Annotated in this window: 54 protein-coding genes and 1 pseudogene (1 of these 55 only partly in view); 41 read left to right on the forward strand and 14 right to left on the reverse strand. The window is 71.0% G+C overall.

Annotation, left to right across the window (positions count from 1 at the left end; genetic code table 11):
* Positions 1-174: 174 nt before the first annotated feature.
* Positions 175-1,035 (reverse strand): class I SAM-dependent methyltransferase, encoded by an 861-nt coding sequence (locus STRBO_RS0108960; protein WP_425336019.1) that lies wholly within the window; start codon positions 1,033-1,035, stop codon positions 175-177.
* A 202-nt stretch (positions 1,036-1,237) separates the two neighbouring features.
* On the opposite strand from STRBO_RS0108960, the gene proS reads away from it, so the two are divergent.
* The 18 genes from proS to STRBO_RS0109050 all read left to right on the forward strand — a co-directional run bounded on the left by proS (position 1,238) and on the right by STRBO_RS0109050 (position 16,320).
* Positions 1,238-2,653 (forward strand): proline--tRNA ligase, encoded by a 1,416-nt coding sequence (gene proS, locus STRBO_RS0108965; RefSeq protein ID WP_005479819.1) that lies wholly within the window; start codon positions 1,238-1,240, stop codon positions 2,651-2,653.
* Positions 2,654-2,913: 260 nt separating this feature from the next.
* Positions 2,914-3,510: a hypothetical protein gene (locus tag STRBO_RS0108970; protein WP_005479817.1), complete on the forward strand. Its 597-nt coding sequence runs from the start codon at positions 2,914-2,916 to the stop codon at positions 3,508-3,510.
* A 368-nt stretch (positions 3,511-3,878) separates the two neighbouring features.
* Positions 3,879-4,298, forward strand: coding sequence for a 30S ribosomal protein S16 (gene rpsP, locus STRBO_RS0108975; protein WP_005479815.1), 420 nt, complete (start codon positions 3,879-3,881; stop codon positions 4,296-4,298).
* A 2-nt stretch (positions 4,299-4,300) separates the two neighbouring features.
* Positions 4,301-4,540, forward strand: a complete 240-nt coding sequence (locus STRBO_RS0108980) for an RNA-binding protein (protein ID WP_005479813.1) — start codon at positions 4,301-4,303, stop codon at positions 4,538-4,540.
* A gap of 84 nt (positions 4,541-4,624) precedes the next feature.
* Entirely contained in the window at positions 4,625-5,215 is a 591-nt protein-coding gene (gene rimM, locus STRBO_RS0108985; protein WP_005479811.1) for a ribosome maturation factor RimM, read from the forward strand.
* On the forward strand, positions 5,215-6,048 hold the full coding sequence (trmD, locus tag STRBO_RS0108990) for a tRNA (guanosine(37)-N1)-methyltransferase TrmD (RefSeq protein WP_005479809.1): 834 nt from the start codon (positions 5,215-5,217) through the stop codon (positions 6,046-6,048). The genes rimM and trmD overlap by 1 nt, the downstream gene beginning before the upstream one ends.
* Before the next feature lie 132 nt (positions 6,049-6,180).
* The gene (rplS, locus tag STRBO_RS0108995; RefSeq protein ID WP_013000407.1) at positions 6,181-6,531 is read left to right on the forward strand and encodes a 50S ribosomal protein L19; all 351 of its coding nucleotides are present in this window, start codon (positions 6,181-6,183) and stop codon (positions 6,529-6,531) included.
* Positions 6,532-6,588: 57 nt separating this feature from the next.
* Positions 6,589-7,317 (forward strand): signal peptidase I, encoded by a 729-nt coding sequence (gene lepB, locus STRBO_RS0109000; RefSeq protein WP_005479805.1) that lies wholly within the window; start codon positions 6,589-6,591, stop codon positions 7,315-7,317.
* The gene (lepB, locus tag STRBO_RS0109005; RefSeq protein WP_005479804.1) at positions 7,310-8,440 is read left to right on the forward strand and encodes a signal peptidase I; all 1,131 of its coding nucleotides are present in this window, start codon (positions 7,310-7,312) and stop codon (positions 8,438-8,440) included. Before lepB (STRBO_RS0109000) ends, lepB (STRBO_RS0109005) begins: the two co-directional genes overlap by 8 nt.
* Complete coding sequence (lepB, locus tag STRBO_RS0109010) at positions 8,406-9,296, forward strand: signal peptidase I (protein WP_005479803.1); 891 nt, start codon at positions 8,406-8,408, stop codon at positions 9,294-9,296. The genes lepB (STRBO_RS0109005) and lepB (STRBO_RS0109010) overlap by 35 nt, the downstream gene beginning before the upstream one ends.
* Before the next feature lie 79 nt (positions 9,297-9,375).
* Positions 9,376-10,122 carry a signal peptidase I gene (lepB, locus tag STRBO_RS0109015; RefSeq protein WP_005479802.1) on the forward strand — a complete coding sequence of 249 codons (747 nt, stop codon included), beginning with the start codon at positions 9,376-9,378 and terminating at the stop codon, positions 10,120-10,122.
* A complete protein-coding gene (locus STRBO_RS0109020) occupies positions 10,112-10,627 on the forward strand; it encodes an NUDIX hydrolase (RefSeq protein ID WP_005479801.1) in 516 nt (171 codons plus the stop codon). The genes lepB (STRBO_RS0109015) and STRBO_RS0109020 overlap by 11 nt, the downstream gene beginning before the upstream one ends.
* A 57-nt stretch (positions 10,628-10,684) precedes the next feature.
* A complete protein-coding gene (locus STRBO_RS0109025; RefSeq protein ID WP_005311352.1) occupies positions 10,685-10,993 on the forward strand; it encodes a DUF2469 domain-containing protein in 309 nt (102 codons plus the stop codon).
* 128 nt (positions 10,994-11,121) lie between these two features.
* On the forward strand, positions 11,122-11,487 hold the full coding sequence (locus STRBO_RS0109030; protein ID WP_005479799.1) for a YraN family protein: 366 nt from the start codon (positions 11,122-11,124) through the stop codon (positions 11,485-11,487).
* Positions 11,487-13,109, forward strand: a complete 1,623-nt coding sequence (locus tag STRBO_RS0109035; protein ID WP_020114084.1) for a YifB family Mg chelatase-like AAA ATPase — start codon at positions 11,487-11,489, stop codon at positions 13,107-13,109. Before STRBO_RS0109030 ends, STRBO_RS0109035 begins: the two co-directional genes overlap by 1 nt.
* Positions 13,110-13,143: 34 nt before the next feature.
* Positions 13,144-14,325 (forward strand): DNA-processing protein DprA, encoded by a 1,182-nt coding sequence (gene dprA, locus STRBO_RS0109040; RefSeq protein WP_005479796.1) that lies wholly within the window; start codon positions 13,144-13,146, stop codon positions 14,323-14,325.
* Positions 14,326-14,597: 272 nt separating this feature from the next.
* Entirely contained in the window at positions 14,598-15,434 is an 837-nt protein-coding gene (gene whiG / locus STRBO_RS0109045) for an RNA polymerase sigma factor WhiG (RefSeq protein WP_020114085.1), read from the forward strand.
* 328 nt (positions 15,435-15,762) lie between these two features.
* A complete protein-coding gene (locus STRBO_RS0109050; protein WP_005479792.1) occupies positions 15,763-16,320 on the forward strand; it encodes a TetR/AcrR family transcriptional regulator in 558 nt (185 codons plus the stop codon).
* 132 nt (positions 16,321-16,452) lie between these two features.
* Here the strand turns inward: STRBO_RS0109050 and STRBO_RS0109055 are convergent, their stop codons facing one another.
* Positions 16,453-17,061: a M23 family metallopeptidase gene (locus STRBO_RS0109055; protein WP_005479791.1), complete on the reverse strand. Its 609-nt coding sequence runs from the start codon at positions 17,059-17,061 to the stop codon at positions 16,453-16,455.
* A gap of 273 nt (positions 17,062-17,334) precedes the next feature.
* Between STRBO_RS0109055 and rpsB the strand changes: the two genes are divergently transcribed.
* From rpsB to STRBO_RS0109100, 9 genes are all read left to right on the forward strand, one after another.
* Positions 17,335-18,258 carry a 30S ribosomal protein S2 gene (gene rpsB, locus STRBO_RS0109060; protein ID WP_005479789.1) on the forward strand — a complete coding sequence of 308 codons (924 nt, stop codon included), beginning with the start codon at positions 17,335-17,337 and terminating at the stop codon, positions 18,256-18,258.
* A gap of 159 nt (positions 18,259-18,417) precedes the next feature.
* Entirely contained in the window at positions 18,418-19,254 is an 837-nt protein-coding gene (tsf, locus tag STRBO_RS0109065; RefSeq protein WP_005479786.1) for a translation elongation factor Ts, read from the forward strand.
* 193 nt (positions 19,255-19,447) lie between these two features.
* A complete protein-coding gene (gene pyrH / locus STRBO_RS0109070; RefSeq protein ID WP_005479784.1) occupies positions 19,448-20,209 on the forward strand; it encodes a UMP kinase in 762 nt (253 codons plus the stop codon).
* Between the two features lie 155 nt (positions 20,210-20,364).
* Positions 20,365-20,922 (forward strand): ribosome recycling factor, encoded by a 558-nt coding sequence (gene frr / locus STRBO_RS0109075; protein ID WP_020114086.1) that lies wholly within the window; start codon positions 20,365-20,367, stop codon positions 20,920-20,922.
* Entirely contained in the window at positions 20,922-22,049 is a 1,128-nt protein-coding gene (locus STRBO_RS0109080; RefSeq protein ID WP_086016326.1) for a phosphatidate cytidylyltransferase, read from the forward strand. Before frr ends, STRBO_RS0109080 begins: the two co-directional genes overlap by 1 nt.
* A 193-nt stretch (positions 22,050-22,242) precedes the next feature.
* Positions 22,243-23,349 carry a dual-specificity RNA methyltransferase RlmN gene (rlmN, locus tag STRBO_RS0109085; protein ID WP_005479776.1) on the forward strand — a complete coding sequence of 369 codons (1,107 nt, stop codon included), beginning with the start codon at positions 22,243-22,245 and terminating at the stop codon, positions 23,347-23,349.
* 310 nt (positions 23,350-23,659) lie between these two features.
* Positions 23,660-24,736 carry a thiamine ABC transporter substrate-binding protein gene (locus STRBO_RS0109090; protein ID WP_005479769.1) on the forward strand — a complete coding sequence of 359 codons (1,077 nt, stop codon included), beginning with the start codon at positions 23,660-23,662 and terminating at the stop codon, positions 24,734-24,736.
* Entirely contained in the window at positions 24,712-26,439 is a 1,728-nt protein-coding gene (locus STRBO_RS0109095; protein WP_209442938.1) for an ABC transporter permease, read from the forward strand. The genes STRBO_RS0109090 and STRBO_RS0109095 overlap by 25 nt, the downstream gene beginning before the upstream one ends.
* Positions 26,439-27,473, forward strand: a complete 1,035-nt coding sequence (locus tag STRBO_RS0109100) for an ABC transporter ATP-binding protein (RefSeq protein ID WP_005479766.1) — start codon at positions 26,439-26,441, stop codon at positions 27,471-27,473. Before STRBO_RS0109095 ends, STRBO_RS0109100 begins: the two co-directional genes overlap by 1 nt.
* 89 nt (positions 27,474-27,562) lie before the next feature.
* On the opposite strand, the gene STRBO_RS0109105 is transcribed toward STRBO_RS0109100, so the two are convergent.
* The 7 genes from STRBO_RS0109105 to STRBO_RS0109135 all read right to left on the reverse strand — a co-directional run bounded on the left by STRBO_RS0109105 (position 27,563) and on the right by STRBO_RS0109135 (position 34,636).
* Positions 27,563-28,321, reverse strand: a complete 759-nt coding sequence (locus STRBO_RS0109105) for a proline-rich domain-containing protein (RefSeq protein ID WP_005479765.1) — start codon at positions 28,319-28,321, stop codon at positions 27,563-27,565.
* 193 nt (positions 28,322-28,514) lie between these two features.
* Positions 28,515-29,639, reverse strand: coding sequence for an LOG family protein (locus STRBO_RS0109110; protein ID WP_005479760.1), 1,125 nt, complete (start codon positions 29,637-29,639; stop codon positions 28,515-28,517).
* 116 nt (positions 29,640-29,755) lie between these two features.
* On the reverse strand, positions 29,756-30,163 hold the full coding sequence (locus STRBO_RS0109115; protein WP_005479758.1) for a VOC family protein: 408 nt from the start codon (positions 30,161-30,163) through the stop codon (positions 29,756-29,758).
* A 113-nt stretch (positions 30,164-30,276) separates the two neighbouring features.
* On the reverse strand, positions 30,277-31,563 hold the full coding sequence (locus STRBO_RS0109120; RefSeq protein WP_005479757.1) for a hypothetical protein: 1,287 nt from the start codon (positions 31,561-31,563) through the stop codon (positions 30,277-30,279).
* Positions 31,545-32,486, reverse strand: a complete 942-nt coding sequence (locus tag STRBO_RS45370) for an ABC transporter ATP-binding protein (protein ID WP_005479756.1) — start codon at positions 32,484-32,486, stop codon at positions 31,545-31,547. The genes STRBO_RS0109120 and STRBO_RS45370 overlap by 19 nt, the downstream gene beginning before the upstream one ends.
* Positions 32,487-32,736: 250 nt before the next feature.
* Positions 32,737-34,101 carry an aspartate aminotransferase family protein gene (locus STRBO_RS0109130; protein ID WP_005479755.1) on the reverse strand — a complete coding sequence of 455 codons (1,365 nt, stop codon included), beginning with the start codon at positions 34,099-34,101 and terminating at the stop codon, positions 32,737-32,739.
* Between the two features lie 19 nt (positions 34,102-34,120).
* Positions 34,121-34,636 (reverse strand): Lrp/AsnC family transcriptional regulator, encoded by a 516-nt coding sequence (locus STRBO_RS0109135; protein ID WP_078531442.1) that lies wholly within the window; start codon positions 34,634-34,636, stop codon positions 34,121-34,123.
* A 164-nt stretch (positions 34,637-34,800) separates the two neighbouring features.
* Here STRBO_RS0109135 and STRBO_RS0109140 point away from each other — a divergent pair, with 164 nt between their 5' ends.
* The 4 genes from STRBO_RS0109140 to STRBO_RS0109155 all read left to right on the forward strand — a co-directional run bounded on the left by STRBO_RS0109140 (position 34,801) and on the right by STRBO_RS0109155 (position 39,719).
* Positions 34,801-36,246, forward strand: a complete 1,446-nt coding sequence (locus STRBO_RS0109140; protein ID WP_005479753.1) for a gamma-aminobutyraldehyde dehydrogenase — start codon at positions 34,801-34,803, stop codon at positions 36,244-36,246.
* A gap of 331 nt (positions 36,247-36,577) precedes the next feature.
* Complete coding sequence (locus STRBO_RS0109145) at positions 36,578-37,237, forward strand: YceI family protein (RefSeq protein ID WP_005479752.1); 660 nt, start codon at positions 36,578-36,580, stop codon at positions 37,235-37,237.
* Positions 37,238-37,321: 84 nt separating this feature from the next.
* Complete coding sequence (locus STRBO_RS40000) at positions 37,322-37,870, forward strand: hypothetical protein (RefSeq protein ID WP_020114089.1); 549 nt, start codon at positions 37,322-37,324, stop codon at positions 37,868-37,870.
* 148 nt (positions 37,871-38,018) lie between these two features.
* On the forward strand, positions 38,019-39,719 hold the full coding sequence (locus STRBO_RS0109155) for an RNA polymerase sigma factor (RefSeq protein ID WP_020114090.1): 1,701 nt from the start codon (positions 38,019-38,021) through the stop codon (positions 39,717-39,719).
* 23 nt (positions 39,720-39,742) lie between these two features.
* Here the strand turns inward: STRBO_RS0109155 and STRBO_RS0109160 are convergent, their stop codons facing one another.
* Together STRBO_RS0109160 and STRBO_RS0109165 are read right to left on the reverse strand one after the other, a co-directional pair.
* Positions 39,743-40,432 (reverse strand): glycerophosphodiester phosphodiesterase, encoded by a 690-nt coding sequence (locus STRBO_RS0109160; RefSeq protein ID WP_005479747.1) that lies wholly within the window; start codon positions 40,430-40,432, stop codon positions 39,743-39,745.
* A 22-nt stretch (positions 40,433-40,454) separates the two neighbouring features.
* Positions 40,455-41,677, reverse strand: a pseudogene (locus STRBO_RS0109165) (adenosine deaminase).
* Positions 41,678-42,110: 433 nt separating this feature from the next.
* Between STRBO_RS0109165 and STRBO_RS0109170 the strand changes: the two are divergent.
* Positions 42,111-42,722 carry a DUF4190 domain-containing protein gene (locus tag STRBO_RS0109170; RefSeq protein WP_245170582.1) on the forward strand — a complete coding sequence of 204 codons (612 nt, stop codon included), beginning with the start codon at positions 42,111-42,113 and terminating at the stop codon, positions 42,720-42,722.
* 84 nt (positions 42,723-42,806) lie between these two features.
* Here STRBO_RS0109170 and STRBO_RS0109175 read toward each other — a convergent pair whose 3' ends face one another.
* Positions 42,807-43,373, reverse strand: a complete 567-nt coding sequence (locus tag STRBO_RS0109175) for a riboflavin biosynthesis intermediates N-glycosidase (RefSeq protein ID WP_020114091.1) — start codon at positions 43,371-43,373, stop codon at positions 42,807-42,809.
* Between the two features lie 212 nt (positions 43,374-43,585).
* Between STRBO_RS0109175 and STRBO_RS0109180 the strand changes: the two genes are divergently transcribed.
* The 7 genes from STRBO_RS0109180 to STRBO_RS0109210 all read left to right on the forward strand — a co-directional run bounded on the left by STRBO_RS0109180 (position 43,586) and on the right by STRBO_RS0109210 (position 51,454).
* Complete coding sequence (locus STRBO_RS0109180) at positions 43,586-45,121, forward strand: gamma-aminobutyraldehyde dehydrogenase (protein ID WP_005479743.1); 1,536 nt, start codon at positions 43,586-43,588, stop codon at positions 45,119-45,121.
* 56 nt (positions 45,122-45,177) lie between these two features.
* Positions 45,178-46,425, forward strand: a complete 1,248-nt coding sequence (locus tag STRBO_RS0109185) for an ABC transporter substrate-binding protein (RefSeq protein WP_005479742.1) — start codon at positions 45,178-45,180, stop codon at positions 46,423-46,425.
* Complete coding sequence (locus STRBO_RS0109190) at positions 46,422-47,606, forward strand: ABC transporter ATP-binding protein (RefSeq protein WP_005479740.1); 1,185 nt, start codon at positions 46,422-46,424, stop codon at positions 47,604-47,606. The genes STRBO_RS0109185 and STRBO_RS0109190 overlap by 4 nt, the downstream gene beginning before the upstream one ends.
* Positions 47,606-48,535, forward strand: a complete 930-nt coding sequence (locus tag STRBO_RS0109195; RefSeq protein WP_005479738.1) for an ABC transporter permease — start codon at positions 47,606-47,608, stop codon at positions 48,533-48,535. Before STRBO_RS0109190 ends, STRBO_RS0109195 begins: the two co-directional genes overlap by 1 nt.
* The gene (locus STRBO_RS0109200; protein ID WP_005479736.1) at positions 48,536-49,336 is read left to right on the forward strand and encodes an ABC transporter permease; all 801 of its coding nucleotides are present in this window, start codon (positions 48,536-48,538) and stop codon (positions 49,334-49,336) included.
* 34 nt (positions 49,337-49,370) lie between these two features.
* Complete coding sequence (locus STRBO_RS0109205) at positions 49,371-50,789, forward strand: NAD(P)/FAD-dependent oxidoreductase (RefSeq protein ID WP_005479734.1); 1,419 nt, start codon at positions 49,371-49,373, stop codon at positions 50,787-50,789.
* A 200-nt stretch (positions 50,790-50,989) separates the two neighbouring features.
* On the forward strand, positions 50,990-51,454 hold the full coding sequence (locus STRBO_RS0109210; RefSeq protein ID WP_020114092.1) for a hypothetical protein: 465 nt from the start codon (positions 50,990-50,992) through the stop codon (positions 51,452-51,454).
* A gap of 107 nt (positions 51,455-51,561) precedes the next feature.
* Here STRBO_RS0109210 and STRBO_RS0109215 read toward each other — a convergent pair whose 3' ends face one another.
* On the reverse strand, positions 51,562-52,248 hold the full coding sequence (locus STRBO_RS0109215) for a phosphatase PAP2 family protein (RefSeq protein WP_005479731.1): 687 nt from the start codon (positions 52,246-52,248) through the stop codon (positions 51,562-51,564).
* 389 nt (positions 52,249-52,637) lie between these two features.
* On the reverse strand, positions 52,638-53,972 hold the full coding sequence (gene gabT, locus STRBO_RS0109220; RefSeq protein ID WP_005479729.1) for a 4-aminobutyrate--2-oxoglutarate transaminase: 1,335 nt from the start codon (positions 53,970-53,972) through the stop codon (positions 52,638-52,640).
* Positions 53,973-54,246: 274 nt separating this feature from the next.
* Here gabT and STRBO_RS0109225 point away from each other — a divergent pair, with 274 nt between their 5' ends.
* Positions 54,247-56,379, forward strand: a complete 2,133-nt coding sequence (locus STRBO_RS0109225) for a hypothetical protein (RefSeq protein ID WP_028796556.1) — start codon at positions 54,247-54,249, stop codon at positions 56,377-56,379.
* Between the two features lie 135 nt (positions 56,380-56,514).
* On the forward strand, positions 56,515-57,184 hold the start of the coding sequence (locus tag STRBO_RS0109230; RefSeq protein ID WP_005479724.1) for a PucR family transcriptional regulator. Its footprint extends 953 nt past the window's final position; 670 of the gene's 1,623 nt are visible here — the first part of the coding sequence; it begins with the start codon at positions 56,515-56,517; its stop codon lies beyond the right edge, outside the window.

Below are 57,184 nucleotides of genomic sequence, written 5' to 3' on the forward strand. Positions count from 1 at the left end.
TGCGTCAGGTTATGGCTGCCGTGCGGCGTTTGGCCAAGCCTGAAGCGCTACCGGCCCGCTTTCTTCACACCATTCACACCCGCGTCGGCAGATGTCTCGAAGACCTTCCCAGGCCGTCCCCGAACGGGTCCGGCCTTCCCCCTTCCCCTGACCGCGCGAACGCTCCTCGGCAGGCTAGGGCGTCCGAGCGATCAGATAGCGGAACACGTTCGGCATCCACACCGTGCCGTCCCGGCGGCGGTGCGGGTGCAGGGCCTCGGTGAGTTCCTTGTCCACCTGCACCTGGTCGGTGGCCGCGATCGCCGCGTCGAACAGGCCGGTCGACAGCAGTCCCCGCACCGCGTTGTCCACGTTGGCGTAGCCGAAGGGACAGGCCACGCGTCCGGAGCCGTCCGGCCGGAGGCCGGCCCGCTGGGCCACCTCCTCCAGGTCGTCCCTGAGCGCCGGGCGCCAGCTGCCCCCGCCCCGCAGGGGATCGGCGAGCTTCGCGGCCACCCGCAGCACCGCCGACGTGGCGCAGCGCTCCGGCGGGCCCCAGCCGGCGAGGACCACGGGGGTGCCGCGTTCCGCAAGCGGGGTCGCCGAGGCGAGCAGCTCACCGAGCCCCTCGGAGTCCCCGTCCAGGCAGCCGATCGGCTCGAAGGCGGTCACCAGGTTGTACAGCGGGTCACCGGGGGCGCGGGCCGCGTCCTCGGCAACGCCCTCGACGACACGGGCGCCGGTACGCGCGCGCGTGCCCCATGCCTGCGGCCGCAGCCGCTCCCGCGCGAGTGCCACTCTCTCGGGCGCCCCCGCGTCCACGCCGGTGACCGTGGCGCCCCGGGAAGCCGCCATCAGCAGCGCGAGCCCCGAGCCGCAGCCGAGCCCGAGCAGTCGGGTGCCGGAGCCGACGTCGAGCCGCCGGTGGACGGCCTCGTACAGCGGTACCAGCATCCGTTCCTGGATCTCGGCCCAGTCACGCGCGCGTGCACGCCGGTCCACGCGAGGTAAGGCCCCCGCGCGAGGCAGTTGCTGCCGCACGAGCGTAGGTGTCATATCGAAAGCGCCCCAATCCGCCGTGAGTTGCCGTTGCCGGATTTCCTGGCCCCCGTGGCAGTGCGCGCTCGCACACCCCCCGTATGCCAGGTAACTCCGCGCCCGGCGCGCCGTCCAGGGGTCTCGGACATCGGTTTTGCGGAGTGTGGGGCCCGGCGAAAAGAATTCACATCACCGCAATATGCCCCCGTACCATCGCGCCATGGCAAAGGCACCCGTACTCACACCCCGGGCGGACGACTTCCCGCGCTGGTACCAGGATCTGATCACCAAGGCCGAGCTGGCCGACAACGGCCCGGTGCGCGGCACCATGGTGATCCGACCGTACGGGTACGGGCTGTGGGAGCGGATGCAGCAGGAGATGGACGCCCGGATCAAGGAGACGGGCACGCAGAACGCGTACTTCCCGCTCCTGATCCCGCAGTCCTACCTCACGCGCGAGGCCGAGCACGTGGAGGGCTTCGCGCCCGAGCTGGCCGTGGTGACGCACGGTGGCGGCAAGGAGCTCGAAGAGCCCGCCGTCGTCCGCCCCACCTCCGAGATGATCATCAACGCCTCCTTCTCGAAGTGGGTGCAGAGCTACCGCGACCTGCCGCTGCTGATCAACCAGTGGGCGAACGTCGTCCGTTGGGAACTGCGCCCCCGGCTGTTCCTGCGCACCTCCGAATTCCTCTGGCAGGAGGGCCACACGGCGCACGCGACCTACGAGGAGGCGCGCGACTTCGCCGCGCGCATCCATCGGGAGGTCTACGAGGACTTCATGGTGAACGTGCTCGCGATGGACGTGGTCCCCGGCCGCAAGACCGTGAAGGAGCGCTTCGCGGGCGCCGTCAACACCCTCACCCTCGAAGGCATGATGGGCGACGGCAAGGCCCTCCAGATGGCCACCAGTCACGAACTGGGCCAGAACTTCGCCAAGGCCTTCAACACCCGGTACCTGTCGAAGGACGGCAGTCAGGAACTCGTCTGGCAGACCTCCTGGGGCTCCACCACGCGCATGATCGGCGCCCTGGTGATGATGCACGGCGACGACCACGGACTGAGGGTCCCGCCCCGGCTGGCGCAGACCCAGGTGGTCGTCCTCGCGATCAAGGGCGACGAGGCCGTTCTGGCCAAGGTCCGCGAGCTGGGCGACCGGCTGAAGGCCGCGGGCGTCCGGGTCCGGGTGGACGACCGTACGGACATCCCGTTCGGCCGCCGCGCCGTCGACTGGGAACTCAAGGGCGTTCCCGTACGCGTCGAGGTCGGCCCCCGTGACCTGGAGAACGGCACCGCGATGCTCGTCCGCCGCATCCCCGGCGGCAAGGCGCCCGTCGCGATCGACTCGCTCGTACCCCTGCTCCCCGCGATGCTCGAAGAGGACCAGGCGCTCCTGCTGACGCAGTCCCGCGAGCGCCGCGAGTCCCGTACGGCCGAGGTGGCGACGCCCGACGAGGCGATCGAGGCCGCTGTGTCCGGCGGCTGGGCGCGTATCCCCTGGTCGACGTTGGGGGAGGAGGGCGAGGCCAGGCTCGGTGAGCACGCCGTGACCGTACGGTGTCTGGTCGCCGAGGACGGGTCGGTGCCCGACTCCTACGACGCACCCGGTAACGTCGCCGTCGTGGCGCGCGCTTACTAGAGCACCCCGTTCCGCCGGGAGCGCGACCGAAAGGTCCCTTGCGCATCCGCGGATCACAGATGTCCCGGCGCGCGGACCTTGTCTACGCGCCGGGGCGTACGTGGTGCTACGTACCGCCTTGTGGCGAGCTGCGAGGCTTCTCCGCAGATCAGCGCACCCGCCCTCGTCAGGACGCACTAGTCGCAACTGACGGGTACGTGCAAATTATTTGGGATGGCCCGGAATCGGAACACACGGGCACTCAGGCTCGTTGTCATTACGTGAGCACGACACAGACACCACCCGTTCTCGCCGCAGAACTGGCACAGGCGTGGGCCGACATTCAACGGCACCACCCCGAGCTGCCGGATCTTGCCGCTCCCGAGTCCCTGATCGGGGAGTCGTCGTCCGCATGCGGGCACGAACTCTCCTTCGAGCGACTGCTGCATGAGGCAGTCCATGGCATCGCCGCCGCGCGTGGAGTCCGCGACACCTCCCGGGCCGGCCGTTACCACAACCGCAGATTCCTCGCGATCGCCGAGGAACTCGGCCTCGACCACCCCGAGGAACCCCACCCCAGCAGCGGTTTCTCGCTGGTCACGCTCGATCCCGAGGCCAAGCGTCGCTACCGCCCGACCATCGAGAGACTGCAGCGCGCTCTCAAGGCGCACACCGCGGCGACCTCCGCGGACACGGCCCGCAGCTTCCGGGGCCCGGCCGCCCGCCACGGCTCCTCGGGCGGCGGCGTCCGCGTCAAGGCCGTCTGCGACTGCGGTCGCAACGTCCGCGTCGTCCCCTCCGTCCTCGCCCAGGCGCCCATCGTCTGCGGCGGCTGCGGCAAGCCCTTCCGGATCCCGGAGGTCCTGGGCGCGGCGTGAGACGAGGGGGAGCCGACAAGACGGCGAACCGACTGGCGACGGCTGCTCGTGGCAGCCGTATCCGGTTCGCGGTCGACGGGTCCGCCCTCGCTGCGAGCAGTCGTGCCGCTGGGGCGGCGCGGGGCGCAGGCGGCACCCGGTGAGCGGGGCGAAAGCCCCTCGGTGCCGGGTGCCGCTTCGGCATGCGTTCACGCAGCCCCGGTGAGAGACGATCCCCAGCGTGTGGCACAATGGCTAGCTGTACTCGACAGTCGCACAGGACCCCTCTCTCCTCCGGCTGACGCGTCCATCGGGCACTCGGGTACCGCAACCCCACGCGGCTTTTCTCGCCGTGCCCAATCACGTCAAAACCAGGAGAACCCACTCCCGTGGCAGTCAAGATCAAGCTGAAGCGTCTGGGCAAGATCCGTTCGCCTCACTACCGCATCGTCGTCGCCGACTCCCGCACCCGCCGTGACGGCCGTGCGATCGAGGAGATCGGCAAGTACCACCCGACGTACCACCCGTCCGTCATCGAGGTCGACGAGGACCGCGTCGCGTACTGGCTGGGTGTCGGCGCGCAGCCGACCGAGCCCGTGCTCGCCATCCTGAAGAAGACCGGCGACTGGCAGAAGTTCAAGGGCGAGCCCGCTCCGGCGCCGCTCCTCGTGGCTCAGCCGAAGTCCGCGCGCCCGTCGTTCGAGGCCCTGGGCGGCGAGGACGAGGGCAAGGGTGACGCGATCACCCAGAAGAAGAAGGCCGAGAAGAAGGACGAGGCTGCCGCCGAGTCCGAGTCGACCGAGGCCTGAGCATGCTCGAGGAGGCTCTCGAGCACCTCGTCAAGGGCATCGTCGACAACCCCGACGACGTGCAGGTCGCTTCCCGCGACCTGCGCCGCGGACGCGTGCTCGAGGTCCGGGTTCACCCCGACGACCTCGGCAAGGTGATCGGCCGTAACGGCCGTACCGCCCGCGCCCTGCGTACCGTCGTGGGTGCCATCGGTGGCCGCGGTGTCCGTGTCGACCTGGTCGACGTGGATCACGTCCGCTGACGAACATGCGCAGCACCGGCTCGGGCCGGGGAAGGCCACTGGGCCGTCCCCGGCCCGTAGTCGTATGACAGGAGATCAAGGACAGTGCAGCTCGTAGTCGCACGGATCGGCCGCGCCCACGGCATCAAGGGCGAGGTCACCGTCGAGGTCCGCACCGACGAGCCGGAACTCCGGCTCGGCCCCGGCGCCGTCCTGCTCACGGACCCCGCCTCGACGGGCCCGCTCACCATCGAGACCGGCCGGGTCCACAGCGGCCGGCTGCTCCTGCGCTTCGAGGGCGTCCGCGACCGCAACGCCGCCGAGGCCCTGCGCAACACCCTGCTGATCGCGGAGGTGGACCCGGAGGAGCTGCCGGAGGAAGAGGACGAGTACTACGACCACCAGCTGATGGACCTGGACGTGGTCACCAAGGACGGGGTCGCGGTCGGCCGGATCACGGAGATCTCGCACCTGCCCTCCCAGGACCTCTTCATCGTCGAGCGGCCGGACGGCAGCGAGGTGATGATCCCGTTCGTGGAGAGCATCGTCACCGAGATCGACCTGACCGAACAGCGGGCGGTCATCGACCCGCCGCCGGGACTGATCGACGACCGGGCGGAGATCGCGTCCGCCCGGGACGCCGCCGAGGAGTCCGCCACCGACGACTCCGCCGGACCGGCTGGGGACGAGGCCTGATGAGGCTCGACGTCGTCACGATCTTCCCCGACTACCTCGAACCCCTGAACGTCTCCCTCGTCGGCAAGGCACGCGCGCGTGGACAGCTGAACGTGCACGTCCACGACCTGCGGGAATGGACGTACGACCGGCACAACACGGTCGACGACACCCCCTACGGCGGCGGTCCCGGCATGGTCATGAAGACCGACCCCTGGGGCGACGCCCTGGACTCGGTCCTCGCCGACGGCTACGAAGCCGGGCACGGTGAGCCCGCCCTCATCGTCCCCACCCCCAGCGGCCGCCCCTTCACCCAGGCACTCGCCGTCGAGCTCTCCGAGCGCCCCTGGCTGGTCTTCACGCCGGCGCGCTACGAGGGCATCGACCGGCGCGTGATCGACGAGTACGCGACCCGGATGCCCGTGTACGAGGTGTCCATCGGCGACTACGTGCTCGCCGGCGGCGAAGCGGCCGTGCTCGTCGTCACCGAGGCGGTGGCGCGGCTGCTGCCCGGCGTCCTCGGCAACGCCGAGTCCCACCGGGACGACTCCTTCGCGCCCGGCCCCATGGCCAGCCTCCTGGAGGGGCCGGTCTACACGAAGCCCCCCGAGTGGCGCGGCCGTGACATCCCCGACGTGCTGCTCAGCGGCCACCACGGCAAGATCGCGCGCTGGCGGCGCGACGAGGCACTGAAGCGAACCGCGGCCAACAGGCCCGACCTGATCGAGCGTTGCGACCCCAAGGCCTTCGACAAGAAGGACCGCGAGATGCTCTCCATCCTGGGCTGGGCCCCGGATCCGGCAGGGGAGTCGCACGGCCGATTTTGGCGACGGCCCGAGGGCGTGGAAGAATAGGCCGCTGTTGTGCGTCGTCCGGCGCGCGCCCCTGCCGCAGGGGGACACGACGCCCGCCCCGACACGGACAGCATCCTCTCGAAACCTAACTCCCGCCCATGACCTGTGGCATGGGTGAAGAAAGCAGACGAAATGTCTCACCTGCTCGACTCCGTCGACTCCGCGTCGCTGCGCAGCGACATCCCGGCCTTCCGCCCGGGTGACACCGTCAACGTCCACGTGCGCGTCATCGAGGGCAACCGCTCCCGTGTGCAGCAGTTCAAGGGCGTGGTGATCCGTCGCCAGGGCGCCGGTGTCCGCGAGACCTTCACGGTCCGCAAGGTCTCGTTCTCCGTCGGCGTCGAGCGCACCTTCCCGGTGCACACCCCGATCGTCGAGAAGATCGAGCTCGTCACCCGCGGTGACGTCCGTCGCGCGAAGCTGTACTACCTGCGCGAGCTGCGCGGCAAGGCCGCGAAGATCAAGGAGAAGCGCGACAACTGATCGCGCGCACGCGTCACCGGAGGTCGTCACAGCGGGGCCGGATACGATCTGGCCCCGATGGACACCGACGCACAGCAGCACATGGAGCGCGACCGTTCCCCTCGCTCTTCCCGCGACGAGGTCTCCGAGGAGACCTCCGACACAGGAAGGCCTGAGGAGCGGTCGCGTTTCGCATGGGTGGACCGGACCACGGCCCTGGTGCCGGGCGGGAGATACACCCTGACCGTGCTGATCTGCCTGCTTTTTCTGGCGCTGTTCAGCAACTTCGTGATGCAGCCCTTCCAGATTCCCAGCAGCTCCATGGCCGACTCATTGAGGATCGGGGACCGCGTTCTCGTAAATAAGTTGGCGTACCGTTTCGGATCTGATCCGCAGCGCGGTGACGTCGTCGTGTTCGACGGCACCGGCTACTTCGGGAACGCCGACTACGTCAAGCGCGTTGTCGGCGTGGGGGGAGACCGGGTGGTCTGCTGCGACCAGGAGGGGAGGCTTGAGGTGAACGGCCGGTGGGTCGACGAGTCGTCGTTTCTGTACCCGGGCGACAGCCCGTCGAACGTACCCTTCGACGTGGTCGTCCCCGAGGGCAGACTGTTCCTCCTCGGCGACCACCGCAGTGACTCCAGCGATTCCCGCGACCACCTGGGTTCGCCCGGCGGCGGCATGGTCCCCCTCGACTCCGTGATCGGCAGGGCCGACTGGATCGCCTGGCCCGCCGGCCACTGGACGCGTCTGGACCGTCCGGGCGCCTACGCGCGGGTGCCCGCCGCCGGTGGTGCGCATGGGTAACCGGGGCAGGCCCCGCGGTGCCGCTCCCACCACCGCCGCCGAGAACCTGCTGCCCACGGGTCTGCGGCGGTCCGGCGGGGCCGCCCGGCCGAGCCGGGTGGAGCGGCGCAGGCTCGCCCGCAAGATCAAGCGGCGCAGGCGTCGTTCGGCGGTCAAGGAGATCCCGCTCCTCGTCGGCGTCGCCGTCCTCATAGCCCTGGTCCTGAAGACCTTCCTCGTCCAGGCGTTCGTGATCCCGTCGGGATCCATGGAGCAGACGATCCAGATCGGCGACCGCGTCCTGGTCGACAAGCTCACGCCCTGGTTCGGCTCCGAGCCCACCCGAGGTGACGTCGTCGTCTTCAAGGACCCGGGCGGCTGGCTGGAGGACGAGCAGACCACCGCGTCCGGCGAGGACCCCGTCGTCATCAAGCAGATCAAGGAAGGCCTGCAGTTCATCGGACTCCTTCCGTCCGACGACGAGCAGGACCTGATCAAGCGGGTCGTCGCGGTCGGCGGCGACACCGTCAAGTGCTGCGACACCCAGGGACGCGTCACGGTCAACGGCATGCCGCTGGACGAGACGGCGTACATCCACCCCGGCAACCAGCCCTCGACACAGCAGTTCCAGGTGACCGTGCCCCAGGGCCGGCTGTGGGTGATGGGCGACCACCGGGAGAACTCCGCGGACTCGCGCGCCCACCAGAACGACGATTCGAAAACGGCGCAGTTCGGCGGTACGGTCCCCCAGGACGCCGTCGTGGGCCGTGCCGTGGTCATCGCCTGGCCGGTCGGCCACTGGGGGCAGTTGGAGGAGCCGGACACGTTCTCGGCCGTGCCGGGCGGGTCGGCCACCGCCCTCGGCGCTTCGCATAGGGTGGCGTCCGCGGATCGAAACGGATTGATCCCTCTCCCGACCCCTGCGGAACTCCCGCTCGTTATGGGAGTGGTGGGCCTGCACCGGCTGTGGCGCGGGCGGCGGTACGGAGTGAGGAGTGGATGTGGGGGATTTGGCGGTCGGCGCACGGTCCGGACACGGTGGTTCCGAAGATCGGCCGGAGCGATCCGACGAGGCGGCTTCCCCGGCCGCGGAGAACGTGGAGGGCGCCGTGGGTTCCGAGGGTTCCGCCGACTCCGGGAATGACTCCCCGGGCCCGGCGGACGGTGGCGAGGACGCCCGGACCTCGGCCGACGACGGAGACCAGCAGGCGAGGCCCAGGAAGAAACAGCGTTCCTTCTGGAAGGAGCTGCCGATCCTGGTCGGTATCGCGCTGGTGCTCGCCCTGCTGATCAAGACCTTCCTGGTGCAGGCGTTCTCCATCCCGTCCGACTCGATGCAGAACACGCTGCAGGAGGGCGACCGGGTCCTGGTCGACAAGCTCACCCCGTGGTTCGGCTCCGAGCCCGAGCGCGGCGAGGTCGTCGTCTTCCACGACCCCGACGGCTGGCTGAACGGCGAGCCGACCCTGGAGCCCAACGCCGCGCAGCGCGTCCTCGGCTGGATCGGTCTGATGCCGTCCGCGGAGGAGAAGGACCTCATCAAGCGGGTCATCGGCGTCGCCGGCGACACGGTGGAGTGCAACGGCACGGGCCCGCTCAAGGTCAACGGCAAGGCGCTGAACGAGCCGTACGTGTACCCGGGCAACACCCCCTGCACCGTCGACGACACCGGTGGCCAGTTCAAGGTGAAGGTACCCGAGGGCAAAATCTGGGTCATGGGCGACCACCGGCAGAACTCACTGGACTCCCGCTACCACCAGAACGACAGCAACAAGGGCATGGTCCCCGCGAGCCAGGTCGTGGGCCGCGCCATCGTGGTCGCCTGGCCGCCCACCCGCTGGTCCACGCTGCCGATCCCCGACACCTTCGACCAGAACCTGAGCGCCGCCGCACCCGGCGTGCTCGGCCTCGCGGGCGCGGTGCCGCTGGTGCTGTGGCGCCGGCGCCGCCTTCTGGCCGCCGAAAGCCCGAGGGTTACTGGCACGCGTACCGCCGGGTAGGGTGCCGTCCCAGATCGCCGATCTGCCACGGCCCGCGAGGGGCCAGGACGGTCGATTCTCCGACCTGGGGAGCACTGGGATGAGCGGGACGGCACATCGTACGGACGAGGGCCACGGACGGCTCGGCAGCAAGCTGTCGGGACTGGCCGTGGCCCTCGGCTGTGTGCTTTTCATGGGCGGCTTCGTCTGGGGCGCGATCCTCTACGCCCCCTACACCGTGCCCACCGACTCCATGTCCCCCACCATCACCTCCGGGGACCGCATCCTCGCCGAGCGGGTCGACGGCGCCGAGGTCAAGCGCGGCGACGTGGTCGTCTTCCGGCAGGAGACCTGGGGCAACACCCCCATGGTCAAGCGGGTCGTCGCGGTCGGCGGGGACACGGTCGCCTGCTGCACCGACGGCAAGCTGACCGTCAACGGCAAGAAGATCGACGAGGGCTATCTGCCCCCGGGCGAGGACGCCGAGCTGACCGGCATCCCCGAGATCACCGTCCCCAAGGGCCGGCTGTTCCTCCTCGGCGACGAGCGCAGCGGTTCGCTGGACTCCACCGCCCACCTCACGGAGGCCGGCAACGGCACGGTGCCGCGTGCCCACGTGGACGCGCGCGTGGACGCCGTCGTGTGGCCCATGGAGGGCATGCTGGCCCGCCCCACGGGCTTCGAGAAGCTCGGAGGGCTCTCCTCTCCCGGCCCGCTGCGGCTGATCACCGCCGCGCTGATCGTGGGCATGGCGCTGGTCCTGGGCGGCGGGGCCTACGGACCCGTCGCCAAGCGGCTCGGCGGCCGTGGCCGCAGGACGCAGTCGGAGCCGGCCGTTGTCGGCTGAGGACACCTACGAGGGCGGGCTGCGCCGGGTGGCCCGGGTGATCCTGCTGGATCCCCGCGAGCGCATCCTGCTGCTGCACGGGCACGAGCCGGACGATCCGGCCGACGACTGGTGGTTCACGCCCGGCGGCGGCGTGGAGGGCACGGAGACCCGTGAGGAGGCCGCCCTGCGGGAACTCGTGGAGGAGACCGGGATCACGGACGTGGAGCTGGGGCCCGTGCTCTGGCGGCGTCGGTGCTCCTTCCCCTTCGCCGGGCGGCGCTGGGACCAGGACGAGTGGTACTACCTGGCGCGGACCACCGATACGCGCCAGGTCGAGCCCCTCGACGGGAGTCTCACGGAGCTGGAGCGACGCAGTGTCGCCGGAGCACGTTGGTGGACGTGCGGGGAACTGGCCCGGGCGCATGAGACGGTGTACCCGACCAGACTCGCCGAACTGCTTCGCACACTGCTCGACGAGGGTCCCCCGGCCAGACCCGTGGTCCTCGACACCGAAATCGTCTAGGGGCTCGCGGGGACTGGCGCACAATGGTGGGATCGCACGGCTGAAGGGGAACATGCCATGAGCGCCGAGGACCTCGAGAAGTACGAGACCGAGATGGAGCTGAAGCTCTACCGGGAGTACCGCGATGTCGTCGGTCTGTTCAAATATGTGATCGAGACCGAGCGGCGTTTCTACCTGACCAACGACTACGAGATGCAGGTGCACTCGGTCCAGGGTGAAGTGTTCTTCGAGGTGTCGATGGCGGACGCCTGGGTGTGGGACATGTACCGGCCGGCTCGTTTCGTGAAGCAGGTGAGGGTGCTCACGTTCAAGGACGTGAACATCGAGGAGCTGAACAAGAGTGATCTGGAGCTGCCGGGCAGCTGACGGGTCCTCGGAGGCGGTGGGCCGCCATCCGTGTGGGTGACGAAGTTGTCCACAATCGGTTGGTTGTCCACCAAGATCCGCTAGCGGACTGATCTGCCCTCAGTGTTGGCGCCGGAGGTGGTGCCGACATGAACAAGGCACGAGGTGCACTCGGAAGGTACGGCGAGGAGCTGGCCGCACGGCGGCTGGCCGAGGCCGGGATGACGGTCCTGGAGCGCAACTGGCGCTGTGGCAGGACCGGCGAGATCGACATCGTGGCCCGCGAGGGGGACGCGCTGGTCGTCTGCGAGGTGAAGACGCGCAGGGCCGGTTCCTTCGAGCACCCTATGGCGGCCGTCACGACCACCAAGGCACAACGGCTGCGCGGCCTCGCCGAACGCTGGCTCCAGGAACACGGGGGGAGCCCGCCGGGCGGCGTCCGCATCGACGTCGTCGGCGTCGTCCTCCCCGCCCGCGGCGCCCCCGTCGTGGAACACGTCCGGGGCGTGGCGTGATGGGATTCGCCCGCACATGCTCCGTGGCCCTCGTGGGTGTCGAGGGTGTCGTCGTCGAGGTCCAGGCCGACCTGGAACCGGGAGTGGCGGCCTTCACGCTGGTGGGGCTGCCGGACAAGAGCCTGACGGAGAGCAGGGACCGGGTCAGGGCGGCGGTGGTCAACTCGGGCGCCGAGTGGCCGCAGAAGAAACTGACGGTGGGACTCAGTCCCGCCTCGGTCCCGAAGGCCGGCAGCGGATTCGACCTGGCGGTCGCCAGCGCGGTCCTCGGCGCCTCCGAGCGGATCGACCCGCGGGTGCTCTGCGACATCGTGATGATCGGAGAGCTGGGACTCGACGGCCGGGTCAGGCCGGTACGGGGGATCCTGCCCGCCGTGCTGGCCGCCGCCGAAGCCGGATACGAGCAGGTGGTGGTGCCCGAGTGCGCCGCAGCCGAGGCCTCGCTGGTGCCCGGCGTCTCGGTACTGGGCGTGCGCACCCTTCGGCAGCTGATCGCCGTGCTGGCGGACGAACCGGTGCCGGACGAGGAGCCCGACGAGGGCCGCCCGGACCCTCTCCTGGCGGGCCTTCGGCTGCCCGGCACGGGGGCGGCCACCGGCATGCACACCGCGGGAGCGGCCCAGCAGGACCTGGGCCACGACCTCGCCGACGTCGTCGGCCAGCTCGCGGCCAGGACCGCCGTGGAGGTGGCGGCGGCGGGCGGACACCACCTTTTCCTGGAAGGCCCGCCGGGCGCGGGCAAGACGATGCTCGCCGAGCGGCTGCCTGCCATCCTGCCGAAGCTGTCCCGGGAGGAGTCGCTGGAGGTCACGGCGGTCCACTCGATCGCCGGTCTTCTGCCGGTGGGGAAACCGCTGGTGGACGAGGCGCCCTACTGCGCCCCGCACCACTCGGCCACGATGCAGGCACTCGTCGGCGGCGGCCAGGGCGTCGCGCGGCCGGGCGCGGTCTCCCTGGCCCACCGTGGGGTCCTCTTCCTCGACGAGACCCCCGAGTTCGGCAGTCAGGCCCTGGACGCCCTGCGGCAGCCGCTGGAGGCGGGGCACGTCGTGATCGCACGCAGTGCGGGAGTGGTCCGCTTCCCGGCGAAGTTCCTGATGGTGCTGGCCGCGAACCCCTGTCCCTGCGGCCGCTTCTCGCGGACGGACGACCTGTGCGAGTGTCCGCCCGCGTCCGTCCGCCGCTACCAGGCCCGGCTCTCCGGGCCGCTGCTCGACCGGGTCGACCTGCGGGTCGAGATCGACCGCGTCACCCGGTCCGAACTGACCCGGCGCGGGGCCCGGGGCGAGTCCACGGCGACCGTGGCCGACCGGGTGCGCGCGGCCAGGGAACGGGCGGCCGGACGTCTGCTCGCGACGCCCTGGCGGACGAACAGCGAGGTGCCGGGGCGTGAACTGCGCAGCCGGTGGCACGCGACCCCGGGTGCGATGGACGAGGCCGAGCGCTGCCTGGAACGGGGAGTGCTGACCGCGCGGGGCCTGGACCGGGTGCTCCGCGTCGCCTGGACCGTCGCGGACCTCGTAGGCCACGACCGTCCGGACGCGACGGACGTCAACCTGGCTCTGCAGCTGCGCACCGGTGTCCCGCGCGGCGCGCCGATGGCGATCGGGTCGCTGACATGAGGACGGCGGACCCGGGCTCGTCGGCGGGTGCGCCATGACCGGCGGCGGGTGTGCCATGGACGGCAAGGGCCCGCCGGACGCCGAGCGGCGCGACCGGGCCTTCCTGGCCCGGGTCCTCGAACCCGGGGACGAACTCGGTGGGCGGTGGCTCCGGGAGTTCGGCGCCAGGGAACTGGTGCGCAGGCTCTCCGACGGCGGGCGTCCCCTGCCGGGCGCCTCGCAGAAGCGGTGGGCGGGGCTGTGCGCCCGCTCCGACCGCGCCGACCCCGAAGGGGACCTGGCCACCGCGCGGGCGTCCGGAGTCCGGTTCCTCGTGCCCGGGGACGCCGAGTGGCCCGGGCAGCTCGATGACCTCGGGGACGGGCGGCCCGTGGGGCTGTGGGTGCGGGGGAAGGCTCATGTGCGGATGTGGGCGCTGCGGTCGGTGGCTGTGGTGGGGGCGCGGGCCTGCACGGAGTACGGGGTCCATATGGCGGCCACGCTGGGGGCGGGGCTGGCCGAGCGGGGGTGGGTGGTCGTGTCCGGCGGCGCGTACGGCGTGGACGGGGCCGCGCATCGCGGGGCGCTCGGGGCCGGTGGTGCGACGATCGCCGTGCTGGCCTGCGGGGTGGACCGGCCGTACCCGAGAGGGCATGTGCAGTTGATCAGCCGGATCGCCGAACAGGGTCTGGTGGTGGGGGAGTTGGCGCCGGGTGAGCATCCGACGCAGAGCCGCTTCCTTCTGCGCAACCGGGTCATCGCCGCGCTCACCCGGGGGACCGTGGTCGTGGAGGCGGCCTACCGCAGCGGCGCGCTGGTCACGGCACGGGCCGCGCAGCGGCTGGGCCGCATCACGATGGGTGTCCCCGGCCCCGCGACCTCGGCCCTCTCGGCGGGGGTGCACGAACTGCTGCGGGGCGAGGCCGCCCTCGTGTCCGACGCCGCCGAAGTCGTCGAGCTGGTGGGCGACATGGGAGAGCTGGCGCCCGACCGACGGGGGCCCGTGCTCCCCCGTGACCTGCTGGAACCCGGCGCGCGGCAGGTCCTCGCCGCGTTGCCGGGGCTGGGGGCCGCGGCCCCCGACGAGGTCGCCCGGGGCGCGGGCACGAGCGTCGACGACGCGGTCGGGAGACTGTACGAACTCCGCGCACTCGGATACGTCGAACGACACGGCGACGGCTGGAAGTTGACACGCCAGGCGATGATCTCCGTCTCGCCGGATCACGGACGAGGTTGACCGAGGGTGTTCGGCCGTCCGGGGGAACGCCGACAGCCTTGCGGTTTCCGGCAGTTGGCCTTTCGCGCCGGTCACACAGTGCGATCACCCGAGCGCCGTGTGTCGTCCAGCGGAACGTATCTGCGCACCGGCGATCCGTCGGCCTTCGCGCAATGCGACTCCCCAGTCACGCTACGCTCACGAGGATTCCGTCTCAGGACAGGCAACTCGACATCAGACCGACAGCTCACCCAGGCATCCCCAGTTCACGGCAGAACGGCACTAGGCGACGAATGCCCCAGCACACCTCCGGGTCTGACCGGGCGGCGGTACCCTCCGCCGCTCGCGGCACCGTGCGCCCGCCCGCCCCCTCGACACTCGACGAGTTGTGGCGGACGTACAAGACGAGCGGCGACGAGCGGCTGCGCGAGCAGCTGATCCTGCACTACTCACCGCTGGTGAAGTACGTCGCGGGACGGGTGAGCGTCGGGCTGCCGGCCAACGTCGAGCAGGCCGACTTCGTCTCCTCCGGGGTCTTCGGGCTCATCGACGCGATCGAGAAGTTCGACATCGACCGCGAGATCAAGTTCGAGACGTACGCGATCACCCGGATCCGCGGTGCCATGATCGACGAGCTGCGTGCGCTGGACTGGATCCCCCGTTCGGTGCGGCAGAAAGCGCGCAATGTGGAGCGGGCCTACGCCACCTTGGAGTCACGGCTCAGACGCACCCCGAGCGAGGGCGAGGTCGCCGCCGAGATGGGGATCGCGGTCGACGAACTGCACGCGGTGTTCAGCCAGTTGTCGCTCGCCAACGTGGTGGCGCTGGAGGAGCTGCTGCACGTCGGGGGCGAGGGCGGTGACCGGCTGAGCCTGATGGACACGCTGGAGGACACCGCCGCGGACAACCCGGTCGAGGTCGCCGAGGACCGTGAGCTGCGCCGCTTCCTGGCGCGTGCCATCAACACGCTGCCGGAGCGGGAGAAGACCGTCGTCACGCTGTACTACTACGAGGGGCTCACCCTCGCGGAGATCGGGAACGTGCTGGGGGTCACCGAGAGCCGGGTGAGCCAGATCCACACGAAGTCGGTGCTGCAGCTGCGGGCGAAGCTGGCGAGTTTCGGCCGCTGACCTGGTCGGGTGCGGATCGGTGCGGTGAGCTGCGGTGCGGTGAGGACGGGACGAGGTCCGGCGATCGGCGGCCGCGACCGGCCATTGGCGACCGCGACGGGCGACCGCGACCGACAACCGGCGACCGCGACCGGCGACCGGGTCCGGCGACCGGGTCCGGGTCCGGCGATCAGTGTCCGGCGACCCGATGTCCGACGACAAGCGACCCAGCGACCAGCGATCGTGGGTGTCGAGGACGCTTCCGTCGGGGCCGGCCGGGGGAAGGCACTCCCGTGTGCGGCGGTCCGTCCGTAGAGTGGTTTACGTGCCAAGGATTCGAGCGGCCTCCGTGGCCGAGCACCGGTCGATGCAGCGAGCCGCCCTGCTGGACGCGGCACGATGCCTGTTGTCCGAGGGCGGGACGGAGGCGCTGACCTTTCCGGCGCTCGCCGAGCGCACCGGTCTGGCGCGGTCCTCCGTGTACGAGTACTTCCGGTCGCGGGCCGCCGTGGTCGAGGAGTTGTGCGAGGTCGACTTTCCCGTCTGGGCGGCGGAGGTCGAGGCGGCGATGGCCGCGGTCGAGCGGCCCGAGGGCAAGGTCGAGGCGTACGTCCGCAAGCAGTTGGAGCTGGTCGGCGACCGACGGCACCGGGCCGTGGTGGCGATCTCGGCGAGTGAGTTGGACGCCGGGGCGCGGGAGAAGATCCGGGCCGCGCACGGTGGGCTCGTCGCGATGATCGTGGAGGCGCTCGCCGCCCTCGGGCAGGAGGAGCCCCGGCTGGCCGCGATGCTCGTGCAGGGGGTCGTGGACGCGGCTGTGCGGCGTATCGAACTGGGGGCCGCCGAGGATCCCTCCGTGGTCACCGCGGCGGCCGTGGGGATGGCTCTGCGGGGTGTGCGGGGCTGAGCCCTCGTGGTCCGGTGTCCTCTGCCGGGGCCGGGAGAGGCAGGTTGTCGTTCGTCGGCGCCGTGGGGTGCCGCCCGCTCACTCGTGCCGCCCGCTCACTCGTGCCGCCCGGGGCTGAGGTCGGCCGGGCGGCTACTCGGGCACCGGCAGCAGGCGTGACGGGCCCCTGCGCAGCAGCCACGGCGGCAGCAGCGACAAAGGATCCAGGTAGGTCTCGCCTCTGCGCAGGCCCCAGTGGAGGCATGCCGTCGGGCAGTGGGAGGGGGCCGGCTCCAGGGTGCCCAGGAGGGTGCCCGCGGTCACCTCGTCGCCCTTCTTCACCGTGGTCCGGACCGGTTCGTAGGTCGTGCGCAGAGGCGGGTCGCCGGTGCCGGTCAGTTCGACCGTGACGACTCCCCGGCCCGCCACCCGGCCGGCGAAGAAGACACGGCCCGCCGCCACCGCCCGTACCGGGGAGCCGGCCGGGGCGGACAGGTCGACGCCCCGGTGCCCTCGCGCGTAGGGGGTGGGCGGCGGTTCCCAGGCACGGACCACCAAGGGGCGCAGGCCCACCGGCCAGACGCGGCCCACCCCGGGGACGGGCTCCCCGGGTAAGGGATCACCGGACAGGGGTGGCCCCGGGGCGGCACGCGGCGCCGTCGTCCAGGCCGTGGCCAGGAGGGTCGCCGTCAGGCACAGCAGGATCGTCCACACACCGGCGGGTCGGCGGACCGTTCGCTCATGGGGCGTCTCGTCGGACATGGGGGAAGCGTCCCGCGCACCGGGCGATCACGGCCGGGATCTGTGGAGTACCGACCGGTTGTGGATATCGGCGTCACCCGGGGCCTCGCGGGTCCCGTACACTTCTGGTGGCGATCCGGGTCACCGGGTCGACTTCGCACGCCCCGGTACGAGGCCCGTCTGTGGTCCGTATCAGCGCTCCTCGGTCCCTAGTGGCAACGGCGCAACGCGGGCGTCAGGCGCGGGAGCCGTCCGGTTCCCGCGGCACAACCGAGCAAATCAAGGAGAACGGCCATGGCCGTCGTCACGATGCGGGAGCTGCTGGAAAGCGGCGTCCACTTCGGTCACCAGACCCGTCGCTGGAACCCGAAGATGAAGCGCTTCATCTTCACCGAGCGCAACGGCATCTACATCATCGACCTGCTCCAGTCGCTGTCGTACATCGACCGCGCCTACGAGTTCGTCAAGGAGACCGTCGCCCACGGCGGCACGGTCATGTTCGTCGGCACGAAGAAGCAGGCGCAGGAGGCGATCGCCGAGCAGGCGACCCGCGTCGGCATGCCCTACGTCAACCAGCGCTGGCTGGGCGGCATGCTCACCAACTTCTCGACCGTCTACAAGCGTCTGCAGCGCCTCAAGGAGCTCGAGCAGATCGACTTCGAGGACGTCGCCGCGTCGGGTCTGACCAAGAAGGAGCTTCTCGTGCTCTCGCGCGAGAAGGCCAAGCTGGAGAAGACCCTCGGTGGTATCCGCGAGATGTCCAAGGTGCCCAGCGCCGTCTGGATCGTGGACACCAAGAAGGAGCACATCGCGGTCGGTGAGGCCCGGAAGCTCAACATTCCGGTCGTCGCCATCCTCGACACCAACTGCGACCCCGACGAGGTCGACTACAAGATCCCGGGCAACGACGACGCGATCCGCTCCGTCACGCTGCTCACCCGTGTGATCGCCGACGCGGTCGCCGAGGGCCTCATCTCCCGCTCCCGGGTCGCCACCGAGGGCAAGGGCGACAAGGCCGCGGGCGAGCCGCTGGCCGCGTGGGAGCGCGACCTGCTCGAGGGCGAGAAGAAGGCCGACGAGGCTCCGGCCGCCGCTGAGGCTCCGGCTGCAGCCGAGGCCGCCGCTGAGGCTCCCGCCGAGGCCGCTGCCGAGGCTCCCGCCGCCGAGGAGGCCCCGGCCGCCGCCGAGGCTCCGGCCGCGGACGCCGAGCAGGCCTGACCTTCACGGTCGTAGCGCTGTCGGGACGACGGCGGGTGGCGCCGAGCGCGCCACCCGCCGTTCACCCGCAGCCCGTAGATCTTCGGCGGGCGCTCGTCCTACGAGCGGCGGCGGACGCCGACTTCGAGACTTCGAACTCCGAGAAGAGATTCACAGATCATGGCGAACTACACCGCCGCCGACGTCAAGAAGCTCCGTGAGCTCACCGGCGCCGGCATGATGGACTGCAAGAAGGCGCTGGACGAGGCCGATGGCAGCGTCGACAAGGCCGTCGAGGCCCTGCGCATCAAGGGCCAGAAGGGCGTCGCCAAGCGCGAGGGCCGCTCCGCCGAGAACGGCGCCGTGGTCTCCCTCATCGCCGACGACAACACCTCCGGTGTCCTGGTCGAGCTGAAGTGCGAGACGGACTTCGTCGCCAAGGGCGAGAAGTTCCAGGCCGCCGCCGCGGCGGTCGCCGAGCACGTCGCCAAGACCTCCCCGGCGGACCTGGAGGCCCTGCTCGCCTCCGAGATCGAGGCCGGCAAGACCGTCCAGGCGTACGTCGACGAGGCCAACGCCAACCTCGGCGAGAAGATCGTCCTCGACCGCTTCGCGCAGTACGCCGACGGTTTCGTCTTCGCCTACATGCACCGCACCATGCCCGACCTGCCCCCGCAGATCGGTGTCCTGGTCGAGCTGGACAAGGCCGACGCCGCCGTGGCCAAGGGCATCGCCCAGCACATCGCCGCCTTCGCGCCGAAGTACCTCTCCAAGGAGGACGTGCCGGCCGAGGTCGTCGAGTCCGAGCGCCGCGTCGCCGAGGAGACCACCCGCGCCGAGGGCAAGCCCGAGGCCGCCCTGCCGAAGATCGTCGAGGGTCGCCTCAACGGCTTCTTCAAGGACGCCACGCTGCTCGGCCAGCCGTACGCGCTGGACAACAAGAAGTCGGTCCAGAAGGTCCTGGACGAGGCCGGTGTCACCCTGAAGCGCTTCACGCGCATCAAGGTCGGCATCTGAGTCCGTTACGCGACGGGCGCCCGGCCCCGATAGGGTCGGGTGCAGTCGTTCGCGTACGCCGCCCCGCGCGCGTGACGCGATGCGGACGACAGCAGATCTGACGAGGAGGCCATTGCCGAGCATGGGATGCGAACACCACCCCACCGGCAATGGCCTTCTTCGTATGTGCGACACGTGAAGAGGCGAGATCTCCATGACCACCAAGCCCGAGAAGAGCGACGTACGCAAAGCGGACCGCGGACGGTTCATGCTGAAGCTGTCCGGAGAGGCGTTCTCCGGGGGCGGTGGCCTCGGCGTGGACCCCGACGTCGTGCACGCGATCGCCCGTGAGATCGCGGCCGTCGTCCGCGACGGCGCGGAGATCGCGATCGTCATCGGCGGCGGCAACTTCTTCCGCGGCGCCGAACTGCAGCAGCGCGGCATGGACCGGGCCCGCTCCGACTACATGGGCATGCTCGGCACGGTCATGAACTGCCTCGCCCTGCAGGACTTCCTGGAGAAGGAAGGCATCGACAGCCGCGTCCAGACCGCCATCACCATGGGCCAGGTCGCCGAGCCGTACATCCCGCTGCGCGCCGTGCGCCACCTGGAGAAGGGCCGCGTGGTCATCTTCGGCGCCGGTATGGGCATGCCCTACTTCTCCACCGACACCACCGCCGCGCAGCGCGCCCTGGAGATCGACGCCGAGGCGCTGCTGATGGGCAAGAACGGCGTGGACGGGGTCTACGACTCCGACCCCAAGACCAACCCGGACGCGGTCAAGTTCGACTCCCTCGGCTACGGCGAGGTCATCACCCGCGAACTGAAGGTCGCCGACGCCACCGCGATCACGCTCTGCCGCGACAACAAGCTCCCGATCCTCGTGTTCGAGCTTCTCAAGGAGGGCAATATCGCGCGGGCCGTCAAGGGTGAGAAGATCGGCACTCTCGTGGGTGATCAGGGAAGCCGGGCCTGACCGGGTCCTTCCCCTGCCCGGGGGACGGGGCCTGACCGGGGGATGGACAATGTCCTGCCGGTCGGGAACCGTGCAGGAACAAGACGCGACGCAGCCGGCCGCCGACCAGACCAAGGACAGCTGCCGGGCCTACTCAAGACACGCAGGAGCAAGTGGTGATCGAAGAGACCCTCCTCGAGGCCGAGGAGAAGATGGAGAAGGCCGTCGTCGTCGCCAAGGACGACTTCGCCGCGATCCGCACAGGTCGTGCGCACCCGGCGATGTTCAACAAGATCGTGGCCGAGTACTACGGTGCGCTGACGCCGATCAACCAGCTGGCCTCGTTCTCCGTGCCGGAGCCGCGCATGGCCGTGGTGACCCCGTTCGACAAGACCGCCCTGCGCAACATCGAACAGGCGATCCGCGACTCCGACCTCGGTGTCAACCCGAGCAACGACGGCAACATCATCCGAGTGGTGTTCCCCGAGCTGACCGAGGAGCGCCGCCGCGACTACATCAAGGTCGCCAAGAGCAAGGCGGAGGACTCCAAGGTGTCCATCCGCTCGGTCCGCCGCAAGGCCAAGGACGCGATCGACAAGCTCGTCAAGGACGGCGAGGTCGGCGAGGACGAGGGCCGTCGTGCGGAGAAGGAGCTCGACGACACCACGGCGAAGTACGTCGCCCAGGTGGACGAGCTGCTCAAGCACAAGGAAGCGGAGCTCCTCGAGGTCTGATGAACGACTCTTCCTGGGGCGCGCCGCCACCAGCCGGGTACTGGGCGCCGACCGACCGGGGACCTGTCCAGGGGCATGCCCCGGCGGGTCCCCCGTACGATGCGGCTGAGAGCCTGCTTCCGATACAGACTCAGCCCATGCCCATCGTGCCCGACGTACCCGCGCATGGCGGGAACCAGGACGACGACCGGGGGGCGGCTCGGCAGGCCGGCCCCCCGTTCCGTGACGAGACGCCGTCGGCGCGCCCCTACGGGGAGGCGCCGCAGAAGCCGGAGCCCATGCCCCACGCCCCGCAGCCCGCCCCGCCGAAGAAGAGCGCGGGCCGTGACCTGGGCGCCGCCATAGGAGTCGGCGTCGGTCTCGGCGTGGTCATCGTCGCGTCGCTGTTCATCGTCAAGGCGGCCTTCGTCGGCGTGATAGCGGTCGCCGTGGTGGTGGGGCTGTGGGAGCTCACCTCACGCCTGCAGGAACGCAAGGGCATCAAGGCACCCCTCGTACCGCTCGCGGTCGGCGGGGCGGCCATGGTCGTCGCCGGGTACGTGCGTGGGCCCGAGGGCGCGTGGGTGGCCATGGCCCTCACCGCGCTCGCCGTCCTCGTCTGGCGGATGACCGAGCCGCCCGACAACTACCTCAAGGACGTCACGGCGGGCGTCTTCGCGGCCTTCTACGTGCCGTTCCTCGCCACGTTCGTCGCGCTCATGCTCACCGCCGACGACGGGGCGCAGCGGGTCATGGTGTTCCTGCTGCTGACCGTGGTCAGCGACACGGGCGCGTACGCCGTCGGCTGGCGCTTCGGCACGCACAAGCTCGCGCCGCGCATCAGCCCCGGCAAGACCCGGGAGGGACTGCTCGGCGCGATCGCCTTCGCCATGGTGGCGGGCGCGCTGCTCATGGAGTTCGTCATCGACGGCGGAGCCTGGTGGCAGGGCCTGCTCCTCGGCCTCGCCGTCGCGGCCAGCGCCACGCTGGGCGACCTCGGCGAGTCCATGATCAAGCGGGACCTCGGCATCAAGGACATGGGCACGCTGCTGCCGGGCCACGGCGGCATCATGGACCGCCTGGACTCCCTCCTGCCAACGGCACCCGTGGTGTGGCTGCTGCTGGTGCTGTTCGTGGGCTCCGGCTGACGGGCCGACCGTACGCACGAGACGCGAGTGGGCCCCTGCTCCGGTTCGCCAGGGCGGGGGCCCATCGCTGTTGCCGCCCGGGGCGCGGTCGGGTCGGGCCGGGTGGGCGGCGCAGACAGCCGCGGGCGAGCGAAATCCGCGGGCCGCACCGCCGGGAGGGCCACTGCAGTGGATCTGCGACACTGGGAGGGTTATGCCTGCACCCGGAGAACTCACATTCGTCGCCCCCCGCGGAGCCAAGAAGCCGCCGCGGCATCTTGCTGATCTTTCGCCTGTGGAGCGTAAGGAGGCTGTTGCCGCGATCGGGGAGAAGCCGTTTCGCGCCAAGCAGCTCTCGCAGCACTACTTCGCGCGGTACGCGCACGACCCGGAGCAGTGGACCGACATCCCCGCCGGGGCGCGGGAGAAGCTGCGGGAGGCGTTGCTTCCGGAGCTGATGACGGTCGTGCGGCATCTGTCGACCGACCAGGAGACCACGCGCAAGACGCTGTGGCGGCTGTTCGACGGGACGCTCGTCGAGTCGGTGCTGATGCGGTACCCGGACCGGGTGACGATGTGCATCAGTTCGCAGGCCGGGTGCGGGATGAACTGCCCGTTCTGCGCCACCGGGCAGGCGGGTCTGGACCGGAACCTGTCCACCGCCGAGATCGTCCATCAGATCGTCGACGGGATGCGGGCGCTGCGGGACGGAGAGATCCCGGGTGGGCCCGCGCGGCTCTCCAACATCGTCTTCATGGGGATGGGCGAGCCGCTCGCCAACTACAACCGGGTCGTCGGCGCCGTTCGCCGGCTCACCGACCCGGAGCCGGACGGGCTGGGGCTGTCGCAGCGCGGCATCACGGTGTCGACGGTCGGGCTGGTGCCCGCCATCCACCGGTTCGCCGACGAGGGGTTCAAGTGCCGGCTCGCCATCTCCCTGCACGCGCCGGACGACGAACTGCGCGACACCCTCGTCCCCGTGAACACGCGGTGGAAGGTGCGTGAGGTCCTCGACGCCGGGTGGGAGTACGCGGCCAGGTCCGGGCGCCGGCTGTCCATCGAGTACGCGCTGATCCGGGACATCAACGACCAGGCGTGGCGCGGTGACCGGCTGGGCCGGCTGCTCAAGGGCAAGCCGGTGCACGTGAACCTGATTCCGCTGAACCCCACTCCGGGGTCCAAGTGGACCGCCTCCCGGCCCGAGGACGAGAAGGCGTTCGTCGAGGCCATCGCCTCCCACGGGGTGCCGGTGACCGTCCGGGACACCCGGGGGCAGGAGATCGACGGGGCGTGCGGACAGCTGGCGGCCACCGAGAGGTGAGGGACCGGGACGGAGACCCCGACCGGGGCCAGGAGCGAGCAGGAGCAGCTCGTGGCCACCGGCGGGAGTCGGAATCCGGCCACGGGGTACGCTGACCCCCGTACACACATCTTCATATTCCGACAGGGGAGCGCCACAGCGCTGAGAGTGCGGCAAGCGGGCCGCAGACCCTCTGAACCTCGCCCAGGTCATTCTGGGTAGGAAGTTCGGTCTTCACTCAAGCTGTTGCGCCCTGCCCGGGTGCCTTCGCCAGTTCCGGAGGCACCCGGGCAGGGCCGCGTCTCTTCCTGGTCACTCCAGGAGGAATCCAGTGCACATCAGAACGTTCGTCGCCGCGGCCGTCGGCCTCGGGCTCGTCACGCTGTCCGCATGCGGCTCCTCGTCCGACGACACCGGATCGGGCGGCTCCAGGACCGTCACGCTCGTCAGCCACGGCTCCTTCGCCTACTCCAAGGACGTGTTGAAGGCGTTCGAGAAGGAGTCCGGGTACAAGGTCAAGGTCCTCAAGAGCGGGGACGCGGGGCAGGCCGTCAACCAGGCGATCCTCACCAAGGACAACCCGCAGGGCGACGTCTTCTTCGGCGTCGACAACACGCTGCTCTCCCGCGCGCTCGACAACGGCCTCTTCCAGCCGTACGAGGCGAAGGGACTCCACAAGGTCGGCGCCGCGTACCAGCTGGACAAGGCCGAGCACCGGGTCACGCCCATCGACTCCGGTGACATCTGCGTCAACTACGACAAGGCGTACTTCAGCGAGAAGAAGATCGAGCCGCCGACGTCGTTCGACGATCTGATCAAGCCCGAGTACAAGGATCTCCTCGTCACCGAGAACGCCTCCACGTCCTCGCCCGGGCTCGGCTTCGTCCTCGGTACGGCCGCCCGGTACGGGGACGACGGCTGGGAGGGCTACTGGGAGAAGCTCAAGGCCAACGGCGTGAAGGTCGTCGACGGCTGGGAGCAGGCGTACTACCAGGAGTTCTCCGGGTCGACGGACGGCAGGAAGGCCGGCGGCGACCGGCCGCTCGTGGTGTCGTACGCGTCCTCGCCGCCCGCCGAGGTCGTCTACGCGGACCCGCGGCCGAAGACCGCGCCGACCGGGGTCGCCGAGGGCACCTGCTTCCGGCAGATCGAGTTCGCGGGGCTGCTGAGCAACGCGCAGAACGCCGAGGGCGGCAAGGCGCTGATCGACTTCCTGATCTCGAAGAGGTTCCAGGAGGACATGCCGCTCAACATGTTCGTGTACCCGGTGGTCGAAGGCGCCTCCGTGCCCGCCGAGTTCACCGAGTACGGACCCGCGGCGAAGGACCCCGAGACCATGGCGCCGAAGAAGATCGCCGAGAACCGTGACCAGTGGGTCAAGTCGTGGACCTCGCTCGTACTGAAGTAGCGAAGACGGCGGCCGGGACCGCGCCGCGCGGACCCCGTCGGTCGGGGAACGCGGCGCGGCTCGGGCTCATGGCGCTGCCGGTCGCGTTCTTCGGGGTGTTCTTCGCCCACCCCGTCGCCGCGATCGTGGTGCGCGGGCTGAAGGACGGCGGGACCTGGGACCCGGGGCGGATCGGGGAGGTGCTGGGGGACGCCGGGATCCGGCACGTGCTGTGGTTCACCACCTGGCAGGCGTTCGTCTCGACCGCGCTCACGCTGCTGATCGCACTCCCCGGCGCGTATGTGTTCGCACGCTTCGATTTCCGGGGCAAGGACCTGCTGCGGGCGGTCGTGACCGTGCCGTTCGTGCTGCCGACCGTGGTCGTCGGCACGGCCTTCCTGGCCCTGGTGGGGCGTGGCGGGCTGCTCGACGAGGTGTGGGGCGTACGGCTGGACACCACGGTCTGGGCCATCCTCCTCGCGCATGTGTTCTTCAACTACGCGGTGGTCGTACGGACCGTGGGCGGGCTGTGGGCGCAGCTCGACCCCCGGCAGGAGGAGGCCGCGCGGATGCTCGGGGCGTCGCCCCTGGCCGCATGGCGGAAGGTGACGCTCCCGGCGCTCGCGCCCGCCGTGGCCGCCGCCGCCCTGATGGTCTTCCTCTTCACCTTCACCTCGTTCGGGGTGGTGCAGATCCTCGGCGGGCCGACCTTCTCGACGCTGGAGGTGGAGATCTACCGGCAGACCTCGGAGATCTTCGACCTGTCGGCGGCCGCCGTGCTCACACTCGTGCAGTTCGCCGCCGTCGGGTTGATCCTCGCCGTGCACGCGTGGACCGTACGGCGGCGGGAGACCGCGCTGCGGCTGGTGGACGCCTCGCTCACGGCCCGGCGGCCGCGCGGAGCCGGGCAGTGGGCGCTGCTGGGCGGGGTGCTCGTCACCGTCGTCGTGCTGATCCTGCTGCCGTTGAGCGTGTTGGTGCAGAGGTCGCTCGACGCGCCCGGATTCGGCTACTACAAGGCGTTGACCAGCGACGACGGCGGGATCTTCCTGGTGGCGCCGATCGAGGCGGTGGGCAACTCGCTCCTGTACGCGCTCGCCGCGACCGGCATCGCCCTGCTGGTCGGCGGGCTCGCCGCCGCCGCGCTCACCCTCCCCGGCTCCCGGCGCCGTCCGCACGGGGGGACCCCCACGGCCGGCCGCCTCGTCCGGGGCTTCGACGCGCTGCTCATGCTGCCGCTCGGGGTGTCCGCGGTGACCGTCGGCTTCGGGTTCCTGATCGCGCTGGACGAGCCGCCGCTGGACCTGCGGTCGTCCTGGATCCTGGTGCCGCTCGCCCAGGCCCTGGTGGGCGTCCCCTTCGTCGTACGGACCATGCTGCCCGTGCTGCGGGCGGTGGACGAACGGCTGCGGGAGGCGGCGGCCGTGCTCGGGGCGTCGCCGTGGCGGGTGTGGCGCGAGGTCGACCTGCCGCTGGTGCGGCGGGCTCTGCTGATCGCGGCCGGCTTCGCCTTCGCCGTCTCGCTCGGGGAGTTCGGGGCGACCGTGTTCATCGCGCGCGCCGACAACCCCACGCTCCCGGTGGCCGTGGCACGGCTGCTCGGCCGGCCCGGTGACCTCAACTACGGTCAGGCGATGGCCCTTTCGACGATTCTGATGGTGGTGTGCGCGGTGGCCCTGCTGGTGCTGGAGCGCCTGCGTACCGATCGCACGGGGGAGTTCTGATGTTGCTCGGGCTTGAGGGCGCGACCGTACGGTTCGACGGGCGGCCCGTGCTCGACGCGGTCGATCTGGAGGTCGCCGAGCACGAGATCGTGTGTGTGCTGGGGCCCAGCGGCAGCGGCAAGTCGACGCTGCTGCGGGTGGTCGCCGGGCTGCAACCACTCGACGGCGGGCGGGTGCTGCTGGCCGGGAACGACCAGGCGGGTGTGCCCGCGCACAAGCGGGGTGTCGGTCTGATGTTCCAGGACCATCAGCTCTTCCCGCAGCGCGACGTCGCCGGGAACGTCGCCTTCGGTCCCCGGATGCATGGCGCGGCGAAAAGCGAACGGGCGCTACGGGTACGGGAGTTGCTGGAGCTGGTCGGGCTGCCCGGAGCGGCCCGGCGGCCGGTCGGGGAGCTGTCCGGCGGTGAGCAGCAGCGGGTCGCGCTGGCCCGGGCCCTCGCCCCGCACCCCCGGCTGCTGATGCTCGACGAGCCCCTCGGCCAGCTGGACCGCTCGCTGCGGGAGCGGTTGGTCGTCGAACTGCGGCAGCTGTTCGCGGAGTTGGGCACGACCGTGCTGGCGGTCACGCACGACCAGGGTGAGGCGTTCGCGCTGGCCGACCGGGTCGTGGTGATGCGGGACGGACGGATCGCCCAGTCCGGCACGCCTCTCGACGTGTGGCAGCGGCCGGCCGACGAGTTCGTGGCCCGTTTCCTCGGCTTCGACAACGTGGTCGAGGCGACCGTGACCGGGGCGGCCGCGGACACGGCGTGGGGCAAGGTGCCGGTGCCGGAGGGCTCGCCGCAGGGGGCGTGCACGCTGCTCGTGCGGCCCGCCGGGGTGCGCCTGGTCGACGCGGCGGTCGGTCTGCGCTGCACCGTCACCGCGCGCACCTTCCGGGGCACCCATGTCGCCGTGCACCTCCAGCCCGAGGGCGCGCCGCGCCTGGAGGCGGCGTGCGCGCTGCGGGACGCGCCGGAGCCCGGGGAGCGGGTGGGCGTGAGCTTCGACGCGACCGAGATCGTCCTGCTGGGGGCCGGCCCGGCCGCGTAGGCAGGCGCTGCGGCGATGCGGGGGAGAACGAGCGTGTGGCCCGTGCCCCTCCGAGAGGGGCACGGGCCACAGCTCTGACAAGCGTCTGATCAGCGTGTGGAGGCCCCACGCCGCCGCATGCTGTAGTACACGGCACCGGCGCCGAGGGCGACCAGGGCCGCCGCGGCACCGGCGATCGGGCCGGTGTTCGGGTCACTGCCGGTCTCGGCGAGGTTGGAGTCGCCGCCGGTCTCGGTGAGGCTGGAATCGCCCTCGGGGGAGGGGGCGTTGTTGTCGTTCGAGCCGACGGGGGTGGTGCCCTCGGACGCGGACGGCGTGGGGGACGTCCTGGTCTCGGAGGGCTCGTCCTCGCCCTTGCCCTTGCCGTTGCCCTTGTCCTCACCCTTGCCCTTGCCGTCCGAGGGCTTCTCCGGGCCCTTGGAGGCGGCCGGCGGGGTGTCCGTCTTGGTCCCGCAGGCCTTGGCGGGGGCGATCAGGTTCGGCTTGATGTCGTCGTCGACGTAGTTCTCCGCCGTGACGTGGATGCGGTACTCGGCCTTCGGCTCCCAGTCCTCCTCGAAGGTGATGGTGACACCGTCGGCGGTGGAGTCCGTGATCGTCCTGCTGCCGACCTGACGCAGGTCGGCCCCGTTGTTCTCCAGATAGACGGTGACCTCGGCCTCGACGCCCAGGGGGTCCACGTCGGTCACGCGGATGACGCCCTTGTCACCGTCGCACTCGGCGACGGCGGAGAAGTCCTTGATGCTGCAGGCCATGGCGTTGCCGGCGGCGCCGAACACGAGTGCGGCGGACGCGACGGCAACACCGACATAGCGCGAAGTCCGCGCGGTACGGAGAGATATGGACACTTTTGCCCTTCACGGGGAGCACAGGGGAGTGGGGGTGACGGAGGGCCGCCGGAGGGGCGGCTTCCCCATGTGCCTCACAGGTTTATAAGCGCGCCGTAAGGACTGTCAATCCGAAGAACTGTTTGAGCGGCCCGCTGTGCCCGCTGACCGGCCCTCCGCGGGGTTGACGCGGGGTCAAAGGTCCCCGCGCGTCTCACCCCCCGAGACGCGCCAGAGCCTCCGGGGCCTCCTCGATCCGGTCCACCAGCGCGATCCGGGTCTCCATCGAGCGCCCCTGGGCCAGCGACCGGAGCAGCGGCCAGGCCGGCAGCCTCTCGGTCCAGTGGGCGCGGTCGACGAGGACCATGGGGGTCGGTTCGCCGCGCGACTCGTAGTAGTTGGGGGTCGCGTTGTCGAAGATCTCCTGGAGGGTTCCGGCGGCGCCCGGAAGGAAGACTATGCCGCTGTTCGAGCGGCCGAGGAGGCCGTCCTCACGGGTGGCGTTGGCGAAGTACTTGGCGATGTGCGAGGCGAACGGGTTCGGCGGCTCGTGGCCGTAGAACCAGGTGGGGATGCCGACGGAGGTGCCGCCCCTCGGCCAGTGGGCGCGCACCTCGAAGGCGGCGCTCGCCCACTCGGTGATCGAGGGCGTGAACGTCGGTGCCTTCGCCAGGAGTCGCAGCGACTCGGCGAGCATCCCGTCGTCGTACGGGGCCGCGTAGGCGCCCAGGTTCGCCGCCTCCATGGCGCCCGGACCGCCGCCGGTGGCGACGATGAGACCCGAGCGGGCCAGGGTGCGGCCGAGGCGGGCGGCGCCCTCGTACGCCTCGGTGCCGCGGGCCATCGCGTGGCCGCCCATCACGCCCACCACCCGGGCGCCGGAGAGGAGTTCGTCGAGGGCGTCCGAGACGGAGTCGTCGTGGACGGCGCGCAGCAGGGAGGCGTAGACGTCCCGGTCGGCCTTGGTCCGCTGGAACCAGGCGTACGCGAGGGCGTCGGGTGTCGCCTCGTAGCCGCCGTCCGACAGGGACGCGAAGAGTTCGTCGGGGGAGTAGAGCAGGCCGCGGTACGGGTCGAAGGGCAGGCCGGGGACGGGCGGGAAGACCAGAGCGCCGTCCGTGCGGATCTTCGCCGCGGCCTCCTCGCGCATCGGGCAGCCGAGGAAGACGGCTCCGGCCGTGGCGGTGGTGAGCAGTTCGCGCGTACGGTCCGTCAGGTCGACGGCCTGGACCCGGAATCCGCGGAGGGTGCCACGTGCCGAGACGATCGCGTCGAACTCCTCGATCGTCTCGATCTCGTGGTCGTCGTGGTGGGCCGCGTGGGCGGGCATCGTCTGCACCCGCCCATGCTAGGGCGCTCCGCCGGGCGGGGACGGGGCCCCTACGGGGTGGGGGCGGCCGCGGGTGGGCGGTGGTCGCTCACGCCCTTCCCCGCGCCCCTTGCCGCGCGGCTGCCTCAGCCCTCGATCGCGGCCGGGTCCATCCAGACGACCTCCCAGGTGTGGCCGTCGAGGTCGTCGAAGGCGCGGCCGTACATGAAGTCCATCTCCTGGACCTTCTCCGACGCGGTGCCACCGGCCGCGACCGCCTTCTCGACCAGCTCGTCCACCTTCGCGCGGCTCTCGGCGCTCAGACAGAGCATCACCTCGCTGGTCCTGGTGGCGTCCGCGATCTCCTTCTTGGTGAAGGACGAGTAGAACGGCTTGGTGAGCAGCATCGCCACGATGGTGTCGCTGATCACGACGGAGGCCGCGTTCTCGTCGCTGAACTGGGGGTTGAGCGTGTAGCCCAGCTCCGTGAAGAACTTCTTCGAGGCGTCGAGGTCGTTCACGGGCAGGTTGATGAAGATCATCTGCTGGTACATGGCGAGGTCGCTTCCGTCCGTCTCGGTCCGTTCGGTTCCGGTCCGTTCGAAGGGGTAGACCGGGGCCCCCCATGGAACTCATCGGTGCGCGCGAACTTTTTTCGTACGGGTTTTCAGGCGGCCAGCGGGAGCGCGGCCAGCTGGGCGACCGTCCAGGTCAGAGGGCCGAAGACGGCGAGCAGGGCTCCCGCGCGGAGCAGGGCCGACTGCCGGGGCAGGGCGCTGGACGCCCCCAGCCGCACCAGCGCGGCCGTGGTGTCCGCGCGCGCCCTCCGGGCCTCCACGGCGGCCGTCGCGAGGGTGAGCACGGCGCAGCCGGCCACCACGAGCGCGCCCAGCGTGGTGAGCGGGCCGACCGTGGGGCGCACGCCGGAGGACAGCGTGACCATGGCGTACGCCCCGGAGGCCACCGCGCAGACCACCCCGAGCGGGCGCCCGATGCGCCGGGCCTCTTCCTGGAGCACGCGCCCGGACAGCAGGCGCAGTGCGCCGGGGCGGGCGGACTGGAGCAGGCGCCCGGTGAGGTGGGCGAGCCCCGGTCCGACGAGGACCAGCCCCAGGGCGGTGAGCAGCCAGCCGCCGAGGACACCGGCGGGGCTGTCCGCGAAGCCGCCGGGGAGGGTGAGGCCGGAGCCGTCGTGGGACTGTCCCGCGTACGTCTCGACGGCGAGGCCGACGGCGAGCACGGTGATGCCCCAGGGGAGGCCGCCGGGGGCGGAGCGCGGAGCCGTCGGTCCCGGCGGCTCGGGTGCGGCCGAGGGGGCGTCGACCGTGTCCTCGGGCTCCTCCTCGTACCGGGTGGCGCCCGCGGGGGACGCGGCGCGTCGGCCGACGGCGAAGGTGTCGTACGCCATGAAGCGCGTCCGCAGGCCGGCGGGCCGGGGCCCGGTGCTCTCGGGGCGCAGGACGAGGGCGGTCGCGACACAGGCGGCGGCCGGTACGAGGGCGAGGAGGGTGAGGGCGGCCGGGAGGGGCAGGGGGTGACCGGCGGCGAGGACGTCGGCGGCGGCGCCGTCGAAGGGCATGCCGGTGAGGTCGCCGCGCAGATGGAGGAAGAACAGCAGGGCCAGGAGCGAGCCGAGGACGGTGGACAGGGCCGTGGTGACCGCCGAGACGGCCATCAGCCGGCCGGGGCCCAGGCCGACCGCGGACAGGCCGGGGCGGGGCCGGGTGCCGGGGTCGGTGCGGGCCACCGTCACCGCGAAGTACACGGTCGCGGCGGCGGGCGCGACGCACCAGGCCAGCCGCAGCACCGAGCCGGCCGGGGCGTGCGGGTGGGCCATGGCGTGCCCGAGGGCGCACAGCAGCAGAAATCCCGTACCGCCGGAGGCCGCGGCGACCAGGAGCCGGCGGAGCTGGACGACGGGGTGGGCCCGGCGGGCTAGGCGGAGAGCGAGCACGCGGCCCGGCCTTCCCCGTCGGCGGCGGCCCGGTCCTCGCCGGCCCCGGCGCCCGGGGCCTCCCCTTCGCCCGAGGACGCGTCTCCCCGCCGGGCCACGGCCTCGCCGCTGCCGCCGTCGACGGTGGACCGCCCGCCCGGCCCGGCGGGCGAGCGGCCTCCTCGCCCGGCGGCGGCGGGCCGGGGTTCCTGCGCGGCGGGTGGTGGGTGGCCGCCCGCGGCCGTCGGGGCCGGAGGCAGCGGGAGGGTCTTCACCTGGCGGCCGTCCAGCAGGGTCAGCGTGCGGTCCGCGAGGGACGCGGTCGCGGGGTCGTGGGTGGCGAGGACGACGGTGATGTCGTGCGAGCGGGCGGCGGTGGTGAGGGTGCGCAGGACGTGGGCGTGTTCGGCGCGGTGCAGCGCGGCGGTCGGCTCGTCCGCGAAGAGCACGGTGGGGGCGGCGACCAGGGCCCGGGCCACGACCACCCGCTGGCGCTCGGACTGCAGGAGGGCGTGGGGCCGCTTGCGGGCCGTGTCGCGGATGTCGAGGCGCTCCAGCCACTCCAGGGCGGCGGCCTTGGCGGCCCGGCGGCCGGTGCCACGCAGCATCAGCGGCAGGGCGGTGTTCTCCCAGGCGTTCAGCTCGGGGACGAGGACCGGCTCGGGGTCGATCCAGCCGAAGCGGTCCAGGCGCAGGCGTTCCCGGGCGAGCGGGCCCATCGTGTGCACGGGAACGCTGTTGAACCACACCTCCCCCCGCTGCGCCCGCAGCTGGCCGGACAGGCACCGCAGGAGCGTGGTCTTTCCGCTGCCGCGCGGGCCGGTGACGGCCAGGATCTCGCCACCCCGGACAGCCAGCGACACGCCTTGCAGGGCGGGCGAGCCGTCGTGCGCGTAGGTCAGACCACGTGCCCAGAGCACGTCGTTGTCCGGCGGGGCCACCATGGGCGTACACCTCGGTTCGGATCAGGGTTGCCGGGGGAGCCCCCCGTCCGGGGGAACGAAGGCAGGGCCGATCGGTTACAGGGGCACGCTAGGGAGTCAGGGCGGTGGGGGCCGGACAGCACACGGCCCGGGACGCCCCCATCTCACTCGGATGGGGGCGTCCCGGGCCGTTCGGGGGGCGCGTGGCGGCGCGGGCCCGTGTGCACCGGTTCGGCGGCGGGTCACACCTGTCGGCGGTGCCCGCCCGGACCTACAGCAGCTTCCACGCCTCCGTCAGCGTCGCCCGCAGGATCTGCTCGATCTCGTCGAAGGTCGACTGGTCGGAGATCAGCGGCGGCGCGAGCTGGACGACCGGGTCGCCGCGGTCGTCGGCCCGGCAGTAGAGGCCGTTCTCGAACAGCTTCTTCGACAGGAAGCCGTAGAGGATCCGCTCGGTCTCGTCCTCGTCGAAGCTCTCCTTCGTCGCCTTGTCCTTGACCAGCTCGATCCCGTAGAAGAAGCCGTTGCCGCGGACGTCGCCGACGATCGGCAGGTCGTACAGCTTCTCCAGCGTGGACCGGAACGCGTCCTCGTTGTCGAGGACGTGCTGGTTGATGCCCTCGCGCTCGAACAGGTCGAGGTTGGCGACGCCGACGGCCGCGGAGACCGGGTGGCCGCCGAAGGTGTAGCCGTGCAGGAAGGTGTTGTCGCCCTTGTAGAAGGGCTCGGCTATGCGGTCCGAGACGATGCAGGCGCCGATCGGCGAGTAGCCCGAGGTCATGCCCTTGGCGCAGGTGATCATGTCCGGGACGTAGCCGAACTTGTCACAGGCGAACATCGTGCCGAGCCGGCCGAAGGCACAGATGACCTCGTCCGACACCAGCAGCACGTCGTACTGGTCGCAGATCTCGCGGACCCGCTGGAAGTAGCCGGGCGGCGGCGGGAAGCAGCCGCCGGCGTTCTGCACCGGCTCCAGGAAGACCGCGGCGATCGTTTCCGGGCCCTCGAAGAGGATCTGCTGCTCGATCTGGTCGGCGGCCCAGCGGCCGAAGGCCTCGGGGTCGTCGCCGAAGATCGGGGCGCGGTAGATGTTCGTGTTGGGGACCTTGTGCGCGCCCGGCACCAGCGGCTCGAAGGGGGCCTTCAGGGCCGGCAGACCGGTGATGGACAGGGCGCCCTGCGGGGTGCCGTGGTAGGCGACCGCGCGGGAGATGACCTTGTACTTGGTCGGCTTGCCCTTGAGCTTGAAGTACTGCTTGGCGAGCTTCCATGCGGTCTCGACCGCCTCACCGCCGCCGGTGGTGAAGAAGACCTTGTTCAGGTCGCCGGGCGCGTAGGAGGCGATGCGTTCCGCCAGTTCGACGGCCTTCGGGTGGGCGTAGGACCACACCGGGAAGAAGGCCAGCTCCTGTGCCTGCTTGAACGCGGTCTCCGCCAGCTCGGTGCGGCCGTGGCCCGCCTGGACGACGAAGAGACCCGCGAGACCGTCGAGGTACCGCCTGCCCTTGTCGTCGTAGATGTACGTGCCCTCGCCCCGGACGATGGTCGGCACCGGGGAGTTCTCGTACGAGGACATGCGGGTGAAATGCATCCACAGGTGGTCGTACGCGGTCTGGCTGAGGTCCTTGGGGCTCACGGGTATCGCGTCCTCACGGTTATCGGGTTCCCCACATGTAGGTCTGCTTCTTGAGCTTGAGATAGACGAAGCTCTCCGTCGACCGCACGCCGGGCAGGGTCCGGATGCGCTTGTTGATGACTTCCAGGAGGTGGTCGTCGTCCTCGCAGACGACCTCCGCCATCAGGTCGAAGGAGCCGGCGGTGATCACGATGTACTCGACCTCCGACATGGCTGTCAGCGCGTCCGCCACGGGATCCAGGTCGCCGTCGACGTTGATGCCCAGCATCGCCTGGCGCCGGAAGCCCACGGTGAGCGGGTCCGTGACGGCGACGATCTGCATCACGCCCTGGTCGAGCAGCTTCTGGACGCGCTGGCGCACGGCCGCCTCGGAGAGGCCGACGGCCTTGCCGATCGCGGCGTACGGCCGTCGGCCGTCCTCCTGCAGCTGCTCGACGATGGCGAGGGACACGGCGTCCAGCTGCGGAGTGCCGTTCCTGGGCTCCCTGGAGTCCTTCTGGTCTGAGCTTCGACTGGCCACGGGGTCACTGTGCACGACGTCTCGACAGTTCCGCAAGGCTGGATCGATGTAATTCGTTGTTTACGGGTGCGTAGCTTGCGGATTTCGCAGCAAGCGAGGTGTCGGGGGTGTTGAAAACGTGGGGCCGCGGATTAGGGTGGTGTCTCAAGGAATGGACACCCACATCTGGAGGGCCGGCAGTGAGCACCGAGCTGGGTCGACTGCGTAAGCTACGAAACTACGTTGACGGGGAATTCCGTGACGCCGTCGACGGACGGACCACCGAGGTGGTCAACCCCGCGACGGGCGAGGCCTACGCGACCGCGCCCCTGTCCGGCCAGGCCGACGTCGACGCGGCGATGGCCGCCGCCGAGGCCGCGTTCCCGGCCTGGCGCGACACGACCCCGGCCGAGCGCCAGAAGGCCCTGCTGAAGATCGCCGACGCGTTCGAGGAGCGGGCCGAGGAGCTCATCGCGGCGGAGGTGGAGAACACGGGCAAGCCGATCGGGCTGACCCGCTCCGAGGAGATCCCGCCGATGGTGGACCAGATCCGCTTCTTCGCGGGAGCCGCGCGGATGCTGGAGGGCCGGTCGGCCGGCGAGTACATGGAGGGGATGACCTCCATCGTCCGCCGTGAGCCGGTCGGCGTCTGTGCCCAGGTCGCGCCGTGGAACTACCCGATGATGATGGCCGTGTGGAAGTTCGCGCCGGCGATCGCCGCCGGCAACACGGTCGTGCTGAAGCCGTCGGACACGACGCCGGCCTCGACCGTCCTCATTGCGGAGATCATCGGGGCGATCCTGCCGAAGGGCGTCTTCAACGTGATCACGGGCGACCGTGACACCGGACGCCTGATGGTCGAGCACCCCGTCCCGGCGATGGCGTCCATCACCGGGTCCGTGCGGGCCGGCATGTCCGTCGCCGAGTCCGCGGCCAAGGACGTCAAGCGCGTCCACCTGGAGCTGGGCGGCAAGGCGCCGGTCGTGGTCTTCGCCGACACCGACATCGCCAAGGCCGTCGAGGACATCTCCGTGGCCGGCTTCTTCAACGCCGGGCAGGACTGTACGGCCGCCACGCGCGTGCTGGTGCAGGAGTCGATCCACGACGAGTTCGTGGCCGCGCTGGCCAAGGCCGCCGCCGAGACGAAGACCGGGCAGCCGGACGACGAGGACGTGCTGTTCGGCCCGCTCAACAACCCCAACCAGCTCAAGCAGGTCTCCGGGTTCATCGAGCGGCTGCCGGCCCACGCGAAGGTCGAGACCGGCGGTCAGCGGGTCGGCGACAAGGGGTACTTCTACGCGCCGACCGTCGTCTCCGGGCTGCGACAGGACGACGAGATCATCCAGAACGAGGTCTTCGGGCCGGTCATCACGGTGCAGTCGTTCGAGGACGAGGCGCAGGCCGTCGGCTGGGCGAACGGCGTCGAGTACGCGCTCGCGTCGTCGGTGTGGACGAAGGACCACGCGCGCGCGATGCGGATGTCCAAGGCGCTGGACTTCGGCTGCGTGTGGATCAACACGCACATCCCGCTGGTCGCGGAGATGCCGCACGGCGGGTTCAAGAAGTCCGGGTACGGCAAGGACCTCTCGGGCTACGGGTTCGACGACTACACGCGGATCAAGCACGTGATGACGTCGCTGGGCTGAGGCCCTGCCCCGGCCGGCCGCGTCTCCGCGCGCGGCCGGTCGTGCGCTCCCCGCCCCGTACGTGGCTGCGGCCCGTGGGCCCACCTGGCCGCTCTGCGGCGAAGTCCGCGGCGGGCACCGGACTCGGCGGGTCGGCGCCGCTGATCTCGAGGGCTTGTTTCCGGTCACGGCGAGGCGAATCGTCACGGGTAATTCGTGGCGACGTTGTGGAGATAGTGCAATGGTCTGCCGCGTGGTGGCGCTTTATCAGCCTTTCGGGGTCGATGCGGACGCGAGGGATCGACGGCAGAAGGGTTGCGGCGTATTCCGTCGTGCCGTAATTACGTGAACCATGAACCTGTTCACCCGTGCTGCGTCCCTGCGCCGCCCGGCATCCCCCACGGCCTCGCAACTCCCCCACGAGTCGCAGGCGTTCCCTTCCACCGGCCCGTCCGCTCCCGGCCTGGCCAAGCTGACCGGCGAATGGATGATCGACGCGGCGCACAGTCGTATCGGTTTCTCCGTCCGGCACGCCCTGGTGACGACCGTGCGCGGCGCGTTCACCGAATATCAGAGCCGGCTCTACTTCGACGGTCGTGATCCCGCGCGATCACGGGCCGAGATCGTGCTGTCCACCGCGTCCGTCGACACCGGAGTGCAACAACGCGACGGCCATCTCACGGGCCGCGACTTCCTGGACGCCGCGGCCTATCCGCGGATGCGTTTCGTGAGTACCGCCGTGCGCCCGGTGGGCAACGATGTCTACCGCATGGCCGGAGAACTCACGATCAAGAACGTCACCCGTCCCGTGGATCTCGAACTCACCTATATAGGGCACGTGATGGATCCGTTCGGCTACGAGCGGGTCGGTTTCGACGGGACGACCACCATCAACCGCTCCGAATGGGGTCTCACCTACAACCAGCGGCTCGCGGAGGGCGGAGCCATGGTGAGCGAGAAGGTGCGGCTGCAGTTCGACCTCGCCGTCATCCGCTCGATCCCCGGGGGCTGACGCCCTGTCGCGTTCTCGTGGGGGCCCGGCCGTTGCCGGGCCCCCATTTTTGAACACGTTCAAGCAGGGGCGTACGCTCCCCGTATGAGCGACAGATCCGCCCTGTTGAAGGGCATCCGTGCGTGGCTGGTCTTCTTCGTCATCTGTCTGGTGCTGAGTGGCGCCACCGCGTTCCCGCTGGTCCACGAGCTGCGGTGGACCGAGGAGTTGCTGCGGTCGCTGTCCGTCGGGGAGCACCTGCCGGCGTTCGTGGACTGGATCGAGCGCGTACGGGCCGGGCTCGACGAGGCCGACGCCGAGTACCCGTTCCTCCTGTACGGCACCGACTGGCTGGCCTTCGCGCACCTGGTGATCGCGGTGGCCTTCTACGGCCCCTACCACGACCCGGTCCGCAATATCTGGGTGGTCGAGTTCGGGATGATCGCCTGCGCGGGGATCGTCCCGCTGGCCCTGGTCTGCGGGCCGATCCGGGGCACCCCCTTCTGGTGGACGGTGATCGACATGTCGTTCGGCGTGCTCGGGGTGATCCCGCTGTACGTCGTACGGCAGCGGATCAAGCGGCTGGAGGCGCTCACCGGCGGGTGGGACGCAGGAAAAACTGTTATCCCCGCCGCCTCCGCACCGTCTCCGTAGGGACCCCCTGTCTCCCCCGCACAGGAGCGAGCCCCATGAGCAGTGTGATCTCCGCCTCGGAGCTTCCCCACGTCGCCGCGATGGCTGAGAAGGTTCGGAACGCGGCCGGGTGAACAGGGTGAGGCCGGCGGGACCGGAGGGAACGTACGTGGACGGGCGGCAGTGGCGCTCCACCATCGCGGCCGCGCAGGCGGGGGACCGGCGCGCCCTCGACGAGCTGGTCGCGGGCTGGCTGCCCCTCGTCTACAACATCGTCGGCCGGGCTCTCAACGGTCACGCCGACGTCGACGACGTCGTGCAGGAGACCATGCTGCGCGCGGTCGACAACCTCGACACGCTGCGCGATCCGGACAGCTTCCGCTCCTGGCTGGTCGCGATCGCGATGCGGCAGATACGGGACCGCGCGCGCCGCCGCACCGCCGACCGGCTCGACGCCGCCGACGCCGACGCCCGCGGCGCGGCGGACTTCGCCGAACTGACCGTGCTGCGACTGCAGTTGGAGGGCCAGCGCAAGGAGGTCGCGGAAGCCGTCCGCTGGCTCGACGACGAGGACCGCCAACTGCTGTCCCTGTGGTGGCTGGAGGTCGCCGGCGAACTCACCCGGCGCGAACTCGCCGCCGCCGTCGGCATCAGCAGACAGCACGCCGCCGTCCGCGTGCAGCGGATGAAGGCCCGCCTGGAGACCGCGCGCGGCATCGTGCGCGCCCTCGACTCCTCCTGCTCCGACCTGGGCCGGGTCACCGCCCGCTGGAGCGGACGGCCCGACTCGGTGTGGCGCAAGCGCATCGCCCGGCACATCCGCGACTGCGCCCGCTGCGACGGCGACGCCGTCCCCGGCGAGGTCGTCGTCCCCGCCGAACGCCTCCTCGTCGGCCTCGCCCTGGTGCCTGTCCCCGTCGGCTTCACCCTGTCGCTGGCGTTCGGCGGGAAGACCGCCGCGGCCGCGACCGTCGCGACCGCCTCGGCGGGCTGGTCCGCCAAGGTGCTCGGCGTCCTCACCAAGCCCGCGGTCGCGGTGACCGCGGGCGCGACGATGGTCGCCGGGGGCGCGTACGTGGTCACACAGCCCCCGGGCGAACGGCACCCGCAGGTCGCGCCGACCGCGCTGAGCACGGCCCGCGCGCCGGTGGCCGCCGCGCCCCGCGCTCCCGCGCCCACCGCGTCACGGTCGGCCTCGCCGCCCCCGTCCCTCTCGGCCTCCCCGTCCGCGACAGAGAAGGCCGATCCGTACGGCACCGTCGTCGACGCGGTGGACCGGGCGCCGGACCCGGACACCCCGCCCGCCGCCCTCCCGCGCCGGCCCGAGTCCGGCATCACCAGCAGCGGTGGCCCGCGGACCGTGATGAACCACCGCGGCGAGCGCGTGACCTTCACGGGCGAGGGCTATGTCCTCGTCCGCTGGCAGATCTCGCCCCAGTACCGGCCGGGCGGCCTGGTCATGCCGTCCTGGACGGGCCTGAAGGGAAGGCTCTTCCACGTGGCCTCGGGCGGCGGCCGCCGGATGGACGACCCGGTCTCCGCCGACGGCCGGACCTCCGGCATGGGCGGCCCCGCCACCGGATACACCGTCCTGCCCGACGGCACCCAGCAGATGTGGCAGAACGAGTTCTTCTACCTCGACGGCACCGTCACCGTCACCCAGAACGAACGCGGTGCCGACTACGGCATCACCGTCGCCCCTTCCACCTGGACCGCCGTCACCGAGGACCTCGCCCACGGCCCCGACCGCGGCGCCATTCGTTACGGCCTCGTCCGCGACAACGGCAAGGACTCGGCCCCGGTACCGCAGTACGTCACCCGGGAGGAGCCGCAGGACCCGGCGACGGTGGCGCAGCGGTCGCGGGTGTAGGGACCGGGGGCACCGGTGCCAGCTCAGCGCCCGTGCGGCCGCAGCTCGCACAGCGCGTCGACCCGGTTGGTGGTGATCGAGTCGACGCCCAGGTCCATCAGACGGCGCATGGAGCGCCGGGTGTCGGGGGTCCATGCGGACAGGAGGTAGCCGTCCCGGTGGACACGGTCCGTCAGGGGGCGGGTGACGAGGCCGAAGCGGTAGTTGAGCCAGCGGGGGCGGATCGCGGCGAGGAGGGCGGGGCGGGGTGGAGCGAGGGTCTTCCAGGTGAGGGCCAGTTCGGCGGCGGGGGCGGCGGCGCGGAGGGCCAGCAGGGTGGGCGGGTCGGCGCTGTAGTAGACCCGGTCCTCGGCGTCGTACTCCCCTACGACGTCGAGGACCTGACGTACCGCCCGGCGGTCCACCGCGCCCGGCAGGTCCACCAGCACCCGGCTGTCCTTGGTGGTGAGCAGCGCGTCGGCCAGCGTGGGTACCCCGTCGGCCGTCAGCCCGCGCAGCTCCGCGGCGGAGAGTGCGGACAGCGGCCGTTCCACCTCCCACAGCCGCTTCAGCGTCGCGTCGTGGAGCAGGACGGGAACACCGTCGCGGGTCGTGCGCACGTCGAACTCGACGGCGTCCGCGCCCAGTTCGAGCCCGGCTCGCAGGGAGTCGAGCGTGTTCTCGCGGTGGCGGTAGGGGGCGCCGCGGTGGGCGACGGCTGTCAGGGTGCGCATGGGATGTGGGTTCCCGATCGGGTCAGGGGGTCAGCCGGGCCGAGGTGTAGGTGTCGATCTCGGCGGACAGCCGGGCCTTGCCGGGCGCGTCGAGGAAGGACGCCTCCACGGCGTTCTTCGCGAGCGCGGCCAGCCCCCGCTCGTCGAGGTCCAGCAGACGCGCGGCCACCGCGTACTCGGTGTTCAGGTCGGTGCCGAACATCGGCGGATCGTCGGAGTTGATGGTGACCGGCACTCCGGCCCGTACGAAGTCCGCGAGGGGGTGTTCGTCGAGGGTGCGGACCGCGCGCGTGGCGATGTTCGAGGTCGGGCAGACCTCCAGGGCGATCCGGTGCTCGGCGAGGTGGGCGAGCAGCTTCGGATCGCCCGCCGCGCTGGTGCCGTGCCCGATGCGCTCGGCGCGGAGTTCGACCAGCGCGTCCCAGACGGTCTCGGGGCCCGTCGTCTCGCCGGCGTGCGGCACGGAGTGCAGCCCGGCCGCGATCGCCCGGTCGAAGTACGGCTTGAACTGCGGCCTCGGTACGCCGATCTCCGGCCCGCCGAGCCCGAACGACACCAGCCCCTCGGGGCGCACCCGGTCCTCGGTCGCGAGCCGGGTCGTCTCCTCGGCCGCTTCGAGCCCCGCCTCGCCGGGGATGTCGAAGCACCACCGCAGTACGGTCCCGAACTCGGCCTCCGCCGCCTTGCGGGCGTCCTCGATCGCGGCCATGAAGGCCAGCTCGTCGATCCCGCGCCGGGTGGAGGAGAACGGGGTGATGGTCAGCTCGGCGTACCGCACCTGCTGCCGGGCGAGGTCCCGCGCCACCTCGAAGGTCAGCAGCCGGACGTCCTCCGGGGTGCGGATGAGGTCGACGACGGACAGATACACCTGGACGAAGTGGGCGAAGTCCGTGAACGTGAAGTAGTCCGCGAGCGCCTCGGGATCCGTCGGCACCTGGGAGTCGGGGTGGCGGGCGGCCAGTTCCGAGACGATGCGGGGGGAGGCTGAGCCGACGTGGTGCACATGCAGTTCGGCCTTGGGCAGACCGGCGATGAAGGCGGACAGGTCGCGGGTGCCGGAGGCGCCGGGAACGGCGGGGGTCACGGGCACGCCCTGCGTGGTGCGGCGGTCGGTCAAGGTTCCTCCCCGGGAACGGCGTCCGCCCCGGACCGTGGTCTGCGTCGGGGGACGCGGGTGATCGGCTGATCGATGACTCGGGGATCATCGTAGGCGGCGATCCCCGCGCTGACCCCGGGCTCTAGCATGACCGAACGTACAGCTGAGCGCGTGTGGCCGAAAAACCGACGCGGATCGGCACGAACGTGACAACAGGGGGAACCGCTCATGCCGTCGGACGAGGCACCGATTCCGAAGACACCTGCCGACCCGCAACCGGACCCGTGGGCACCGCCGCATGACCGCGCGCCGACACCGCCGACGCCGGCCGGTGTCGGGGCCGGGGACGCGATACCGGGGGCCAGGGTCGCTCTGGACAAGCAGGCCGAGCCGGGGGCGGGACTCCCGCCCGCTGCTCCCTCGGTGCACGACCAGATGACGGTCGCGTCCATGCCGGTTGTGCGGCCGGGCGGCCCGATACCGGCCGATGCCGGCGCACCGACGCCTCCCCGGGCTTCCGGAACGCCGGCGCCCTGGGCCGGCCCCGACCCGTTCGCGCCACCGGGCGGCCCGCTGCCCGGTGTGCCCTCCGCTGCGGCCCCCGACCCGTTCGCCCCGCCCGCGCCCGACGCGCCCTACCCGCCTCATGCGACCTACCCGCCCCACGGGTCCTACCCGCCTCGCGCGTCGTACCCGCCGCCCGCGGTCGGTGTGCCCCACGCCGCCGTCCCGCCCCCGCCTTTCGGCCCCGAGGGGCCCGGGCCGGTGCCGTACGGCTACCCGCCGCAGTACCAGGCGGCGTACCCGGGCGACCACGCGCACCCCGGCATGGGGTACCCCGCTCCCGTCGCGGGCTACGCCTGGCCCGCGACGGCGCCGCCGAGCAACGGGATGGGCATCGCGGCGATGGTGCTCGGCATCTGTGCAGCCGCGCTGTTCTGCCTGTGGCCGCTGGCGATCCTGCTCGGGGTCATGGCCGTGATCTTCGGATCCATCGGCCGCGTCAAGGCCCGCCGGGGCGAGGCGACCAATCCCGGGCACGCCCTGGCCGGGATCATCTGCGGAGTGGCCGGCATCCTGCTGGGCATCGGCTTCATCGTCCTGCTCGTCGTGGCGCCCGGCAGCGCAGACACCGACTCGGACACCGACCCCTTCGACGACGGCTACTCCACCTCTCTCTCGCTCTCGCTCTAGCGGGTGCCACACCCCGCGCCCACGGGGCGCGGGGGCCCGCGGGGGCGGCCACGACGCACGGTCACCCGCCCTCGGGCGGAGCGCTCAGGCGTCGACCCCGCTCAGCAGCCGCTCACGGGCCGCCATCAGCGCGAAGCCCAGCAGGTTGGGGCCCCGCCACCGGGCGGGGTCCATGGCGCGTTCGTCGTCCGCCGCGAGGCCGATGCCCCAGACGCGGTCGAGGGGGCTCGCTTCGACGAGGACGCGGTTGTGCGTGCCGAGAAGGAAGGCCCGCAGGTCGGGGTGGGCGGCGAACTTGTGGAAGCTGCCCTCGGCGACGATCGCGAAGCGCTCCCGCTCCCACAGGGCGTCGTCGAAGCCGCGGACGAGCCGCCCGATCTTCTTGGCCTGCGCGGGGCCCGCCGCGGCCACGGCTCTGCGCTCCGCCTCCGCGTCCCCGAACAGCCGGGCCTTCGACGCCATCATCCAGTGCTCGGCCGTGGCGTACTCCACGCCGTCCACCGTGAACGGCGAGGGCCACCACTGACTCAGACAGCTCGCGCCGATCCGGCCGTCGGGCCGCGGCCGGTGTCCCCAGAAGTGCAGGTACTTGATCCTCGCCCCCGCGCGGACCGCTTCCGTCAGCGTCTCCCAGGAATCGATCTTCTCCATGTCGACGAGTCTGGCAGCCGCCACTGACATTCCGTCCTTGATTTTCGGTCCCGACTCGACACCTGGTCGACAGATTCCGTCGCGTAACCAAAAGGCAACAACGGAATCACTTGTTGGCGCCGCATAGCTCTGTCAGGATCGGCACTCAAATCGAGCTGGAGCTACGCCACCCGCCCCCGAGGACAGAGGGGGCACAGGCGGAGGAGAGCGACATGCAGAACCCGGGCACCGCGACCCCGGACCGATTCCCCGCACAGGACCGCTTCGCGGTCGGCGCGCAGTACGTCGCCGGCCGCCTGACGAAGGGCACTTCGGGCCGCACCCACGCGGTCGTCGACCCGGCGACCGGTGACGAGGTCCTCACCTACGAGCTGGCCGGACCGGACGACGTGGACGCGGCCGTGGCCGCCGCCCGCGCGGCCTTCCCGGGCTGGGCCGGCACGACCCCCGGCGAGCGGTCGGACGCGCTGCACCGCTTCGCCGCGGTGCTGGCCGACCGGGCGGAGGAGTTCGCGCGGGCCGAGTCCCTGCAGTGCGGGAAGCCGCTCAAACTGACGCGTGAGTTCGACGTGCCCGGCACGATCGACAACATCGCGTTCTTCGCGGGCGCCGCCCGGCACCTCCAGGGCCAGTCGGCCGGCGAGTACTCGGGCGACCACACCTCCTACGTACGCCGTGAGCCCCTCGGGGTGGTGGGTTCCGTCGCACCCTGGAACTACCCCCTCCAGATGGCGGCCTGGAAGATCCTCCCGGCGGTCGCGGCGGGCAACACGATCGTGCTCAAGCCCGCCGAGTCGACCCCGCTCACCTCGCTGCTGTTCGCGCAGGCGGCCACGGACGCCGGCATTCCCGACGGCGTGATCAACATCGTCACCGGGACCGGCAAGGAGGCCGGTGAGCACCTCGTCGGCCATCCCGACGTGGTCATGACCTCCTTCACCGGGTCCACGGCCGTCGGCAAGCGCGTGGCCGAGATCGCCACCGCGACCCTCAAGCGCCTCCATCTGGAGCTGGGCGGCAAGGCCCCGTTCGTGGTCTTCGACGACGGCGACCTGGAGGCCGCCGCCAACGGCGCGGTCGCGGGCGCCCTGATCAACACCGGCCAGGACTGCACGGCCGCCACGCGCGCGTACGTGCAGCGGCCCCTGTACGAGGAGTTCGTCGCGCGGACGGCCGCCCTCATGGAGACCGTCCGGCTCGGCGACCCCTTCGCCCCGGGCACCGACCTCGGGCCGCTCATCTCGCACGTCCAGCGCGACCGTGTCGCCGGGTTCGTCGAGCGGGCACGCGCGTACGCGCGCGTGGTCACCGGCGGCGAGGCGCCCCAGGGAGCGCTGAAGGACGGCGCGTACTACCGGCCCACGCTCGTGGCGGACGCGGCCCAGGACAGCGAGATCGTCCAGTCGGAGATCTTCGGACCGGTGCTCGTGGTCCTGCCCTTCGACAGCGACGACGAGGGCATCCGGCTCGCGAACGACACCCCGTACGGGCTCGCCGCCTCCGCCTGGAGCCGGGACGTGTACCGGGCCGGCCGCGCCACACGGGAGATCCAGGCCGGATGCGTGTGGGTCAACGACCACATCCCGATCATCAGCGAGATGCCGCACGGCGGCTACAAGGCATCCGGCTTCGGCAAGGACATGTCCACGTACTCGTTCGAGGAGTACACCCAGATCAAGCACGTCATGTTCGACAATACGGCGATCGCCAGGAAGGACTGGCACCGCACGATCTTCGGGGACCGCTAGCCCATCTCAGGCCGTCCGACCCGCGGCCGCCCACCTTCCCGAAAGGGCATCAGCGCATGGAGCAGTACGAGCCCGACCGCCTGTCGCCGGCCCAAGTGGCCGCCGTGCGGCGCAGCTTCCGCAACGGCCGGGCCGCCATGACACGGCGGTCCCTGTTGCGCGCCTCCGCGGGCGGCGCGCTCGCGGTCGGCGGCCTCGGGACGCTGAGTGCCTGCGGCATCCCCGCGGCCGGCACCACCCGGGGCGGCGTCTCCGCGGAGGACCACTCGGCCGAGGAGAAGACCGTCAACTTCTCCAACTGGACCGAGTACATCGACGTGGACGAGAGCGAGAAGCACCATCCCACGCTCGACCGGTTCAAGAAGCGGACCGGTATCTCGGTCAAGTACACCGAGGACATCAACGACAACGTCGAGTTCTTCGGGAAGATCAAGCCGCAGCTGGCCGCGGGGCAGGACACCGGGCGCGACATCATCGTCCTCACCGACTGGCTCGCCGCCCGGCTCATCCGCCTCGGATGGGTCCAGAAACTGGACGCCTCCAACCTGCCGCACGCCTACGCCAACCTGTCCGCGCAGTTCCGCGACCCGGACTGGGACCCGGGGCGGGCCTACTCCTATGTCTGGCAGGGCATATCGACCGTCATCGCCTACAACAAGAAGGCCCTCGACGGCCAGGAGGTGAAGTCGATCTCCGACCTGCTCGACAACGACAAGCTCAAGGGCCGGGTCGGCTTCCTGTCGGAGATGCGCGACAGCATCGGCATGACCCTGCTCGACATGGGCAAGGACCCGGCGAACTTCACCGCCGACGACTACGACGCGGCGATCGCGCGGCTCCAGAAGGCCGTCGACAAGGGGCAGATCCGCCGCTTCACCGGCAACGACTACACGTCCGACCTGACCAGCGGCGACTTCGCGGCGTGTGTCGCCTGGGCCGGTGACGTGGTCCAGCTGAAGGCGGACAGCCCGGACATCGACTTCATCATCCCCGAGAGCGGATACATGACGTCGACCGACAACATGCTGATCCCCAACAAGGCCCGTCACAAGACGAACGCCGAGCGGTTGATCGACTTCTACTACCAGCCCCGGCCGGCCGCCGAGCTCGCCGCGTACATCAACTACGTGTCGCCCGTCGACGGGGTGAAGCCCGAGCTGGAGAAGATCGACCCGGATGCGGCGAACAACCCGCTGATCATCCCCGACAAGGCCATGGCCGCGAAGTCGCACGCCTTCCGCTCGCTGAGCTCGAAGGAAGAGACAGCATTTGAACAGAAGTTCGCAAAGCTGACGGGGGCGTGATCACCGTGACGAACAAGACCACCGAGCACAGCGGGGACGTCCGTCTCTCCGGCATCGGCAAGACCTACGACAACGGCTTCACCGCCGTGCACCCGCTGGACCTGACCGTTCCCCAGGGCTCCTTCTTCGCCCTGCTCGGCGCCTCCGGCTGCGGCAAGACGACCACCCTTCGCATGATCGCCGGTCTGGAGGAGCCCACCACGGGCACCGTGCACCTCGGAGACCAGGAGGTCACCCGGCTGCCGCCCTACAAGCGGCCGGTGAACACCGTCTTCCAGTCGTACGCCCTCTTCCCGCACCTGGACATCTTCGAGAACGTCGCCTTCGGGCTGCGCCGGCGCGGCATCAAGTCGGTGAAGAAGCAGGTCGAGAACATGCTGGAGCTCGTGCAGCTGGGGGAGCAGGCGCGTAAGAAGCCGCACCAGCTCTCCGGCGGCCAGCAGCAGCGCGTCGCCGTCGCCCGGGCGCTGATCAACACGCCCAAGGTGCTGCTCCTGGACGAGCCGCTCGGCGCCCTCGACCTCAAGCTGCGCCGCCAGATGCAGCTGGAGCTCAAGCGCATCCAGACCGAGGTCGGCATCACCTTCGTGCACGTCACGCACGACCAGGAGGAGGCCATGACGATGGCCGACACGGTCGCCGTGATGAACGGCGGCAGGGTCGAGCAGCTCGGCTCGCCGACCGACCTGTACGAGAACCCGCAGACCACCTTCGTCGCCAACTTTCTCGGCACCTCCAACCTCATCGAGGCCGAGGTCGACTCCCGCAGCGGCGGCGAGATCGTGCTGAAGGCGGGCGGCGGCAAGCTGGTACTGCCCGAGGCGCGGTACTCCGGGCCGACCACGACCGGCGGCAGGGTGCTGGTCGGCGTCCGCCCCGAGAAGATCTCCCTCACCCACGCCGACGAGGCGGGCGAGATCCCCGTCGGCCGCAACCGGATCACCGGCAAGATCGCCGACTCCTCCTTCATCGGCGTCTCCACGCAGTACGTCATCGACAGCCCCGTCTGTCCCGAGTTCGAGGTCTACGCCCAGAACATCGACCGTGACGACCGGCTGGTGCCCGGCGCCGAGGTCGTCCTGCACTGGAACCCGGCCCACACCTTCGGCCTGGACGCCGCCCAGTCCCTGCTTGCCGGGACGACGGGCTCCGCCGGCATCCAGGAAGAGGCGACGCTCTGATGGCGACGCTCACCGAGGCGCCGCCGCCTCTGACCCCGACCGCGCCCGGGAAGAAGCCGCCACGCAGGAGGGGCCGCCTCACGCTGTACTGGCTGCTGCTGCCCGGCATCCTCTGGCTGGTCGTCTTCTTCGCGCTGCCGATGATCTACCAGGCCTCCACGTCCGTGCAGACGGGCTCCCTGGAGGAGGGCTACAAGGTCACCTGGCACTTCGCCACCTACTGGGACGCGCTGTCCGAGTACTGGCCGCAGTTCCTGCGCTCGATCCTGTACGCCGGCGCCGCCACGATCCTGTGCCTCGTCCTCGGCTACCCGCTCGCGTACCTCATCGCGTTCCGCGCGGGACGCTGGCGGAACCTGATCATGATCCTGGTGATCGCGCCGTTCTTCACCAGCTTCCTGATCCGCACCCTCGCCTGGAAGACGATCCTCGCGGACGGCGGCCCGGTCGTCGGCGCCCTCAACACCCTGCACGTCCTGGACGTCACCGACTGGCTCGGCTGGACGGCCGGCGACCGCGTGCTGGCCACGCCGCTCGCGGTGGTGTGCGGTCTGACCTACAACTTCCTGCCGTTCATGATCCTTCCGCTCTACACCTCCCTGGAGCGCATCGACGGACGGCTGCACGAGGCCGCGGGCGACCTGTACGCCAAGCCGGTCACCACCTTCCGCAAGGTGACCTTCCCGCTGTCGATGCCGGGCGTGGTCTCCGGCACGCTGCTGACCTTCATCCCGGCGGCCGGCGACTACGTCAACGCGGACCTGCTCGGATCCACGGACACACGCATGGTCGGAAACGTGATCCAGACGCAGTTCCTGCGCATCCTGGACTACCCGACGGCCGCGGCGCTCTCCTTCATCCTGATGGCCGCGATTCTCTTCATGGTCACGCTCTACATCCGCAGGTCGGGGACGGAGGATCTGGTTTAAATGGCCTTCGTCAACTGGCTCAAGCGCCATCTCGTCGTCATCGCGGGACTGTGCACGCTCGGTTATCTGCTGCTGCCGAACGTCGTGGTCACGGTGTTCTCCTTCAACAAGCCGAAGGGCCGCTTCAACTACCAGTGGCAGCAGTTCTCCACGGACGCCTGGCAGGACCCCTGTGGGGTGGCCGGCATGTGCGGCTCGCTCTCCCTCAGCCTCCAGATCGCGTTCTGGGCGACGCTCGGCGCGACCGTCCTCGGCACGATGATCGCCTTCGCTCTGGTCCGCTACCGCTTCCGGGCCCGCGGCGCCGTGAACTCGCTGATCTTCCTGCCGATGGCGATGCCCGAGGTCGTCATGGCGGCCTCGCTGCTCACCCTGTTCCTCAACATGGGCGCCCAACTGGGCTTCTGGACCGTCCTCATCGCGCACATCATGTTCTGCCTGAGCTTCGTCGTCACGGCGGTCAAGGCGCGCGTGATGTCGATGGACCCGCGCCTGGAGCAGGCCGCCCAGGACCTCTACGCCGGGCCCTTCCAGACCTTCATCAGGGTCACCCTGCCGATCGCCGCCCCCGGAATCGCCGCGGGCGCGATGCTCGCCTTCGCACTCTCCTTCGACGATTTCATCATCACCAATTTCAACGCGGGCTCGACCGTCACCTTCCCCATGTTCGTCTGGGGTTCGGCGCAGCGCGGAACGCCCGTCCAGATCAATGTCATCGGTACGGCCATGTTCCTGGTCGCCGTCCTGCTGGTGCTGGTCTCCATGGTCATCGGCAACCGCCGTGCCAAGCAGAAGGCATAAGCCTTTCGCGCACCTTCCGTAGGGAGTTGAAATCATGGCCCCGAGCGCCATGAGCCGTTGGACGAAGTCGCTCTCCGAAGCCCAGCCGGTCCCGTACTGGCTCGAAGACCCGGGCCAACCCCGCCCCGAGCCCGCGCTCACCGGCGCGGAGACCTGCGACCTCCTGGTCGTCGGCGGTGGCTACAGCGGACTGTGGACGGCGCTGCTCGCCAAGGAGCGCGACCCGGGACGGGACGTCGTCCTGCTGGAGGGCCGTGAGGTGGGCTGGGCCGCCTCCGGCCGCAACGGCGGCTTCTGCGCCGCGTCGCTCACCCACGGCCTGGCCAACGGGCTCGCCCGCTGGCCCGAGGAGATCCACAAGCTGGAGGAACTGGGCGCCCGCAACCTCGACGAGATCGAGGCGGCGGTCGCCCGGCACGGCCTGGACTGCGACTTCGAACGCACCGGCGAGATCGACGTCGCCACCGAGACCTACCAGGCCCGGGAACTGCGGGACTGGTACGACGAGATCGCCGGCAAGGGTCTCGCCGACGGCATCGAGTTCCTGGACGCCGACGCGGTCCGCGAGCAGGTCGCCTCGCCGACCTTCCGGGCGGGCCTGTACGACCGCCGGGGCGTCGCCATGCTGCACCCCGCCAAACTCGCCTGGGGCCTCAAGCGGGCCTGCCTGAACCTCGGCGTCCGCGTCTACGAGCACACCCCCGCGCTGAGCCTGAAGGCGCACGGCCCCGGCATGGCCGTCCGCACTCCCTACGGTCAGGTCCGTACCCGGCAGGTGGCGCTCGGCACGAACATCTTCCCCAGCCTGGTCAGGCGCGTCCGCGCGTACACCGTCCCGGTCTACGACTACGCCCTGATGACGGAGCCGCTGACCGCCGAGCAGCTGGCGTCGGTCGGCTGGAAGAACCGGCAGGGGCTCGGGGACGCGGCGAACCAGTTCCACTACTTCCGGCTCAGCGCCGACAACCGCATCCTCTGGGGCGGCTACGACGCGGTGTACCAGTACGGCGGCCGGGTGCGGGCCGAGTACGACGACCGGCCGGAGACGTACGCCAAGCTCGCCGGGCACTTCTTCACCTGCTTCCCGCAGCTGGAGGGCCTCCGCTTCACCCACGCCTGGGGCGGCGCGATCGACACCTGCTCCCGCTTCTCGGCGTTCTTCGGCACCGCCCACCAGGGCAAAGTCGCCTATGCGGCCGGGTATACGGGGCTGGGGGTGGGCGCCACCCGGTTCGGCGCCGACGTCATGCTCGACCTGCTCGCGGGCGAGCGCACGGAGCGCACCGAGCTGGAGATGGTCCGCAGGAAGCCGCTGCCGTTCCCGCCCGAGCCCTTCGCCTGGACCGGCATCGCTCTCACCAAGTGGTCCCTGGCCCGCGCCGACTCCCACGCCGGTCGCCGCAACCTGTGGCTGAAGGCCATGGACCGGCTGGGACTGGGCTTCGACAGCTGAGGCGCGGACCGGAATCCCGTGCTCAGCGGGGCGTGAAGGTGTGCGCGTGATCAACGGGCGTACGCCCTGCTGGGCGGTGTTACTCCATTCACCACCAAGAAGTGGTCCGAACCCGCGTAATGCCCGGCCGGAACCTCTGTCTGTGCTCCTGACGCGAAAACCGCGTCCGACGGAGCACTAGAGAGAGGAAGGTCCCTGTCATGACTGGGGCCAAGACGGCGGCCGAGTGGCTGGCATCCGTATCACCGGATCCCGAGGCCTGCCGCTGGGAGTGGGAGCGCAACCCCCTGGGGGTCGCCCTGCTTCCGGCCGGCAGGGCCTGGGACGTGCTGATCCTGCCGGGCCTGCTCGGCTATCCCACCCTCGATGTCCTCACCCGCATCATCGACCGGCCCGGACCCGTGCTCGCCGACTTCGGCGACGACCGCATGGGGTTCTTCGTCCCGCCGGGCACGGCGTCGCGATGGCTCGGCACGGGGGTGCGCAGCGCGGGCGGCGGCACCTGGATCGTGGTGCCGTACCCGGGACGGCAGACCGGCGGAGTCCGCTGGCTGATCCCGCCGGACGGCAGCGGCACCCTCACCGATCCGGCACTGCTCGAACTGGCGATGCACGAGGCGGCGGCGAGCCTCGCCAGGGACGAGGACCGGCAGCCGGGGTACTGAGGACCGCATGCGGTGACGGCGGCCGTCCCCCGGCCGCCCGGATGTGGTGACGGCGGCCCTCCCCGGCCACGCGCACCTGTCGGCCGCCCGTGCGGCCGACGCGGACGTCACCCGGGAGGACTCCGGCGTACCCCGGACCACAGCGAGGAGAGCAGCGGCACGCACACGCACCAGCTCGCCACCACGTCGAGCGGCCAGTGGTAACCCTGGCGCACCAGACCGAAGCCGACCCCGATGTTCACCACGACCGCGAGCACGACGACCGCACGGCGCGCGGGGGCGCCGCGCAGCAGGGGCAGCAGGAGCAGGACGGCGGCGCCGTACGCGACGGAGGCGGTCGCGGTGTGGCCGGACGGGTAGAAACCCGTGCCCGGGCCCATGATCGGCGGACCGGACCGGGCGATGAGCTCCTTCAGCGGGATCACCCAGAGCGGTACGGCGGCCAGCAGGAGCGCGGCCGCGGCGGACGGCCGCCACCAGTGCTCCCGGCCGGCGGCACGCGCACGCCACGCGACATACAGCAGGACGAGGGCGAGGACCGGGACGGCGACCGTGATTCCGCCGAGGTCGGCGAGGAACCGCGTGGGGGCGCCGCGGTGGACGAGCACGTCGCTGAGGCGTTCGTCCGCGCGGGCCAGGGGGCCGTGCGCGAGGATCTGCCAGGTGATCAGGGCGAAGAGGAGGGCCGGGGCGCCGACAAGGAGGAGGGCGGCGCGGCGGCCCGGGAGGATGGTCGGCCGTCCTCGAACAGGGGGGGTGGTTCGAGGACGGCCGTCCGGATCGGTGTGCCGCACGCCCCGGGGGGTTTGGGACGGGCGGCCATCCGATCGGTGAGGAGATCCGGAGCCGGAAGCTCCGGGTGTGTGCGCGAGGGCACGACCAGGGCGAAGCTGGGGAGGCCCCGACCCGGTGTCACCCACAGTCCCCTGCGGGCGGGGTGTATCTCTCATCTGCTCCAGAACCTACGACAGGGGACGCGGCCACGACAGCCGGAATCGCGACCCGCCATGCACCTTGCACACCTTCTTCACGCGCTCCGACGCTTGTCCACAGGGACCGGAATCCGGGAGGAGATTCCGCTTCCGGGTTCAGGTCCCTTGACGCGTGGGACGCCGGAGGCGGACGGGGCATTCCGTATGCGGGTGCCCCGTGAGAAGGGGCGCCCGGCACCGTGCCGCGTGGGTCAGACGCGGGTGAACGCCTGCTCGATGATGTCCAGGCCCTCGTTCAGGAGGTCCTCGCCGATGACGAGCGGCGGCAGGAAACGCAGCACGTTGCCGTAGGTGCCGCAGGTCAGGACCAGCAGGCCCTCCTGGTGGCAGGCCTTCGCCAGCGCGGCGGTCGCCTCCGGGTTCGGCTCCTTCGTCGTACGGTCCTTGACCAGCTCGATGGCGATCATGGCACCGCGGCCGCGGATGTCGCCGATCAGGTCGAACTTCTCGGCCATGGCGGTGAGGCGGGCCTTCATCGTCGCCTCGATGCTCTTCGCCCGGGCGTTGAGGTCGAGCTCCTTCATCGTCTCGATCGAGCCGAGGGCGCCCGCACAGGCGACGGGGTTGCCGCCGTAGGTGCCGCCGAGGCCGCCCGCGTGCGCCGCGTCCATGATCTCCGCGCGGCCGGTGACGGCGGCGAGCGGGAGGCCGCCGGCGATGCCCTTGGCGGTGGTGATCAGGTCCGGGACGATGCCCTCGTCCTCACAGGCGAACCACTGGCCGGTGCGGCAGAAGCCCGACTGGATCTCGTCGGCGACGAAGACGATGCCGTTGTCGGAGGCGAACTTGTTGATGGCCGGCAGGAAGCCCTTGGCGGGCTCGATGAAGCCGCCCTCGCCGAGCACCGGCTCGATGATGATCGCGGCCACGTTCTCCGCGCCGACCTGCTTGGCGATCTGGTCGATCGCCTGCGCGGCGGCCTCGGGGCCGGCGTTGTCCGGACCGGTCGGCCAGCGGTAGCCGTAGGCGACGGGCACGCGGTACACCTCGGGCGCGAACGGGCCGAAGCCGTGCTTGTACGGCATGTTCTTCGCCGTCAGCGCCATCGTGAGGTTGGTGCGGCCGTGGTAGCCGTGGTCGAAGACGACCACGGCCTGCCGCTTGGTGTACGACCGGGCGATCTTCACCGCGTTCTCGACGGCCTCGGCGCCGCTGTTGAACAGCGCGGACTTCTTGGCGTGGTCGCCCGGGGTCAGCTCGGCGAGGGCCTCGGCGACGGCGACGTAGCCCTCGTACGGGGTGACCATGAAACAGGTGTGCGTGAAGTCCTGGAGCTGGGCGGTGGCCCGGCGGACCACGGCCTCGGCGCTGGCGCCGACGCTCGTGACGGCGATGCCCGAGCCGAAGTCGATCAGCCGGTTGCCGTCGACGTCCTCGATGATGCCGCCGCCCGCGCGCGCGGTGAACACCGGCAGCACCGACCCCACCCCCGCCGCGACCGCGGCGACACGACGGGCCTGCAGCTCCTGGGACTTCGGTCCGGGGATGGCGGTGACTACGCGGCGCTCCTGGGGAAGTGCGCTCATGAGGGGCTCCTGGGGGTCTTACTGACGCTTGCCTTCTTTTACTCGCAGGCTAGGACCGGGAAGGAACACTGGGCATGCTCCATGTGGGCGTTGTTGGCGACTCCGCTTGTCCTTGATGGACATGGCGCGTTGTCGGAGGTGAATCAGTGACCAGTGAGTCACGGACAGGCCGCTTCCTGGCCCGCCCGGCCACGTAAGCGGTGAACTCCCCTTGCGAGGGCGTTAGATTGGCTCGCTGATGGTGGACGGAACGGCTGGTCAGGGGGCAAGCGCGATGGACAGCGACGGGACGCGGGACGCGCGGGGCACGCATGCGAATCCTGTGCCGCGCCCGGCGGGGCCACCCGAGGGGCCCACGATGCCCCCTCGGCCCGCGCGTGCACCAGGGGTTCCTCCGATGCCGGACGGGTCTTCCTTCCTCGAGTGGCTGCGGGCACCGAGACCGGACGCCGCACCAGGCGTTTGGCGGTTCGGACACACGCCCCGTCCCGACGAGGAGCCCGAGGAGATTCCCAAACGCCAGCTCATCGGCGGGGCTCTCATCGCTTTCCTGGTGGGATGGCTCGTCTGGTCATTGCTGCAGAACGGCTACCTCGGCTACTGGTGGTGGATCCCGCTCGACCTGATCGCGCCCGACTCCTGGCAAGGCGGCTCCGGTGAGGGTGGTCAGGTCGGTACCTTCATCCTGTATCGGGGCTACGAGCTGCTCGTGGCGCTGCTGATCCTGATCGCGGTGGCCAGGCTGGGTCGCTGGGGCGAGGTCTGGCGCCGTTTCGTCTCACCCCGGCTGCGCGGTCGGCCGCCGGAGCGGACGGCCCTCGCCGATCAGGACGACCCCGCCCAGTGGAACCAGCTTCGCCAGGCCGGGGCCCTCGACGCCGCCGAGCGGCTGGTCGTGGAGGGGGCCGCCGGGCTCATGCGGGACGTGGATCATGCGCGGATCATGCGGGCGTGGCAGGGCGTGCGCAGCGGGCGGCACAGCCTGGCGACGTTCACCGGCGCGGTCCTGAAGGACGGTGCGGCGGCGTGTCTGCACCCGTCCGGGGAGCGGGACCTGCCTGCCCGGCTCGCCCGGCACGACCTGGTCACCGGCCAGGTCCGCCTGGGCGGCACCGTCGACGACCCGCGCAACCCCTACGCCTACCGGGGCACGGGCCTCGCCCTGGGCCCCGACCTGCTCGGCACGTCCCTGCTCGCCGTCGGACCCGCCGGATCGGGCAAGACCGGCAGCGTGGTCTGGCCCGTCGCCGAGTCGCTGTGTCTGCACGCGCTCGCCGGGCGGGCCGCGGTGGTGGTCGTGGGGGCGGCGGGAGCGGGCCTCGGGCCGGCCGACGCGTACGACGTCGTGGTGCGGATCGGGAACCCGGAGTCCGTCTACGACCTCGACCTCTACGGGGGGACCACGGACCCCGACGAGGCCGCGGCCGTCCTCGCGGAGGCGCTCGTTGGCGACCTGGCCGACCCGCACCCCGGCGGCGACAGCCGGCGCTCCACCACCGTCCTCGCCCAGCTGCTCGGCCCGTACCGCGCGGTGCACGGGCGGTTCCCCTCGGTGCCGCAGCTGCGCCAGCTGCTCGACGGCTCACCCGGCCCGCTGGGCGAGCTGCGCAAGGGCCTCCAGGCCGCCGGACAGGAGTCCCTGCTGCGCGAGCTGGACGCGCGGGAACGCCAGCTCGGGCACCCCGGGGACGTCGGTTCCGTTCTCGCCGACCGGGTCGCGCTCCTCGACCGGCCCGCCTTCGCCACGTTCTTCGACACCTCAGGCCAGTCCCGGCCGTTCTCCCTGCGCGCCCTCGACCACCCGGTACGGGTCCGTATCGACCTCCCCGAGCGCGGCCACTCCGACGCCTCGCGCATCCTGGCGCGGCTGGTGCTCGCGCAGTTCACCGCGAGCGTCGCCGTCCGGGAGGACCGGTCGCTGTTCGCCTGCCTCGTGCTGGACGACGCCACCGGGGTCGTCACGCCGGAGGCCGTCCGCGGCATCCAGCGGCTGCGCTCGACCAACGCGGGCACGGTCCTCACCCTCCGCACCCTCGACGACGTGCCCCGGCCACTGCGCGGGCCGCTTCTCGGCGCCACCGGCTGCCGGATGGCGCTGTCCGGGCTCACCCCGTGGGACGGGCAGGACTTCGCCGAGGTCTGGGGCAAGGAGTGGACCGAGGCGCGGGACGTCACCGACCGGCAGATCATCGCCGACTCCCCGGCGGGCAAGGCCTGGCACGCGCTGCGCCGGATGATCACCGGCCACGCGCCGACCGCGCGCGCCGTGACCGTACGGCAGGTCGAGCGGGAGCGCTGGTCCGCCTCCGAACTGGCGCACGGCGTGCCGCCGGGCCACGCGGTGCTGTCGCTGACGACCGTGCGGGGCGAGCACGCGCCGCCGCTGCTGGTGGATCTGCGGGGCTGAACGGCGGGCCGCAGTGCCGGTCGGTTCCAGCCGATCGGTGTGCGGTGCGGAGGGCTCCTGACCGTACGGTGAGGCAGAATCGGGGCAGGCCGTTCATACGCGGCGGCCAAAAGCCCCCGTCGACGTGAAGGTCCCATGCCCCCCACGCTCGCCTCGCTCGTCCACCACTCCACGCTCAAGCTGACCGTGCGGGCGGGGGAGGACCGCCTGGACGTACCGGTGCGCTGGGCGCACGCCAGTGAGCTGGCCGACCCCGTGCCGTACATGGAGGGCGGGGAGCTGCTGCTGATCACCGCGCTGAAACTGGACGCGGAGGACCCGGAGGCGATGCGGCGCTATGTACGCCGGTTGGTGGGCGCCGGGGTCGTCGGGCTCGGTTTCGCCGTCGGGGTGCACTACGAGGACATCCCCGAGGCGCTCGTCGCGGCGGCCGAGAGGGAGGGGCTGCCCCTGCTCGAAGTGCCCCGGCGTACGCCCTTCCTCGCCATCAGCAAGGCCGTGTCGGCCGCCATCGCCGCCGAGCAGTACCGGGCGGTCACGGCGGGGTTCGCCGCCCAGCGGGAACTCACCCGGCAGGCGTTGACCGACGGCCCCGAGGGGCTGCTCGGCGCGCTCGCCGGGCAGGTCGACGGGTGGGCAGCCCTGTACGACGCCTCCGGCGCGGTCGTCGCGGTGGCGCCCGAGTGGGCGGAGCGGCGGGCCGGCCGGCTCATCGCCGACGTCGAACGGCTGCGCGACCGGCCCGCGCCGGCCAGCGCGGTCGTCGGCGGCGAGGACCGCGTCGAACTGCACTCGCTCGGCGGCG

Origin of the sequence: Streptomyces bottropensis ATCC 25435 (assembly GCF_000383595.1) — a bacterium.
Taxonomy (GTDB): domain Bacteria; phylum Actinomycetota; class Actinomycetes; order Streptomycetales; family Streptomycetaceae; genus Streptomyces; species Streptomyces bottropensis.

Bases quoted from the DNA above. Each gene is read 5' to 3' on its own strand.
- gabT (WP_005479729.1), bottom strand. From the start codon at position 53,972: ATGAGCGCACTTCCCCAGGAGCGCCGCGTAGTCACCGCCATCCCCGGA.
- STRBO_RS0109175 (WP_020114091.1), bottom strand. From the start codon at position 43,373: ATGGAGAAGATCGATTCCTGGGAGACGCTGACGGAAGCGGTCCGCGCG.
- STRBO_RS0109195 (WP_005479738.1), top strand. From the start codon at position 47,606: ATGGCGACGCTCACCGAGGCGCCGCCGCCTCTGACCCCGACCGCGCCC.
- proS (WP_005479819.1), top strand. From the start codon at position 1,238: ATGGCAAAGGCACCCGTACTCACACCCCGGGCGGACGACTTCCCGCGC.
- STRBO_RS0109225 (WP_028796556.1), top strand. From the start codon at position 54,247: ATGGACAGCGACGGGACGCGGGACGCGCGGGGCACGCATGCGAATCCT.
- STRBO_RS0109210 (WP_020114092.1), top strand. From the start codon at position 50,990: ATGACTGGGGCCAAGACGGCGGCCGAGTGGCTGGCATCCGTATCACCG.
- STRBO_RS0108960 (WP_425336019.1), bottom strand. From the start codon at position 1,035: ATGACACCTACGCTCGTGCGGCAGCAACTGCCTCGCGCGGGGGCCTTA.
- STRBO_RS0109200 (WP_005479736.1), top strand. From the start codon at position 48,536: ATGGCCTTCGTCAACTGGCTCAAGCGCCATCTCGTCGTCATCGCGGGA.
- tsf (WP_005479786.1), top strand. From the start codon at position 18,418: ATGGCGAACTACACCGCCGCCGACGTCAAGAAGCTCCGTGAGCTCACC.
- lepB (WP_005479805.1), top strand. From the start codon at position 6,589: ATGGACACCGACGCACAGCAGCACATGGAGCGCGACCGTTCCCCTCGC.
- STRBO_RS0109080 (WP_086016326.1), top strand. From the start codon at position 20,922: ATGAACGACTCTTCCTGGGGCGCGCCGCCACCAGCCGGGTACTGGGCG.
- STRBO_RS0109100 (WP_005479766.1), top strand. From the start codon at position 26,439: ATGTTGCTCGGGCTTGAGGGCGCGACCGTACGGTTCGACGGGCGGCCC.
- trmD (WP_005479809.1), top strand. From the start codon at position 5,215: ATGAGGCTCGACGTCGTCACGATCTTCCCCGACTACCTCGAACCCCTG.
- rpsB (WP_005479789.1), top strand. From the start codon at position 17,335: ATGGCCGTCGTCACGATGCGGGAGCTGCTGGAAAGCGGCGTCCACTTC.
- rlmN (WP_005479776.1), top strand. From the start codon at position 22,243: ATGCCTGCACCCGGAGAACTCACATTCGTCGCCCCCCGCGGAGCCAAG.
- STRBO_RS40000 (WP_020114089.1), top strand. From the start codon at position 37,322: ATGAGCGACAGATCCGCCCTGTTGAAGGGCATCCGTGCGTGGCTGGTC.
- STRBO_RS0109030 (WP_005479799.1), top strand. From the start codon at position 11,122: ATGAACAAGGCACGAGGTGCACTCGGAAGGTACGGCGAGGAGCTGGCC.
- pyrH (WP_005479784.1), top strand. From the start codon at position 19,448: ATGACCACCAAGCCCGAGAAGAGCGACGTACGCAAAGCGGACCGCGGA.
- STRBO_RS0109025 (WP_005311352.1), top strand. From the start codon at position 10,685: ATGAGCGCCGAGGACCTCGAGAAGTACGAGACCGAGATGGAGCTGAAG.
- lepB (WP_005479804.1), top strand. From the start codon at position 7,310: ATGGGTAACCGGGGCAGGCCCCGCGGTGCCGCTCCCACCACCGCCGCC.
- STRBO_RS0109180 (WP_005479743.1), top strand. From the start codon at position 43,586: ATGCAGAACCCGGGCACCGCGACCCCGGACCGATTCCCCGCACAGGAC.
- STRBO_RS0109160 (WP_005479747.1), bottom strand. From the start codon at position 40,432: ATGCGCACCCTGACAGCCGTCGCCCACCGCGGCGCCCCCTACCGCCAC.
- lepB (WP_005479802.1), top strand. From the start codon at position 9,376: ATGAGCGGGACGGCACATCGTACGGACGAGGGCCACGGACGGCTCGGC.
- STRBO_RS0109035 (WP_020114084.1), top strand. From the start codon at position 11,487: ATGGGATTCGCCCGCACATGCTCCGTGGCCCTCGTGGGTGTCGAGGGT.
- STRBO_RS0109205 (WP_005479734.1), top strand. From the start codon at position 49,371: ATGGCCCCGAGCGCCATGAGCCGTTGGACGAAGTCGCTCTCCGAAGCC.
- STRBO_RS45370 (WP_005479756.1), bottom strand. From the start codon at position 32,486: ATGGTGGCCCCGCCGGACAACGACGTGCTCTGGGCACGTGGTCTGACC.
- STRBO_RS0108980 (WP_005479813.1), top strand. From the start codon at position 4,301: ATGCTCGAGGAGGCTCTCGAGCACCTCGTCAAGGGCATCGTCGACAAC.
- whiG (WP_020114085.1), top strand. From the start codon at position 14,598: ATGCCCCAGCACACCTCCGGGTCTGACCGGGCGGCGGTACCCTCCGCC.
- STRBO_RS0109145 (WP_005479752.1), top strand. From the start codon at position 36,578: ATGAACCTGTTCACCCGTGCTGCGTCCCTGCGCCGCCCGGCATCCCCC.
- rplS (WP_013000407.1), top strand. From the start codon at position 6,181: ATGTCTCACCTGCTCGACTCCGTCGACTCCGCGTCGCTGCGCAGCGAC.
- dprA (WP_005479796.1), top strand. From the start codon at position 13,144: ATGACCGGCGGCGGGTGTGCCATGGACGGCAAGGGCCCGCCGGACGCC.
- STRBO_RS0109055 (WP_005479791.1), bottom strand. From the start codon at position 17,061: ATGTCCGACGAGACGCCCCATGAGCGAACGGTCCGCCGACCCGCCGGT.
- STRBO_RS0109185 (WP_005479742.1), top strand. From the start codon at position 45,178: ATGGAGCAGTACGAGCCCGACCGCCTGTCGCCGGCCCAAGTGGCCGCC.
- STRBO_RS0109115 (WP_005479758.1), bottom strand. From the start codon at position 30,163: ATGTACCAGCAGATGATCTTCATCAACCTGCCCGTGAACGACCTCGAC.